This is a genomic window from Actinomadura soli, assembly GCF_005889715.1.
GTDB classification, from domain to species: domain Bacteria; phylum Actinomycetota; class Actinomycetes; order Streptosporangiales; family Streptosporangiaceae; genus Spirillospora; species Spirillospora soli.
Window position 1 is genome coordinate 1 of the sequence record NZ_VCKW01000022.1, and the last position, 53,305, is coordinate 53,305.

General features: G+C 73.7%; 50 protein-coding genes and 1 pseudogene. 7 read left to right on the forward strand and 44 right to left on the reverse strand.

The annotated features are described in order from the left end of the window. The 19 genes and pseudogenes from ETD83_RS06425 to mraZ all read right to left on the reverse strand — a co-directional run. Positions 1-733, reverse strand: a pseudogene (locus ETD83_RS06425) (hypothetical protein); the annotation flags it as partial. Positions 734-868: 135 nt separating this feature from the next. Then, a complete protein-coding gene (locus ETD83_RS06430; RefSeq protein ID WP_138644127.1) occupies positions 869-1,786 on the reverse strand; it encodes a DivIVA domain-containing protein in 918 nt (305 codons plus the stop codon). A gap of 49 nt (positions 1,787-1,835) precedes the next feature. After that, positions 1,836-2,120, reverse strand: coding sequence for a YggT family protein (locus ETD83_RS06435; RefSeq protein WP_131963305.1), 285 nt, complete (start codon positions 2,118-2,120; stop codon positions 1,836-1,838). 36 nt (positions 2,121-2,156) lie between these two features. Then, a complete protein-coding gene (locus ETD83_RS06440; RefSeq protein ID WP_138644128.1) occupies positions 2,157-2,693 on the reverse strand; it encodes a cell division protein SepF in 537 nt (178 codons plus the stop codon). Positions 2,694-2,795: 102 nt separating this feature from the next. After that, positions 2,796-3,515 carry a YggS family pyridoxal phosphate-dependent enzyme gene (locus tag ETD83_RS06445; protein WP_205717519.1) on the reverse strand — a complete coding sequence of 240 codons (720 nt, stop codon included), beginning with the start codon at positions 3,513-3,515 and terminating at the stop codon, positions 2,796-2,798. Beyond that, the gene (pgeF, locus tag ETD83_RS06450; protein WP_138644129.1) at positions 3,512-4,240 is read right to left on the reverse strand and encodes a peptidoglycan editing factor PgeF; all 729 of its coding nucleotides are present in this window, start codon (positions 4,238-4,240) and stop codon (positions 3,512-3,514) included. Before pgeF ends, ETD83_RS06445 begins: the two co-directional genes overlap by 4 nt. After that, complete coding sequence (gene ftsZ, locus ETD83_RS06455; protein WP_138644130.1) at positions 4,237-5,739, reverse strand: cell division protein FtsZ; 1,503 nt, start codon at positions 5,737-5,739, stop codon at positions 4,237-4,239. Before ftsZ ends, pgeF begins: the two co-directional genes overlap by 4 nt. Positions 5,740-6,171: 432 nt before the next feature. Beyond that, on the reverse strand, positions 6,172-6,918 hold the full coding sequence (locus ETD83_RS06460) for a cell division protein FtsQ/DivIB (protein ID WP_138644131.1): 747 nt from the start codon (positions 6,916-6,918) through the stop codon (positions 6,172-6,174). 74 nt (positions 6,919-6,992) lie between these two features. After that, complete coding sequence (murC, locus tag ETD83_RS06465; protein ID WP_138644132.1) at positions 6,993-8,399, reverse strand: UDP-N-acetylmuramate--L-alanine ligase; 1,407 nt, start codon at positions 8,397-8,399, stop codon at positions 6,993-6,995. Then, entirely contained in the window at positions 8,396-9,490 is a 1,095-nt protein-coding gene (murG, locus tag ETD83_RS06470) for an undecaprenyldiphospho-muramoylpentapeptide beta-N-acetylglucosaminyltransferase (protein WP_138644133.1), read from the reverse strand. The genes murC and murG overlap by 4 nt, the downstream gene beginning before the upstream one ends. Before the next feature lie 39 nt (positions 9,491-9,529). Beyond that, on the reverse strand, positions 9,530-10,783 hold the full coding sequence (gene ftsW / locus ETD83_RS06475) for a putative lipid II flippase FtsW (RefSeq protein ID WP_138644134.1): 1,254 nt from the start codon (positions 10,781-10,783) through the stop codon (positions 9,530-9,532). A gap of 2 nt (positions 10,784-10,785) precedes the next feature. Beyond that, on the reverse strand, positions 10,786-12,234 hold the full coding sequence (gene murD, locus ETD83_RS06480; protein WP_138644135.1) for a UDP-N-acetylmuramoyl-L-alanine--D-glutamate ligase: 1,449 nt from the start codon (positions 12,232-12,234) through the stop codon (positions 10,786-10,788). Then, positions 12,231-13,292 (reverse strand): phospho-N-acetylmuramoyl-pentapeptide-transferase, encoded by a 1,062-nt coding sequence (gene mraY, locus ETD83_RS06485; protein ID WP_138644136.1) that lies wholly within the window; start codon positions 13,290-13,292, stop codon positions 12,231-12,233. Before mraY ends, murD begins: the two co-directional genes overlap by 4 nt. Next, positions 13,289-14,671 (reverse strand): UDP-N-acetylmuramoyl-tripeptide--D-alanyl-D-alanine ligase, encoded by a 1,383-nt coding sequence (locus tag ETD83_RS06490; protein WP_138644137.1) that lies wholly within the window; start codon positions 14,669-14,671, stop codon positions 13,289-13,291. The genes mraY and ETD83_RS06490 overlap by 4 nt, the downstream gene beginning before the upstream one ends. Next, on the reverse strand, positions 14,668-16,203 hold the full coding sequence (locus tag ETD83_RS06495; RefSeq protein WP_138644138.1) for a UDP-N-acetylmuramoyl-L-alanyl-D-glutamate--2,6-diaminopimelate ligase: 1,536 nt from the start codon (positions 16,201-16,203) through the stop codon (positions 14,668-14,670). The genes ETD83_RS06490 and ETD83_RS06495 overlap by 4 nt, the downstream gene beginning before the upstream one ends. Before the next feature lie 102 nt (positions 16,204-16,305). After that, on the reverse strand, positions 16,306-18,483 hold the full coding sequence (locus ETD83_RS06500) for a peptidoglycan D,D-transpeptidase FtsI family protein (protein WP_230420725.1): 2,178 nt from the start codon (positions 18,481-18,483) through the stop codon (positions 16,306-16,308). Continuing rightward, a complete protein-coding gene (locus ETD83_RS06505; RefSeq protein ID WP_138644139.1) occupies positions 18,480-19,103 on the reverse strand; it encodes a hypothetical protein in 624 nt (207 codons plus the stop codon). Before ETD83_RS06505 ends, ETD83_RS06500 begins: the two co-directional genes overlap by 4 nt. After that, positions 19,100-20,092 carry a 16S rRNA (cytosine(1402)-N(4))-methyltransferase RsmH gene (rsmH, locus tag ETD83_RS06510; RefSeq protein ID WP_138644140.1) on the reverse strand — a complete coding sequence of 331 codons (993 nt, stop codon included), beginning with the start codon at positions 20,090-20,092 and terminating at the stop codon, positions 19,100-19,102. Before rsmH ends, ETD83_RS06505 begins: the two co-directional genes overlap by 4 nt. Positions 20,093-20,343: 251 nt before the next feature. Then, complete coding sequence (mraZ, locus tag ETD83_RS06515; RefSeq protein WP_131963293.1) at positions 20,344-20,775, reverse strand: division/cell wall cluster transcriptional repressor MraZ; 432 nt, start codon at positions 20,773-20,775, stop codon at positions 20,344-20,346. A gap of 477 nt (positions 20,776-21,252) precedes the next feature. Here mraZ and ETD83_RS06520 point away from each other — a divergent pair, with 477 nt between their 5' ends. Genes ETD83_RS06520 through ETD83_RS06530 form a run of 3 tightly spaced genes read left to right on the forward strand, consistent with a single transcriptional unit; the run spans position 21,253 to position 26,066 of the window. Further along, positions 21,253-22,263, forward strand: a complete 1,011-nt coding sequence (locus ETD83_RS06520; protein WP_138644170.1) for an AAA family ATPase — start codon at positions 21,253-21,255, stop codon at positions 22,261-22,263. A gap of 3 nt (positions 22,264-22,266) precedes the next feature. Further along, on the forward strand, positions 22,267-23,565 hold the full coding sequence (locus ETD83_RS06525) for a DUF58 domain-containing protein (protein ID WP_138644141.1): 1,299 nt from the start codon (positions 22,267-22,269) through the stop codon (positions 23,563-23,565). Then, the gene (locus tag ETD83_RS06530) at positions 23,562-26,066 is read left to right on the forward strand and encodes a transglutaminaseTgpA domain-containing protein (protein WP_230420727.1); all 2,505 of its coding nucleotides are present in this window, start codon (positions 23,562-23,564) and stop codon (positions 26,064-26,066) included. The genes ETD83_RS06525 and ETD83_RS06530 overlap by 4 nt, the downstream gene beginning before the upstream one ends. Positions 26,067-26,158: 92 nt before the next feature. On the opposite strand, the gene ETD83_RS06535 is transcribed toward ETD83_RS06530, so the two are convergent. From ETD83_RS06535 to ETD83_RS06575, 9 genes are all read right to left on the reverse strand, one after another. Beyond that, positions 26,159-26,593, reverse strand: coding sequence for a DUF3040 domain-containing protein (locus ETD83_RS06535; RefSeq protein ID WP_138644142.1), 435 nt, complete (start codon positions 26,591-26,593; stop codon positions 26,159-26,161). A gap of 147 nt (positions 26,594-26,740) precedes the next feature. Continuing rightward, entirely contained in the window at positions 26,741-28,003 is a 1,263-nt protein-coding gene (locus ETD83_RS06540; protein WP_138644143.1) for a DNA polymerase IV, read from the reverse strand. Positions 28,004-28,013: 10 nt separating this feature from the next. Further along, positions 28,014-28,796, reverse strand: coding sequence for a methyltransferase domain-containing protein (locus ETD83_RS06545; protein ID WP_138644144.1), 783 nt, complete (start codon positions 28,794-28,796; stop codon positions 28,014-28,016). A gap of 271 nt (positions 28,797-29,067) precedes the next feature. Next, positions 29,068-29,484 (reverse strand): transcription antitermination factor NusB, encoded by a 417-nt coding sequence (gene nusB, locus ETD83_RS06550; protein WP_138644145.1) that lies wholly within the window; start codon positions 29,482-29,484, stop codon positions 29,068-29,070. Between the two features lie 4 nt (positions 29,485-29,488). Continuing rightward, on the reverse strand, positions 29,489-30,046 hold the full coding sequence (efp, locus tag ETD83_RS06555) for an elongation factor P (protein ID WP_138644146.1): 558 nt from the start codon (positions 30,044-30,046) through the stop codon (positions 29,489-29,491). Between the two features lie 30 nt (positions 30,047-30,076). Beyond that, a complete protein-coding gene (locus ETD83_RS06560; protein ID WP_138644147.1) occupies positions 30,077-31,153 on the reverse strand; it encodes a M24 family metallopeptidase in 1,077 nt (358 codons plus the stop codon). 189 nt (positions 31,154-31,342) lie between these two features. Beyond that, the gene (locus tag ETD83_RS06565) at positions 31,343-32,392 is read right to left on the reverse strand and encodes an LLM class F420-dependent oxidoreductase (RefSeq protein ID WP_138644172.1); all 1,050 of its coding nucleotides are present in this window, start codon (positions 32,390-32,392) and stop codon (positions 31,343-31,345) included. A 130-nt stretch (positions 32,393-32,522) separates the two neighbouring features. Then, positions 32,523-33,188, reverse strand: a complete 666-nt coding sequence (locus ETD83_RS06570; protein WP_138644148.1) for an enoyl-CoA hydratase-related protein — start codon at positions 33,186-33,188, stop codon at positions 32,523-32,525. A gap of 42 nt (positions 33,189-33,230) precedes the next feature. Next, entirely contained in the window at positions 33,231-33,677 is a 447-nt protein-coding gene (locus ETD83_RS06575) for a PaaI family thioesterase (protein ID WP_138644149.1), read from the reverse strand. 104 nt (positions 33,678-33,781) lie between these two features. Here ETD83_RS06575 and ETD83_RS06580 point away from each other — a divergent pair, with 104 nt between their 5' ends. Beyond that, on the forward strand, positions 33,782-34,357 hold the full coding sequence (locus ETD83_RS06580) for a TetR/AcrR family transcriptional regulator (protein WP_138644150.1): 576 nt from the start codon (positions 33,782-33,784) through the stop codon (positions 34,355-34,357). Here the strand turns inward: ETD83_RS06580 and aroQ are convergent. From aroQ to aroC, 4 genes are read right to left on the reverse strand one after another with little or no spacing between them, the layout of a single operon-like run. Further along, positions 34,354-34,809, reverse strand: a complete 456-nt coding sequence (gene aroQ, locus ETD83_RS06585) for a type II 3-dehydroquinate dehydratase (protein ID WP_138644151.1) — start codon at positions 34,807-34,809, stop codon at positions 34,354-34,356. The genes ETD83_RS06580 and aroQ overlap by 4 nt on opposite strands. Continuing rightward, complete coding sequence (gene aroB / locus ETD83_RS06590) at positions 34,806-35,879, reverse strand: 3-dehydroquinate synthase (protein ID WP_138644152.1); 1,074 nt, start codon at positions 35,877-35,879, stop codon at positions 34,806-34,808. Before aroB ends, aroQ begins: the two co-directional genes overlap by 4 nt. Next, positions 35,876-36,391 carry a shikimate kinase gene (locus ETD83_RS06595; protein WP_205717521.1) on the reverse strand — a complete coding sequence of 172 codons (516 nt, stop codon included), beginning with the start codon at positions 36,389-36,391 and terminating at the stop codon, positions 35,876-35,878. The genes aroB and ETD83_RS06595 overlap by 4 nt, the downstream gene beginning before the upstream one ends. A 26-nt stretch (positions 36,392-36,417) precedes the next feature. Further along, complete coding sequence (gene aroC, locus ETD83_RS06600; protein WP_138644154.1) at positions 36,418-37,611, reverse strand: chorismate synthase; 1,194 nt, start codon at positions 37,609-37,611, stop codon at positions 36,418-36,420. 81 nt (positions 37,612-37,692) lie between these two features. Here aroC and ETD83_RS06605 point away from each other — a divergent pair, with 81 nt between their 5' ends. Next, a complete protein-coding gene (locus ETD83_RS06605) occupies positions 37,693-38,700 on the forward strand; it encodes a DUF2332 domain-containing protein (RefSeq protein WP_138644155.1) in 1,008 nt (335 codons plus the stop codon). A gap of 37 nt (positions 38,701-38,737) precedes the next feature. On the opposite strand, the gene ETD83_RS06610 is transcribed toward ETD83_RS06605, so the two are convergent. From ETD83_RS06610 to ETD83_RS06650, 9 genes are all read right to left on the reverse strand, one after another. Then, a complete protein-coding gene (locus ETD83_RS06610; RefSeq protein WP_138644156.1) occupies positions 38,738-39,436 on the reverse strand; it encodes an SseB family protein in 699 nt (232 codons plus the stop codon). Between the two features lie 68 nt (positions 39,437-39,504). Continuing rightward, the gene (bar, locus tag ETD83_RS06615; RefSeq protein WP_138644157.1) at positions 39,505-40,611 is read right to left on the reverse strand and encodes a barbiturase; all 1,107 of its coding nucleotides are present in this window, start codon (positions 40,609-40,611) and stop codon (positions 39,505-39,507) included. 41 nt (positions 40,612-40,652) lie between these two features. After that, positions 40,653-41,615, reverse strand: coding sequence for a carbamate kinase (locus tag ETD83_RS06620; protein WP_230420728.1), 963 nt, complete (start codon positions 41,613-41,615; stop codon positions 40,653-40,655). A gap of 98 nt (positions 41,616-41,713) precedes the next feature. Continuing rightward, the gene (locus tag ETD83_RS06625) at positions 41,714-42,877 is read right to left on the reverse strand and encodes a pyridoxal phosphate-dependent aminotransferase (RefSeq protein ID WP_138644159.1); all 1,164 of its coding nucleotides are present in this window, start codon (positions 42,875-42,877) and stop codon (positions 41,714-41,716) included. Positions 42,878-42,898: 21 nt separating this feature from the next. After that, positions 42,899-43,504 carry a response regulator transcription factor gene (locus ETD83_RS06630; protein WP_138644160.1) on the reverse strand — a complete coding sequence of 202 codons (606 nt, stop codon included), beginning with the start codon at positions 43,502-43,504 and terminating at the stop codon, positions 42,899-42,901. Next, positions 43,501-44,769, reverse strand: coding sequence for a sensor histidine kinase (locus ETD83_RS06635; RefSeq protein ID WP_138644161.1), 1,269 nt, complete (start codon positions 44,767-44,769; stop codon positions 43,501-43,503). Before ETD83_RS06635 ends, ETD83_RS06630 begins: the two co-directional genes overlap by 4 nt. Before the next feature lie 48 nt (positions 44,770-44,817). Then, complete coding sequence (locus ETD83_RS06640) at positions 44,818-45,642, reverse strand: ABC transporter permease (RefSeq protein ID WP_138644162.1); 825 nt, start codon at positions 45,640-45,642, stop codon at positions 44,818-44,820. Continuing rightward, complete coding sequence (locus tag ETD83_RS06645) at positions 45,639-46,571, reverse strand: ABC transporter ATP-binding protein (protein WP_138644163.1); 933 nt, start codon at positions 46,569-46,571, stop codon at positions 45,639-45,641. Before ETD83_RS06645 ends, ETD83_RS06640 begins: the two co-directional genes overlap by 4 nt. A gap of 111 nt (positions 46,572-46,682) precedes the next feature. Further along, a complete protein-coding gene (locus ETD83_RS06650; protein ID WP_138644164.1) occupies positions 46,683-48,089 on the reverse strand; it encodes an acyl-CoA synthetase in 1,407 nt (468 codons plus the stop codon). 30 nt (positions 48,090-48,119) lie between these two features. Here ETD83_RS06650 and ETD83_RS06655 point away from each other — a divergent pair, with 30 nt between their 5' ends. Then, positions 48,120-48,767, forward strand: coding sequence for a uridine kinase family protein (locus tag ETD83_RS06655; protein ID WP_205717520.1), 648 nt, complete (start codon positions 48,120-48,122; stop codon positions 48,765-48,767). Here the strand turns inward: ETD83_RS06655 and ETD83_RS06660 are convergent. Both ETD83_RS06660 and ETD83_RS06665 read right to left on the reverse strand, forming a co-directional pair. Next, the gene (locus ETD83_RS06660) at positions 48,713-50,539 is read right to left on the reverse strand and encodes a hydantoinase B/oxoprolinase family protein (protein ID WP_138644165.1); all 1,827 of its coding nucleotides are present in this window, start codon (positions 50,537-50,539) and stop codon (positions 48,713-48,715) included. The genes ETD83_RS06655 and ETD83_RS06660 overlap by 55 nt on opposite strands. Further along, entirely contained in the window at positions 50,536-52,587 is a 2,052-nt protein-coding gene (locus tag ETD83_RS06665; protein WP_138644166.1) for a hydantoinase/oxoprolinase family protein, read from the reverse strand. Before ETD83_RS06665 ends, ETD83_RS06660 begins: the two co-directional genes overlap by 4 nt. 133 nt (positions 52,588-52,720) lie before the next feature. Between ETD83_RS06665 and ETD83_RS06670 the strand changes: the two genes are divergently transcribed. Beyond that, complete coding sequence (locus ETD83_RS06670; RefSeq protein WP_138644167.1) at positions 52,721-53,095, forward strand: FKBP-type peptidyl-prolyl cis-trans isomerase; 375 nt, start codon at positions 52,721-52,723, stop codon at positions 53,093-53,095. 15 nt (positions 53,096-53,110) lie between these two features. Here the strand turns inward: ETD83_RS06670 and ETD83_RS42265 are convergent, their stop codons facing one another. Continuing rightward, positions 53,111-53,263 (reverse strand): hypothetical protein, encoded by a 153-nt coding sequence (locus tag ETD83_RS42265; protein WP_171064052.1) that lies wholly within the window; start codon positions 53,261-53,263, stop codon positions 53,111-53,113. Positions 53,264-53,305: the final 42 nt, after the last annotated feature.

The window sequence follows — 53,305 nt, forward strand, 5'->3', positions numbered from 1 at the left end:
GGATCTCGGCGGTCTTGTCGAACGACGTCGGCGCGGACTGCGGGGCGGGCGCCGGTTTGGACGGCGCGGGCTTGGCGAGACCGGCCAGGCCGCTTTCGGTGCGCTCAGCGCCGGGCTTCGGAGGAGGGGATGCCCCTGCCGCCTTGCTCGCGTCCGGGGACGCGGGTCCCGACGCCGCGGCGCGCGCCGCCAGTGCGGTGTCGGGCATGCAGGCGGTACAGGGGCTGAACCCCTCCTCCTTGGCCTCGGCGTAGGTGAGCTCCTCTGTCTCGCGTCCCGCGAGCTGGCGGCAGGTGTCGAGGTGGTAGCGCTTGCGTCCGCGGACGACGAAGACCAGCGCGTCGCCGGGAACATCGGCCGGCGGGGCGGGAATCGCCACCTCGTCGTCGGCCGGGCTCGCCGCCGGGGGCTTGGCCTCGGGAACGGCCCCCCTGACCGGTGCGGGCGGCATGGGCGGCGCCGCCTTCGCGCGCTTGCCCTGCTTGGCCTGCTTCACCTTCCGGCCCTGGCGGGCGGGCGCCGTCGCGGAGCCCGGTCCGAAGAGCTCCTTACGGCGCAGGAAAACCCCGATGGCCAGGCACAGCGCGGAGACGATGCTGACGGCGATCGAGATGTAGATCACCGTCAGGGCCTCCAGGTTGAAGACCTCGGCGCTGTCCCCGTTGCCGGCGACGATCCCCGCTACCAGCAGGGCGATCGCCACCACCACGAGAACGCCACTCAGGATGATCACAGGGTCACTCCCACTCGTTCAGACCGCTCGTCTTCCCGCCGGCCTCAACCCCGGCCGGACTCCCGCGCCGCCGGGACGGCGGCACTGCCGTCCTCGGCGCGGCGATCGGGAAGACACTATCGCCCGGCGTCCGCGTCAGCGCCTGTCGTGCGGCGGGTTGTCGCCGCCCGAGTGGAACGCGCCGGTCGCGGAGTGCTGCACCTGCTGGGCGTGCTCGGCGGCCGTCGGGAACGGGCCCGCGGGGGCGGAGCCGCCGGGGGTGCCGTTGCGGTTCTCACCGTGCGGGAGGGCGTTCTGCGGGCCGGTCTGGGGGGTGTTCTGCTGCGACTGCGCGGGGGCGGCACCCGGGACGGCGGCGAACGCGCCCGTCTCGGTGCTGCCGGCCTCCAGGTCGCGCAGCTGACCCTCCAGGTAGACCTTCAGGCGGCTGCGGTACTCGCGCTCGAAGGCGCGCAGGTTGTCGACCTCGCGTTCGAGCTCCTCGCGCTGCTGCACGAGCGAGCCCATGACCTGGCGGTGCCGCTCCTGGGCGTCGCGGTCGAGGGCCTCGGCGCGCGAGCGGGCCTCGCTGACGATCTGGTCGGCCTGCCGGCGGGCCTTGCCGAGGATCTCCTCGGCCTCGCGGCGGGCGCGGCCGAGCGTCTCGTCGGCCTCGCGGCGGGCGTCGGCGATCGCCTGGTCGGCGGTCTGCTGCGCGAGCGCGAGCACGCGGGCGGCGGTGTCCATGTTGTCCTCGCCGGTGGGGGCCGCGGACATGCCGAGGCCGCCGAGGACGGGCTCCGGCTCGGGCTGCGGCTGCGGCTCGGGGCGGGGAGGCTCGGGGATCTTCTGAACGTCCGGCTTGGGTTCCACGATGGGGGCGGCCATGGCGGGAACCTTGCCACGCAGGCACTCGGCGAGCTTGGCCCGCAGTTCCTCGTTCTCCTGGATGAGGCGGTCCAGCTCGGCCTCGACCTCGTCGAGGAAGGCGTCCACCTCCTCCTCGTCGTACCCCGGCCTCAGCCTGGTGGTACTGAACTGCTTGTTCCGCACGTCGGCGGGTGTCAGCGGCATGTTCGTCTCCTTGGCGCGCTTGGAGTCTGTCCAAAAGGACGGTATCCGATCAGAGCCTCTGCACGAAGATGATCAAGACCCAGACCACAAGGATGAGCACGGTGAAGCTGAGGTCCAGCGCCACGTTACCCAGTCGTATGGGCGGGATGAAGCGCCTCAGGAATTTCAGTGGCGGATCGGTGACGGTGTACGTCGCCTCTGCGATCACCAGAACCACCCCGGTCGGCTTCCACTGCCGGGCGAACGACTGCAGGACCTCCAGGATCAACCTCCCGATCAGGAACAGGAGGAAGAAGTACAGGACGACCTGCAGCACGGTTCCGACGACGCTCACGGGTACTCTCGCATCCGACTCTCACGCATGTGACTCTCAGCTCTGGTTGAAGAACCCTCGTTCTGCCATCCGGGCCTTGTCCTCGGCCGTCACCTCCACGTTGGCGGGCGACAGCAGGAACACCTTGTTCGTAACACGCTCGATGCTCCCATGGAGGCCGAACACCAGACCTGCCGCGAAGTCGACCAGACGCTTTGCGTCGCTGTCGACCATCTCGGTCAGGTTCATGATGACCGGTGTGCCCTCCCGGAAGTGCTCCCCGATGGTCCTTGCCTCGTTGTAGGTCCTTGGGTGCAGCGTAGTGATACGCGCAAGGTCGGTGGTACCGGACTCGTAGAGCGCCACGGAGCGTCGCTCGATGGTGGACGTGGCGTGATGGTCGCGTTCCCGGTCCGCGCCGTCCTCGGCTCGGGTAAGCTGTCCGCCGGATTCGTCCTCGCGACGACGGCCCTGCCCGGTGTCGGTGTCCTCGTCGTAGGCGTCGTACTCGTCGTACTCGCCGTACTTGTCGTCGTAGCGATCGTCCTCCACAAGGCCGAGGTAGACCGCCATCTTGCGCATCGCGCTGGCCATATGCCCCTCCGTGTCCTGTGGGCGGCTCCGGGCGCGTCCGGCGCCGCAGTGGACTGATCCTTCGTGGCAGCCCGCGTTGCGGCGGGCACCACTGGGGGGACATTACCTGACGATTGCCCGTCGGCCGCCGAGCAACGCCGTACCGACCCGCAGGTGTGTCGCGCCGCACGCGATCGCCTGTTCCAGATCGCCGCTCATACCCGCAGAGACGATCCGGGCGTCCGGATGGTTCCCTCGCAGTTCCGCCGCGATTCCGGCAAGCCGGGTGAAAGCGGGCGCAGGGTCGGCGCCGAGCGGCGCGACGGCCATCACGCCGCCGAGCTCCAGCCCGGAGGCCGCGGCGATCTCGTCGGCGATGCGCGGCACGTCGCGCGGGGACGCGCCGCCCCGCCCCTCCGCCTCGTCCAGCGAGACCTGGACGAGGCAGCGCAGCGTGCGCTCCGCGCGGACGGCGGCGTCCGACAGCGCCGACACCAGCCTGGGCCGGTCCACCGAGTGGACGACCCCGGCGTAGCCCGCGACGGCCCGCGCCTTGTTGGTCTGCAGGCGTCCGACGAAATGCCAGGTGAGCGGGAGGTCGGCGCAGTCGGCGGCCTTCGGGCGGGCCTCCTGGTCGCGGTTCTCGCCGACGTCGGTGAGGCCGAGCCCGGCCAGCAGCCGCACGTCGGACGCGGGGAACGTCTTCGTCACGGCGATCAGGGTGAGCTCGCCTTCATCCCGTCCGGCGGCGGCGCAGGCGGCGGCGATGCGGGCGCGGACGGCGGCGATGCCCTCGGCGATCTCGGCGCGCCTCCCGGCCGCCGGGTGCTCCTCGCGGGTCACGCGTCTTCCTTGAGCCAGACGTATCCGGCGAACCGGCCGGTGCGGCCGTCGCGGCGGTAGGAGAAGAGGCCCGGGTCCTCGATGGTGCAGCGCGGGTCAATCTGCACGCCGGTGACACCGCCCCCGGCGAGCTGCTCGGCGATGCCCGCGCGGATGTCGAGGCCGGGCGTGCCCTTGGACGTCGTCGCGTACGCGGCGGGAACGGCGGCGGCGACCTCGTCCCGCATCTCCGCCGGGACCTCGTAGCAGCGGCCGCACGCGGCGGGGCCGATCGCGGCGGTCATCCGCGCCGGGTCGGCGCCGCGCTCGCACATCGACTTCAGCAGGGCCGGGACGACCCCGGCGGCGGTGCCGGGCCGGCCGGAGTGGGCGGCGCCGACGATCCCGGCGGCGGGGTCGGCGAGCAGGACGGGCGCGCAGTCGGCGACGAGGACGCCGAGGGCGAGGCCGGGGACGGTCGTGACGATCGCGTCGACCGGGCCGGGGAGGTCGGGGGTCGTGACGAACGCGACGTCGGCGCCGTGCACCTGCCGCATCCAGACGGTGCGCGCGGGGTCGAGGCCGAGTGCGGCGGCGGCGCGGCGCCGGTTGTCCAGGACGGCGGCGGGGTCGTCGCCGACCGCGCCGCCCAGGTTGAGGGAGTCGAGGGGGGCGGTGCTCACGCCGCCGGCGCGGCCGGTGAAGGCGGCGCCGACGCCGTCGCCCAGGGCGACGGCGGTGATCACTTCAGGAAGTCGGGGACGTCGAGGTCGTCGTCCTCGTCGAACACCACGGGGCGGCGGCGCTGCCCGGACGCGGCGGCGCTGCCGCCGTCGGTCTCGCCCGCGTGGACGCGCGACGGGGTCTGCTCGGACGCCGCGCGCGGCGCGGGTGTGCGCGAACCGCTGGAGTCGGTGCCGGAGGCGCCGGGATCACGGTCGGCGGACGGCCCGGTCTGCGTGGACGGCGTGTGCTCCTGGCGCGCGGGCTCGTCGCGCCCGGCGGACCGGTCGTCCTGTGCGGGCGCCTGCTGTGCCTGCGCGGGCGCCTGCGAACGGTCGTGCTCGGGCCGCTGCGGCGGCGCCTGGGCGGAGGGCTGCGGCGCCGCGGCGGCCTGCGCCACCGACTGCTGCGGACGCGGCGCGGGCTGGTGCGCGGCGTCGGACCGGCCGACGCGGCTCGGGATCGGGTTGGCCTGCGGCGCGGTCGGCGTGGCCGGGGTGGACACGGGCGTCGGCGCCGGACGCGGCGGCGGGGGCAGCCGCTTGGTCTCCGGCTCCGTGCTCGGCTTGGCGGGGCGTCCCTCGTCGAACCCGGCCGCGATCACCGTGACCCGGACCTCGTCGCCGAGGGCGTCGTCGATGACCGCGCCGAAGATGATGTTGGCGTCGGTCGCGGCGGCGTTGGACACCAGCTGCGCCGCCTCGTTGATCTCGAACAGGCCGAGGTCGGAGCCGCCGGAGATGGACAGCAGCACGCCGTGGGCGCCGTCGATGCTGGCCTCCAGCAACGGGCTGGAGATCGCCATCTCGGCCGCGGCGACCGAGCGGTCGTCGCCGCGCGCCGAGCCGATGCCCATCAGCGCCGATCCGGCGCCGGACATGACGGACTTGACGTCGGCGAAGTCGAGGTTGATGAGGCCCGGCGTGGTGATCAGGTCGGTGATGCCCTGGACACCGGACAGGAGCACCTGGTCGGCGGCCTTGAACGCGTCCAGCACGCTGACCTGCCGGTCGGAGATGGACAGCAGCCGGTCGTTCGGGATGACGATGAGGGTGTCGACCTCGTCGCGCAGCGTCTCGATGCCGGCCTCGGCCTGCATGGCGCGGCGCTTGCCCTCGAAGCTGAACGGGCGGGTGACCACCCCGATCGTCAGGGCGCCGAGCGAGCGCGCGATGTTGGCGACCACGGGCGCGCCGCCGGTGCCGGTGCCGCCGCCCTCCCCGGCGGTGACGAACACCATGTCGGCGCCCTTGAGGACCTCTTCGATCTCCTCGCGGTGGTCTTCGGCGGCCTTGCGGCCGACGTCGGGGTTGGCGCCGGCGCCGAGGCCCCGGGTGAGCTCGCGGCCCACGTCCAGTTTCACGTCGGCGTCACTCATCAGCAGCGCCTGGGCGTCCGTGTTGATCGCGATGAACTCGACGCCCTTGAGTCCCTCTTCGATCATCCGGTTGACGGCGTTGACGCCGCCGCCGCCGATGCCGACGACCTTGATGACCGCGAGGTAGTTCTGCGGTGCTGCCACGACGAGGGGCCTTTCCGCTCTCTCCGACCGCCCTGACCGGTCTGCCGACCGTGCCGCCGCGGTATTTCCTGATCCTTTGGTGCACTTCTGGGCCGGGCACCGGGCGCAATCCGGTCGCGACGACCGGTCCACCCGAACCCTCACCCTCAACTTGAGGCTTACACTTATGTCAACCTGAGGACTGATACGGACAGTAGGGCGGCCTTACCGCCAGGGTCAACTAACCTCCCGGCGTGTCGCACTGGGCACGCGTTTGTCCAGGTTGACGAAGGACATCTGCCTCTGTTCAGGCCCATCGGGAGTCCCATCGGTCGGTGCCCGCCGACCCGGTCCGTCCGGGACGACCGTTCCAGCGTGCCCCATCGGACGGCGGGAATCGCCGCGACACACGCACCGGACCCGAACGGCCGCTCACATCGTCCGGATCCCGGGTCACTTCGTCTTGAGGATCTCGGGCGAGCTGACGTCGACGGTGCGGACGGAGCGTCCCGCCGCCGTGCGCCACAGCGCGTCCAGAAGCCGGAGCTTCTCTTCTGCCCGTTCTGCCGCGCCCCACTCCACCGATTGCCCGCCGCTCATGTGGAGCGTGACCGCGTCGGGCTCGGTGGCCGCGACCTCGGTCAGCTTCCCGCGCACGCGGTCCGGCAGGTCGGACAGGACGGCGAGCGCCGCGAGGGTCGCCTTGTCGGACGGCCCCGGCGAGGCGACCGTCAGCGTCGGGAGCCCGGACGGGCGGGAGACTCCGTCCGCCACGACGACGCCGTGCCGGTCGATCCGGTGGAAACGCCCGCCGCGCTCGAAGACGGCCATGGGCACCCGTTCGCGGACGACGATGCGGACCGTGCCCGGCCAGTGCCGCTCGACGTCGGCGGACTCGACCTCCCTGAGCCGTTCGACCCGGTCCCCGATCGCGCCGGTGCCGAGCCGCGCCATCGGCGTGCCGAGATCGATCCCGGCGGCCGCGACGACACGCTCGCTGGGCGCCAGGCCGGTGCCCGTCACCTCGACGTGCCGCACGACCAGCAGCCGCGAGCCGAGCAGCACCCAGGTCACCGCGCCGAGCGCGCCGAGCACCAGCAGGGTGACGAAGACCGCCTTCCACCGGTTCGGCCGGGCGCGCTGATCCGCCGCCGGGTCCGCGTCCGCCGTCGCGGGCCGTCTCGCCCCCGTCTCGGTCATGGCCTCAGCTTGGCAGTGATCCGCCCGTCCGCCGCCGATCCCGCGCACGGCGGCGTGTCACCGCGGCCCGTCCGCTAGCGCGCGAGGCGTTCCAGGACGAGCGGGCCGAGCTGCGTCACGTCCCCGGCGCCGAGGGTGATGACGACGTCGCCGGGCCGGGCGAGGGACGCCGCGACGCCGGGCACCTCGTCCCGGACGGGCGCGTACACCGACCGGGTCCCGGCCGGGACGGCGTCGGCGACCAGCGCGCCCGTCACACCGGGCTCCGGGTCTTCGCGCGCGCCGTAGACGTCGAGGACGACGGCGACGTCGGCGAGGCCGAGCGCCGCGCCGAACTCGGTGGCGAAGAACCGGGTGCGGCTGTACAGGTGCGGCTGGAACACCGCGACGATCCGCCCGCCCTCGCCCTTCTGGCCGAGGTAGTCGCGGGTGGCCTCCAGGTCGGCGGTCAGCTCCGTCGGGTGGTGGGCGTAGCTGTCGAACACCTCGACGCCGCCCGCCTCGCCCTTGCGCTCGAGCCGCCGCATCGACCCGGTGAACGACGCGAGCCCCTCGCGCACCACGTCGAAGCCGTGGCCGAGGAGCCGCGCGACCGCGATGGCCGCGGTGGCGTTGTGCGCGTAGTGCCGTCCGGGCACCTCAAGGCGCACCTCGCCGAGCCCCTCGATCTCGAAGGTGGAGCCGAGGCCCCGGGGGGTGAAGCCGGTGATGCGCAGGTCGGCGTCGACGGCCTGGCCGTAGGTGACCACGTTCAGGCCGCGCTCGCGGGCGGCGGCGGCCAGCTCGCGGGCGACGGGGTCGTCGGTGCCGGCGACCAGCGCCCCGTCCGGCACGATGCGTCCGGCGAACGCGGCGAAGTTCTCCTTGACCTTCTCGAACGCGCCGTAGTTGTCGAGGTGGTCGGCCTCCACATTGGTCACGACCGCGATGTGCGGGGTGTAGCGCAGGAAGGAGCCGTCGCTCTCGTCGGCCTCCGCGACGAAGACGTCGCCGGTGCCCTCGTCGGCGCCGAGACCGGTGGTGACGAGCTGCCCGCCGATGCAGTAGGACGGGTCGGCGCCCGCGTGCTGCAGCGCGACGGTGAGCATCGAGGTCGTCGTCGTCTTGCCGTGGGTGCCCGCCACCGCGACCGCGCGCCGTCCGGTCATCAGCGCGGCCAGCGCCTCCGACCGGTGCAGGACGCGCAGGCCCCGCTCGCGGGCGGCGGCCAGCTCCGGGTTGGTCTCGCGGATCGCGGTGGAGATCACCACGGTGTCGGCGTCGCCGACGTGCGCGGCGTCGTGCCCGACGAAGACCTTCGCGCCGAGGTCGCCGAGCTGGGTGAGCAGCTCGGAGTCGCGCGCGTCGCTGCCGGACACGGCGAGGCCGCGCCGCAGCATGATGCGGGCGATGCCGGACATCCCCGCGCCCCCGATCGCGATGAAGTGGACCCGGCCGAGGTCGCCGGCGGGCACGTCGCCGCGAGGATCGATCGGGCTCATCGGCCGGCGCCCGCCGAGTGGACGACGTCGTACACCATCTTCGCGAGCGCGACGTCGGCGTCCCGGCGTCCCATCTTCCCGGCGGCCTCCGACATGTGCGCGACGCGGGCCGGGTCGGCCAGCACCGGCAGCAGGTGCCGCGCGATCCAGTCGGGCGACAGCTCGGCGTTGTCGACGAGCAGCCCGCCGCCCGCCGCGACGATCGGCTCGGCGTTCAGCCGCTGCTCGCCGTTGCCGATCGGCAGCGGCACGTACACCGCGGGCAGCGCGACCGCGGCCAGCTCCGCGCACGTCATCGCGCCGGCGCGGCACATGGCCATGTCGGCGGCGGCGTAGGCGAGGTCCATCCGGTCGCAGTAGGGGATCGTGACGTACTGCGGGCCGCCGGACGAGGGCTCGGGCTCCTCGGTGTTCTTCGGCCCGACGATGTGCAGCACCTGGATGCCCGCCTGCCGGAAGTACGGCGCGGCGGCGACGGCGGCCTGGTTGAGCGACCGGGCACCCTGCGACCCGCCGAAGATCAGCAGGGTGGGCAGGTCGGGCAGGAGGCCGAAGTAGGAGCGGGCCTTGTCGCCGGTCGCGAGCCGGTCGAGCGTGGCGATCTCGCGGCGCAGCGGGATGCCGACGAACGTCGGGTTCGGCAGCGGCGAGTCGGCGTGCGAGACGGCGACGTGCTCGGTGAAGCGGGCGCCGAGCTTGTTGGCGAGGCCGGGCTTGGGGTTGGCCTCGTGGACGATGATCGGGACCTTGCGCTTGCGCGCGGCCAGGTAGCCGGGGGTCGCGACGTAGCCGCCGAACCCGACCAGGATGTCGGCCTGCGCCTGGTCGAGGACGGCCGCCGCCGCGTTGATCGCGCCGCGCAGCCGGCCGGGGACCGTCAGCAGCCGCGGGGTCAGCGTGCGGGGCAGCGGCACCGGGGGGATCAGGGCGAGCTCGTAGCCCCGCTGCGGAACGAGCCGGGTCTCCAGACCCCGCTCGGTCCCGAGGCAGACGATCCCGACGTTCGGGTCGCCCCGGCGCAGCGCGTCCGCGAGAGCCAGGGCGGGCTCGATGTGTCCGGCGGTGCCGCCGCCGGCCAGGACAACCCTCATGCTCGTTGACAACTCCTCAGCATGTTCGGAAGGGGGAATTCAACGCCGTGCCAGACCCAGCCAGCTTAGAGCCCTCACGACCGGTCCGGGGCCCCGTGCGGAGAGTGCTTGCCGCGCACCGGGCTCGCGTTTGGCGAAGGCGAGCAGCATCCCGAGCGCGAACAGGCTCGGGATGAGCGCCGAACCGCCGTAGGAGACCAGCGGCAGCGGGATCCCGGTGATGGGCAGGACGCCGATGACGGCGCCGATGTTCACGATGGCCTGCACGACGAGCCACGCCGTGGCCCCGGCGGCGGCGAGCCGGGTGAACGGGTCGTTCACCCGCCGGGCGATCCGCAGGCCCGCGTAGGCGAGCAGGCCGAACAGCCCGAGGACGACGAGGGTGCCGACGAGCCCGAACTCCTCCCCCACGATCGCGAAGATGAAGTCGGTCTCGGCGTGGGGCAGGTAGTCCCATTTGGCGCGGCCCTCGCCGAGGCCCGTGCCGAACAGGCCGCCGGACGCGACCGCGAACAGCCCCTGCGTGCCCTGGTAGTTGGTCGTCAGCTGGTTCCCGGACGGGTCGAGGAACCCGGTGAGGCGCTGCATCCGGTACGGCTCGACGACGATGAGGATCGACACCAGCAGGCACACGAGCCCGGCGATGCCGACGAACAGCCGCCCGGGGGCGCCGACGACCCACAGCAGCGCCAGGAAGATGGTGAGGAGCACCAGCGTGGTACCGAGGTCGCTGCCCAGCATGACCAGCAGGACGAGGAGCCCGGCGCCCGGCATCAGCGGGACGAGCAGCGGCCGCCACTCGGTGAGCTGGCCGAGCCGGTCCTTGCGGGCCAGCAGGTCGGCGCCCCACAGCACGAGCGCGAGCTTGGCGAGCTCGGACGGCTGGATCTGCAGCGGCCCGAGGGCGACCCAGCGGGTGGCGCCGCCCGCGCTGCGTCCGAGCCCCGGGACCAGGACCATCGCCAGCGCGACGACCGACAGCAGCAGCAGCGGGTAGGCGAGCGCCCGGAACGTCTTCACCGGCAGGCGGGACGCCAGCCACATGCCGGGCAGCCCGATCGCCATCCACATGGCCTGCTTCTGGAACAGCGTGTAGGCGGACCCGGTCGCCTGGAGCTGCTTGACGCTGGACGCCGACAGCACCATCGTCAGCCCGAGCGCGAGCAGCATCACCGAGCAGCCCAGCACCAGGTAGTAGGAGGTGAGGGGACGGTCGAGCAGCCCGACGGCGGCGACCACCTGCTCCCGCGGCCCCGAACGCCGCCCGCCCTCCTCCTCGGCCGCGGCGGTCACGGCTACCCGGCGTTCCCGGCGGCGCCCTCGCCGCCGGGGTGCCCGGCGGCGAGGCGCTCGACGGCGGCGATGAAGGCGTCGCCGCGGGCCGGGTAGTTGGCGAACATGTCGAAGGACGCCCCGACGGGGGCGAGCAGCACGGTGTCCCCGGGGCGGGCGAGGGAGGCGGCTTCGTTGACGACGCGGTCCATCGCCCCAGTGTCGGTGTCGGGGACGTCCACGACCGGGACATCCGGGGCGTGTCGCGCGAGAGCCTCGGCGATCCGGTGCCGGTCGCGGCCGATCAGCACGGCGCCGCGCAGCCTGCCGGCGCACGACCGGACCAGGTCGTCGACGTCGAGGCCCTTGAGGAGGCCGCCCGCGATCCACACGACGGGCTGGTAGGCGGTGAGCGACGCGGCGGCGGCGTGCGGCTGGGTCGCCTTGGAGTCGTTGACGTAGGTGACGCCGGCGACGTCCGCGACGTGCTGGATGCGGTGCGGCTCGGGCACGAACGCGCGCAGCCCGTCCCGGACGGCCTCGGGCGGCGCCCCGTACGCGCGGGCGAGCCCGGCGGCGGCCAGCGCGTTGGCGACGTTGTGCGGCGCGAACGGGTGGACGTCACCGATCGCGGCCAGCTCCGCCGCCTGGCTCGCGTGCTCGGTGAAGGCGCGGTCGACCAGCAGTTCCTCGACGACGCCGAGCTCGCCGGGACGCGGCACCCGGAGCGTGAACCCGACCCGCCGCTGCACGCCCTCGGCGCGTTCGGCGAGGGCGGTGGACGTCTCGTCGTCGGCGTTGTGGACCGCGACGCACCCCGGCGTGAAGATCTTGGCCTTGGCGGCGATGTAGGCGTCCATGGAGCCGTGCCAGTCGAGATGGTCGGGCGCGACGTTCAGCACCGCCGCCGCGTAGGGCGCGAGGGAACTCGACCAGTGGAGCTGATAGCTCGACAGCTCCACGGCGAGGACGTCGTACGGCTCCGACACGGCCTCCACGATCGGTGTCCCCACGTTCCCCACCGCGAGGGCCTTGTGTCCGGCGGCGGTGAGCATGCACGTCAGCATCCGGACGACGGTGGTCTTGCCGTCCGTCCCGGTGATGGCCAGCCACGGCGCGGCGTTCTCCGGCCGGAGCCGCCACGCCAGCTCGACCTCGCCGATGATCTCGATGCCGGACGCGGCGGCCGCGGCGAGCAGCGGCACGTCCGGGCGCCAGCCCGGCGAGGTCACCACGAGGTCGGTCCCGGCCGGCAGGGCCTCGCCGTCGCCGAGCCTGACCTCGACCCCGCGCGCCTCCAGCTCGGCGGCGTGCGCGCGCTGCTCCTCGCCGTCGCGGGCGTCCACGACGGTGACACGGGCGCCGTGGGAGGCGAGCACGCGAGCGGCGGCACGCCCCGACACGCCCAACCCGGCGACACAAACGCTCCGCCCGCCCCAGGGACGGTCGCCCCCCCGGTTCGCTCCGCTCATTCCTTGGGCATCCATTCCAGATAGAACAGGCCGATCCCGATCGCGACGAAGAGCGCCGACATCAGCCAGAAGCGCACGACGATCGTCGTCTCAGCCCAGCCGGACAGCTCGAAGTGGTGCTGCAGCGGGGCCATCTTGAACACGCGCTTCTTGGTCATCTTGAACCCGCCGACCTGGATGATCACCGACAGCGTGATCATCACGATCAGGCCGCAGAGGATGGCGAGCAGGAACTGGGTGCGGGTGAGGATCGCGAGGCCGACCAGGACGCCGCCGAGGGCCAGCGAGCCGGTGTCGCCCATGAAGATCTTCGCGGGCGGCGCGTTCCACCACAGGAAGCCGAACACGCCGCCGAGCACGGCCGCGGCGACGACCGCGAGGTCGAGGGGGTCGCGGACGCTGTAGCAGTTGGGGGCGAGGGCGAAGTCGGTGCAGCTGTTGCGGAGCTGCCAGTTCCCGATGATGACGTAGGCGGCCAGCACCATCCCGGCCGGGCCCGCCGCGAGGCCGTCGAGGCCGTCGGTCAGGTTGACGCCGTTGGACATGGCCGCGATGAGCAGCAGCGCCCACACCACGAACAGGTACGGGCCGATCGACGGGCCGAAGTCGCGCAGGAAGGACAGGTGGGGGGCGGCGGGGGTGATGTCGTAGCCGTTCGGGAAGTTGAGGGACCCGACCGCGAACACGACGCCGACCAGCACGATGCCGATCATCTTGGCGCCGCTGCGCAGGCCGAGGCTGCGCTGCTTGAAGACCTTGATGTAGTCGTCCACGAAACCGACGGCGCCGAGGCCGGCCATCAGGAACAGCACGAGGATGCCGGAGATCGTCGGCTCGGTGCCGGTGACCAGGTGCGCGGCGGCGTAGCCGACGAGCGAGCCGACGATGAAGACCGTCCCGCCCATCTGGGGGGTGCCGCGCTTGCTGGCGTGCGCCTCCGGGCCGTCGTCCCGGATCATCTGGCCGTAGCCGAGCCGGTTCATGATCCGGATCCACACGGGCGTGCCGACCATCACGAAGATCAGCGCGACCCCGGCCGCGATGATGATGTTGGTCATCGGCCGTCCTCCGCCAGGACCGCCGTGGCGACCCGTTCGAGCCCGGCGACGCGAGAGCCCTTCACCAGCACGACGTCCCGCGGCCCGAGCCGCCCCGTGAGCACGGCCACCGCCGCGCCGACGTCATCCACCTGCACGCACTCTCCCGTCCATGACCTCACCTGACGTGCCCCGTCCGCGATCGCCGCCGCGTTCGCGCCGACGACGACGAGGCCGGCGACCCCGCGCCGCGCGGCATGCTCCCCGATCTTGGCATGTTCCGCGGCGGACGATGCGCCGAGTTCGGCCATTTCACCCAGCACCGCGAACGCGCGGCGGCCGCGGGCCATGTGCGCGAGGACGTCGAGCGCGGCGCGCGTCGAGTCGGGGTTGGCGTTGTAGGCGTCGTTGACCACGGTCACGCCGTCGGCCCGCTCGGTGACCTCCATCCGCCACCGGCTGACCGGCCCGGCCTGCGAGAGGCCCTCGGCGATGTCGGCGGGCGCCAGCCCGGCCGCCCGCACCGCCGCCGCGGCGGCCAGCGCGTTCGGGACGGCATGCGAGCCGAAGAGCCGCAGCGCGACCGGCGCGGACCCCTCCGGCGTGACGAGCGTGAACCGTGCCCGGCCCTGCTCGTCGAGCGTCTCGTCCTCGGCGCGGACGACGGCGTCCGATGACCGGCCGAACGTCACGACCTCGCCCCGCGTGCGGGACGCCATCGCGGCGACCAGCGGGTCGTCGGCGTTGAGGACGGCGGTCCCGCCCGGCGGCACCGCCTCCACGATCTCGCCCTTGGCCAGCGCGATGTTCTCCCGGCCGCCGAACTCCCCGACGTGCGCGGTGCCGACGTTCAGCACCACCCCGACGTCCGGACGGGCGATGCCGGTCAGGTAGGAGATGTGGCCGATCCCGCGCGCGCCCATCTCCAGGACGAGGTGCCGTGTCGCATCGTCGGCGCGCAGCACGGTGAGCGGCAGCCCGAGCTCGTTGTTGAACGACCCGGGCGGGAACACGGTCGGGCCTGCGCGGCCCGCGACCTGCCCGATGAGGTCCTTGGTGGACGTCTTGCCCGCCGAGCCGGTCACCGCGATGACGGTCGCGCCGGGCAGCCGCTCCAGCACTCCCCTGGCGAGCCGTCCGAGCGCGTCCTGGACGTCGGCGGCGACGACGCACGGCCCGCCCACCGGACGCTGCGCCAGCACGGCGGCGGCCCCGTCGGCGAACGCCCCGGACGCGAAGTCGTGCCCGTCCGCGCGCTCGCCCTTGAGCGCCACGAACAGCGCCCCCGGCTCCACGGCACGCGAGTCGATCACCACGTGACCGCTCACCATGACGTCCGGAGGCCCGTGGAGGGTGCCTCCCGTGATCTCCGCGATCGTCGACAGCGGAAGTGGGATCACGCCTGCGCCCCGTCCCCTCTTGTCACCTTCGTATGGCGCCGGAGCGCCTCCCGGACGACCTCCCGGTCGTCGAACGGGTGCACCGTTCCCGCCACGTTCTGCCCCTGCTCGTGGCCCTTGCCCGCGATGACGAGGACGTCGCCGCGGCGGGCCCGGGCCACGGCCAGCGCGATCGCGGCGGCGCGGTCCGGCTCCACCACGATGTGCGCCCGCTCGGGCTGCGGCACCTTGAGCCCGCCCTCGACCATAGCGGCGAGGATCGCGAGCGGATCCTCCGACCTCGGGTTGTCGTCGGTGAAGATCGCCGTGTCGGCCAGCCGGGCGGCGGCCTCCCCCATCAGCGGGCGCTTGCCGCGGTCGCGGTCGCCGCCGCAGCCGATCACCACCGTGAGGTCGCCCTCGGTGACGGGACGCAGCGCGGTCAGGACGGCCTCGACCGCGCCCGGTTTGTGGGAGTAGTCGACGAGGGTGACGAACTCCTGGCCCTCGTCCACCCGCTCCAGGCGTCCGGGGACGCCGGACAGGGACGCGACCCCGCGCACCGCCGCCTGCAGCGGGATGCCCGCCTCGACCAGCGCGACGACCGCGGCGAGCGCGTTCGCGACGTTGAACGGCCCGGCCAGCCGGACCTCGCCGTCGGCCTCGATGCCGCCGGGCCCGACGACGCGGAACACGCTGCCGTCCGCGCCGACGCGCACGTTCTCGGCCCGCCAGTCGGCCGCCGGGTCGCCGGACGCCGAGAACGTCGTCACCGGCACCGTGGCGATCTCCAGCAGCTCGCGGCCGTGGTGGTCGTCCAGGTTGACGACGCCGACGCGCGAGTACTCGGGCGTGAACAGCCGGGCCTTGGTGAAGAAGTAGTCCTGCATGGACGGGTGGTAGTCCAGGTGGTCCTGGGACAGGTTCGTGAACACCGCGACCTCGTAGGTCATGCCGCCGACCCGGCCCTGCTTCAGCGCGTGGCTGGACACCTCCATCGCGGCGGCGCCGACGCCGCGCTCGCGCATCATCGCCATCAGCGCGTGCAGGTCGGTCGACTCCGGGGTGGTCAGCGCGCTCGGCACCCGGTCGCCGCCGACCCGGATCTCGACCCCGCCGACCAGGCCGGTCTCGATCCCGGCGGCGCGCAGGCCCGCGTCCAGCAGGAAGACGGTGGTGGTCTTGCCGCTCGTCCCGGTGACGCCGATCGTCGTGATGTCGCGTCCCGGCTCCCCGTACACCCAGGCCGCGGCGTCGCCCAGCCGCGCGCGCACGTCCGCCACCACCAGCACCGGCAGGCCCGTCGCCGCCGCCTGGTCGTAGCCGTCGGGGTCGGTGAGGATCGCCGCCGCACCCGCTTCCGCCGCCTGCGCGGAGAACTGCGCGCCGTGGGCGCGCGCGCCCGGCAGGGCCGCGTAGACGTCGCCGGGCAGCACCGCCCGCGAATCGTGCGTGATGCCCGTCGCCGACACCTGGTCCCAGCCGCCGCGCTCGATCCCGAGAAGCGCCGCGAGCCCGTTCAGCGGACGGGCCGGATTGGTGGTGGGACGCATGACGTTTCTTTCGGTGCGGGCGTTTCTTTCGGTACGGACAGTGCGGGACTGCTGGTGCACGGGTCGTGGTGGACTCACAGGCGAGGAGAGTACTCGCTGCGGTCAGTCTCGGGCGTGAATCTGGACGGTCGGCGGGCGGCTCCCCGTGGGCGGGACCTTCTCGGACTGCAGGGCGAAGCTCATCACGTCCTTGAACACCGGCGCGGCCGCATCGCCACCATAGTGGCTGCCCCGCTTCGGATCCTGCAGGACGACCTGCACGACGAGCTGCGGATCGTCCGCCGGGGCGAACCCCGCGAACGACGCGGTGTAGCCGCCGCCGTCGTAGCCGCCGGTGCGCGGGTTGACGTTCTCGGCGGTGCCGGTCTTGCCCGCGACGCGGTATCCCGCGATCTGCGCCCTCGGGGCCGTCCCCTCCCTGGTCGTCACGCCCTCCAGCATGTCGCTGATCTGCCGGGCCGTCCGCGCGCTGATCACCTGCTTGCGCCGCGGCTCGCGCGCGGGCGTGAACTTGTCGTCGTCGCCGACGGTGCCCTCGACGAGGGTGGGCTCGACGCGCACACCGCCGTTGGCGATGGTCGCGTAGACGCTCGCCATCTGCACCGCGTTCACCGAGACCGTCTGCCCGAACGCGATCGGGTACCGGTCGGTGCCCGACCACTGGGCGGGCGGCTTCAGCAGGCCGGGCGTCTCGCTGGGCAGCGGCAGGCCGGTCTTCGTCCCGAACCCGAAGTCGCGCAGCGTCTGGTAGAGCCGCTGCGAGCTGATGCTCTCGCTGGCCATGATGGTGCCGACGTTGCTGGACGTGGCGAGGACGCCGGCGAAGGTGAGCCGCTCGGTCGCGTGGGGGTGCGAGTCCCTGAACGCGATGTCGTACTTCCTGATCGTGTCGGGGACGGTGTAGGGGGTGTGCGGGGTGACGCCGCCGTGCTCCATGACGGCGGCGGCCGTGACGACCTTGCCGGTGCTGCCCGGCTCGTAGGCCGCCTGCACCAGCGGGCTGCCCCACAGGTCGCCGTCGGACTTCGCGTACTCGTTCGGGTCGAACCCGGGCGCCGAGGCCATGGCGAGCAGCCTGCCGGTGCGCGGGTCCATGACGATGACGCTGCCGCTCTTCGCCTTCGTCGCCCTGACCTGCTTCTCGATCGCCTGCTGCGCCTTGAACTGCAGGTCGCGCCGCAGCGTGAGGCGCACGCCGCGGCCGGGCTCGGACGGGCGCCGCTGGTCCTCGCCCATGGGGATGTGCTGGCCCTCGGGGCTGATCTCCACCCGCTGCCAGCCCGCGCGTCCGGCGAGCACGCCGTTCATGGAGCTCTCCAGCCCGGCGGCGCCCTTCCCCGTGTCGTTCACGAAGCCTATGACGCCCGCGGCGAGCGAATCGTTGGGGTACTCCCGGCGGTATTCGGGGAGCGTCCCGATTCCGAGGAAGTTCCACGAGGTGATCAGTCGGGCCTGGTCGGGCCGGACGCCGTGCGCAAGGTACACGAACCGGGTGTCGGGCTTGCTGAGCTGCTTCATCAGCGTCGAGGGGTTCAGGCCGAGCGTCGGGGCCAGCGCGTTGACGATGGTCTGCCGCTTGTCCGCCTTGATGAGGGACGGGTCGGCGTAGATCGCCCGCGCCTCCACGGTCATGGCGAGCGGGTGGCCCTGCGCGTCGGTGATGTCGCCGCGGATGGCGGGCAGCTCGATCTTCTGCAGCCGCTGCCGCATCGCCTGCTCGGAGTACTTGCCGGACTCGATCGTCTGGAGCTGGACGAGCCGTCCGGCGAACAGCGACAGCACGAAAGCGACGACGAGCAGCCCGACGTTCAGCCGCTTGAGGGGGTCGCGCCGGTGGAACGGGACGCGGGTCCGGGGGCCGCGGGGCGGCGGGCGCCGTCCTGAGCCGCCGCCGGGGCGCGGCCCGCGCGGGCCGGTCCGGGGCGGCCTGGCGGTGTGGGCGTTCTGCGTCGTCGCGCCCGCGCGGCTCTTCCCAGGCGGCGCCTTGGCCGGCGCCTTCTTCTGCGCGGGCTTCGGAGGCGCCTTCTGGGCGGGCTTCTGCGCCGGCTTCTTCGGGCCGGGCTTCTTGGTGGGCGTGCCGGCGGACCCCGCGTCGTCGCGGGGCGCCTCCCTGCGCGGCGGCTTCGTGCGCGGGGTCTCCTTGCGCGGGGAGGGCCCCATGCCGCCGCGCGCGGGACGGCGGGCGGCGCTGCCCTTCGTCCCCGGCCGTCCCGCGCCGTCCGAGCCGCGTCCCCGGCCGGGAGGAGGCCCGGCGGTCCCGCGGCCCGGCCGTTTCGTCACCGCGCGCCCTGCCCGGCGGCCGGCGGGACGCCGTCCCCGGGCACCACGGTGCCGGGGACGCCGATCACGCCCGCGGCGCCCGCCGCCGCGGCGGCCTCGGGCGGCACGGGACGGATCGTCCCGCCGCTCGCCCGCCCGGTGCCGGGGTAGAAGAAGGCCGGGTCCTTGGCCTGCTTCAGGCCGAGCGCCTCCGCCTTCTTCGCCGTCTGCGCCGGGGAGTCGCCGCGTGCGATGTCCTCTTCGAGCGCCTGCCGCTGCTGGTCGAGCTGCTTGTTGCTCTGCTGCAGCCGCGTCAGGGTGAACGCGTCCTCCGCGAGGACGGTGTTGAGCAGCAGCAGGCTCACCAGGGCGCCGCCGAGCAGCCCGACGATGAGCAGCACGAACGGAGCGCGCGGCGGCGAGTGCGCCGCCGTGCGCTTCGCGGCCGCCTTGGCACTGGTCGCCTTGGCACTGTTCGCCTTGGCGGTGGTCGCCGCGGTGGCGGGCGCCGCCTTGGGAGCGACCTTGGGAGCGGTCGTGGGAGCGGTCTTGGCCGCCGCGGGCGTACGCCTGGTCGGCGTGCGCTGCGCGGGCGGCTTCTTGGGCGCCTTGGCGGGCGGCCGCCTGGTGGTCGTGGTCATGTCGCCTCCCGGACCCGCTCGGCGGCGCGCATCCGCACCGATCCGGCCCGTGGGTTGGTCGTGGTCTCCTCGTCGGACGGCAGTTCCGCCCCGCGTGTTAGAAGCCGGAACCTCGGCTCGTGTTCGGGCAGCGGGACCGGCAGGTCCGGCGGGGTGGTGTCGGCCGCCTGGGCGGCGAGGACCCGCTTGGTGATGCGGTCCTCCAGGGAGTGGTAGCTGAGGACGGCGACCCGGCCGCCGACCGGGAGCGCGTCGAGTGCGGCGGGCAGGGCCCGCCGCCAGATGTCGAGTTCTCCGTTCACCTCGATGCGCAGCGCCTGGAAGGTGCGCTTGGCCGGGTTGCCGCCGGTGCGGCGGGTCGCGGCCGGGATGGAGGTGCGCACCAGGTCGGCGAGCCGCCTGGTGGAGTCGAGCGGGGCGCGCTCGCGCTCGCGGACGATCGCGGCGGCGATGCGCTGGGCGAACCGCTCCTCGCCGTACTCGCGCAGGATGCGGGCGAGCTCGGCGGGCGGGTAGCCGTTGACGACCTCGGCGGCGGTGAGGCGCTGGGTGCGGTCCATCCGCATGTCGAGGGGCGCGTCGTAGGAGTAGGCGAAGCCGCGGTCGGCCTCGTCGAGCTGCGGGGAGGAGACGCCGAGGTCGAACAGGACGGCGTCCACCGCGGGGACGCGCAGCCGGCGCAGGACACCGGGGATCTCGTCGTAGACGGCGTGCTCCAGCGTGACGCGGTCGCCGAACGGGGCGAGCCTGCGCGCCGAGCGCTCCAGCGCGGTGGCGTCGCGGTCGAGGCCGATGAGGCGGAGCCGCGGGACGGCCCGCAGCATCGCCTCGGCGTGGCCGCCCATGCCGAGCGTGGCGTCGAGGTAGACGGGGTCGCGTCCGGTGGCGTCGTCCGCCGCGAACGTGACCGCGGGGGCGAGGATCTCCAGGACGCGACCGAGCATGACCGGTACGTGACCGGACTTGGCCGCGTGGTCTCCCACGTCCATGGTTCACCCCCTGTACTGCTGCCACTTCGCTCGCGGACTGCGTGGCGTCGCCGGCCGTCCTCCAGCCCCCGCCCCCGGCGACGGCCTCGCCCGGCCAGGTCCCCATCCGCTGCCCTAGAGGAAGATCACCGCGCCGTAACGCGGGGGGTCGCCGTCTGGCGCCGGGGAAGCTGCGCCAGCTGGCTCGGAGAGCGGCTGGAGACCTGGCCGAACGTGGGCCATAGCCGGTCATCGGACCGGCGAGTCTGATCTCAGAGGATCCCTGGCAACACCTCCTCCGAGACGTCGGAGAACGTCTCCTCCTCCTGCTCCAGGTAGGTCTCCCACGCCTGCGCGTCCCAGATCTCGAGTCGCGTGTTGGCGCCGATGACCGTGCAGTCGCGGGTGAGCCCCGCGTACTTGCGGAGCGGCGGAGGTATGGTGACGCGGCCCTGCTTGTCGGGGACCTCGTCGGAAGCACTGGCGAAGAAGACCCTGCTGTAGCCGCGCACGGCCTTCTCGGTGACCGGTGCGGCACGCAGAGCCTCGGTTATCCGCTGGAACTCCGCCATGGGGAAGACGTACAGGCAGCGTTCCTGGCCCTTCGTGATCACCAATCCCCCCGACAGCTCCTCGCGATATTTCGCCGGCAGGAACAGCCGTCCCTTGTCGTCGAGGCGCGGCGAATGGGTGCCGAGGAACACCGGCCCCACCTCCCGCGCCGCATGGGGCGCACCTGCTCCCCACGGCGCCCCACTCTACTCCACTCTTCCCCACCGTCAACAATAAAAACACGTTCCAGAGGCCGATTCGGCGGACGAATTCCCAGTTCAGAGGGGGTGGGGCGGAGTGGGGGCGCACGGCGCCCGCTCCGCGCGCCGCGGCGCGGGAAACGGCGTCCCGGCGATCTCCTCCCGGGTGACGGGGAGATGGAAGGGGCCAGGTGGAGAGAAGTGGTGCGCCGCGGCGGGTCAGGATGCCGATCCCGTGGAGCACAATGGGCTCGCGTTCACCATGAACATCGCGGCGCGCCGCCCGACGACGTACTGTCGTTTGGGCGGACGCAAAGAGCGCCGCACCGGCGCGCGAAAGGACCGGGCTCCGATTGAGGGGCCAGCACACCGCGCGGCCGGACGGCTGAGGAGGGTTTGGTGGCAGTAGGAACGCACGGCGAGTCGTTCATGGAGACCGACCCCCCGGCATCCCACCCGGCCCGGCACGGCGGCGGGGAGGCGTCCGATCCCGGCCTCGACGGTCTCGCGCACGTCGCGAACAAGATCCGGGACGCGGTGGAGTCGGTGATCGAGGGCAAGCCCTCGGTGGTGCGGCTCGCCCTGACGGTGCTGCTGGCCGAGGGTCACCTCCTGATCGAGGACGTCCCCGGCGTCGGCAAGACGATGCTCGCGAAGGCGCTCGCACGCTCGGTCGACTGCTCGGTGCGGCGCGTGCAGTTCACGCCCGACCTGCTGCCCAGCGACATCACCGGGGTCAGCGCCTACAACCAGGAGCTGCGCGAGTTCGAGTTCAAGCCGGGCCCGGTGTTCGCCAACATCGTGGTCGGCGACGAGATCAACCGCGCGTCCCCGAAGACGCAGTCCGCGCTGCTGGAGTGCATGGAGGAGCGCCAGGTCACGGTGGACGGCACCACCTACACGCTGGAGCCGCCGTTCATGGTGATCTCCACCCAGAACCCGGTGGAGATGGAGGGGACCTACCCGCTGCCGGAGGCCCAGCGCGACCGGTTCACCGCCCGCATCTCGATGGGCTACCCCGACCCGGCGGCCGAGCTGGAGATGCTGGAGACGCACGGGGAGACGTCCCCGCTCGACCGGCTCACCCCCGTCGCGCACGCGGCCGACGTCCGCGGCCTCATCGACGTGGTGCGCCGCCAGCACGTGTCCGCGGCGGTGCGGCAGTACGCGATCGAGCTGGTCGCCGCGACCCGGAGCCATCCCGACCTGCGGCTCGGCGCCTCGCCGCGGGCGACGCTGCACCTGGTGCGGGCGGCGCGGGCGTACGCGGCGCTCGACGACCGCGACTACGTCGTCCCCGACGACCTGCAGGACCTCGCGGTCCCCGTCCTCGCCCACCGGCTGCTGCCGACCGCGGAGGCCCAGGTGGACCGGCGGCGTCCCGAGCAGGTCGTGGCGGACCTGGTGAGACGACTGCCGGTGCCGTCCCACGGGAAGTGACCGTTGAGACGCGCGCTTGCCGGCCTCACCACGCGCGGGCGGTCCTTCGTGGCCGCCGGCGCGACCGCGATCGTGTGCGCGTTCGTCCTCGGCGAGCGCGACCTGCTGCGCGCCGGAGTGCTGGTGCTGGCCCTCCCGCTGCTGTGCACGCTCGCGGTGTCGCGCACCCGCTACCGGCTGGCGTGCGCGCGGCGGCTCGACCCGCCGCGGCTGCCGGTCGGCCAGGAGGCGCGCGTCGACCTGCGGCTGGAGAACGTGTCGCGGCTGCCGAGCGGGCTGCTGATGGTGGAGGACCGGGTCCCGTACGCGCTCGGCGGGCGGGCGCGGTTCGTCCTCGACCGGATCGAGTCGCACGGGAAGCGCCAGCTCGGCTACCGGATCCGATCCGACGTGCGCGGGCGCTTCCGGGTGGGGCCGCTGACCGTCCGGCTCGCCGACCCGTTCGGGATGGTCGAGCTGGTCCGCTCCTTCAGCCTGTCGGACACGCTGACGGTGACGCCGACGATCCACCCGCTGCCGTCGGCGCGGCTGTCGGGCGCGTGGACGGGCGGCGGTGACAGCGTCGCCCGGGCGGTGTCCGCGGCGGGCGAGGACGACGTGACGCCGCGCGAGTACCGGCACGGCGACGACCTGCGCCGCGTCCACTGGCGCTCCACCGCCCGGCACGGCGAGCTGATGGTGCGGCGCGAGGAGCAGCACTTCCAGAGCAGCGGGACGCTGTTCCTCGACACCCGCCGCGCCGCGCACTGGGGCGACGGCCCCGGCGGCACGTTCGAGCAGGCCGTGTCGGCGACCGCGTCGATCGGGGTGCACCTGGTCCGGACGGGCATGAACCTGCGCTACGTCACCGACGGGGGCGAGGCGCTGCCGGCCGCGCGGGCCGACGAGACGTTCGAGGGGCTGCTGCTCGACGCGCTGGCGGTGGCCCGCCGGTCCAAGGAGCGCACGCTGTCGCCGGGCCTTTCGGCCCTGCGCGGCCGGGCCGGCGCGACGCGGGAGGGCGACGGGCTGGTCATCGGGGTGTTCGGCGTCCTGTCCGAGGACGAGGCGCGCTCGCTCGCGGCCGTCCGGCGCGGCACCGGGACCTGCGTCGCGGTGCTCGTCCTCGGACGCGGGCGCGCCACGGGCGGGGCGCCCGGAGGAACCGGGCCGGAGCCGACCGGCACGGCCGCCGAGCGGGCGGCCGCGCTGCTGCGGGCGGGCGGCTGGCGGGTGGTGATCGTCCGGTCGGCGGCGGAGCTGGCCGGGGCGTGGGCGCGGACCGGGCAGACCGGCGACGACTTCGTCAGGGACGGCGCATGAGGATCCGGATGACGGTCATGGCGGGGCTGGCGACGCTCGCCGGCTCGATCGGCCTCTACCCGCTGTTCGAGTCGGGCGGCTGGTTCTGGGCCGGGCTGGGCGCGGTGCTCGCCGTCGCCGGCGCGGGCGTGCTCGCGCGGCGGCTGCGGCTGCCGGCGGTGGTGAACCTGCTGTTCGGCCTGGCCGGCCTCCTGCTGTACCTGAACCTGGTGTACGCGTCCGACGCGGCGTGGCTGGGGACCATCCCGTCACCGGAGTCGGTGGGGCACCTCGGCGACCTGTCCGAGAGCGGCTGGCGGGCGGCCAACCGGTACGCGGCGCCCGTCCCGGTGCTGCCGGGGATCGAGCTGATGACCGCCGCGGGGATCGGGCTGGTCGCCGTCCTCGTCGACCTGCTGGCCGTGCGGATGCGCCGCGCCGCCCCGGCCGGGCTGCCGCTGCTCGCCATGTACAGCGTGCCCGCGGCGGTCCGCGAGGACGGCGTCAGCTGGCTGGCGTTCGGCGTCGGCGCGCTCGGCTTCCTCGCGCTGCTGATGGCCGACGCCCGCGAGCAGGTCGGCGGCTGGGGCCGGACGGTCTCCTCGTTCCGGCAGCGGGAGGTGCCGCTGGCGGGCGCCGACCCCCGCCCGGACGAGGGGTCCGCGCTGCCCGACGCTGCGGCGCTGGTGGCGTCCGGGCGCCGTATCGCGGCGGGCGCGGTGGCGATCGCGGTGCTGGTGCCGGCGGCCGTGCCCGGGCTGCAGCCGCGCGGCATGTTCGGCCTCGGCGGCGACGGCAACGGCGGCACGCAGACGGTGACGACCCCCGACCCGCTGGTGAGCCTGAAACGGGAGCTGACCCGGCTGGACGACTCGGTCGTCCTCACCTACCGGACGAACGACCCGGAGGCGCCCGACTACCTGCGCCTGTACGCCCTCGACAAGTTCGAGGGCGACCGGTGGACCTACACGCAGCTCGACAGCCACCCCAGGGACCGCCTCGACGAGCGCGAGCTCCCGCCGCCGCCAGGGCTGTCGGTCGCGTCCTCCCGGGAGGTGACGACGAGGGTCCGGGTGCGTCCCGAGGTCAGGGACATGTCGTTCCTGCCGGTGCCGTACGCGCCGTCCGAGGTGTCGATCAGCGGCGACTGGCGGGTGGACACCCGCTCCCTGATGATCTACTCGCTGCGCGACTCCGCGGACGGGCGCGCCTACACCGTCACGAGCCGGCGCGCGGAGCCGACGATCGGGCAGCTCGCCGCGGCGGGCAACCACCCGGCCGACATCGTGTCGCGCTACACGGCGGTGCCGAAGAACGTCCCGCGGGAGGTCAAGCAGCTCGCGGAGCAGGTCACGGCCGGGTCGGCGACGACGCTGGCGCAGGCGGTGCGGCTGCAGCGCTGGTTCACCCTGTCGGGCGGGTTCACCTACGACCTGTCCGCGCCGGCGCCGAAGCACGGCAGCGACCTGGTCGACTTCCTGCTGCACAGCAAGCGCGGCTACTGCGAGCAGTTCGCCGCCTCGATGGCGCTGATGGCCCGGATCCTCGGCATCCCGTCCCGCGTGGCGATGGGCTACACGTCGGGCAGCGAGGTCAGGCCGGGGCAGTGGGTCGTCCGGTCGCGGGACGCGCACGCCTGGCCCGAGCTGTACTTCGAGGGGACCGGATGGGTGCGCTTCGAGCCGACGCCGTCGGGCGCGGGCGGGCAGGGCACCGCCGCCACCCCCGAGTACACCCTCCCGGAGACCACCGGCGGGGGCGGTGAGGGGAGCGAGAGCGAGCCCGCGCCGGAGTCCTCGTCGCCCGCCGACAACGGGGGCCCCGCGCCTCAGCCGTCCGCCCGGGGCCGCAACGACACGGGCGAGACCGGCGGCGCCGCCGCGCAGGGCGACGAGGACGGCGGGTTCTCCGCGGCGCCGTGGCTGGCGGGCGCGGTGCTGGTCCTGCTGCTGCTGGCCGTCCCGATGGCGCTGCGGACGTTCACCCGGCGGCGCCGCTGGGCGGCGCTGATCCCGCGGCCCGGCCCGGCGTCCCGGACACGTCCCGGGGCACGGGCGGGGGCACGGCCGGGGTCGTCGCCCGGCGCGGTCGTCCGGGCGGCGGCGGCCGATCCCGCCGGCGCCGCGCACGCCGCGTGGCGGGAGATGCGGGCGGACGCGCTCGACCACGGCCTCGAATGGCGGGCGAGCGACTCCCCGCGCGCCACCGCGCGCCGGCTCGGCGAACTGCTGGAGCTGGACGCGGAGGGCGCGCAGGCCCTCGCGCGGATCGCCCGCGCCGAGGAGCTGGCCCGCTACGCCCTGTCGCGCTCCCCCGAGCCGCCGGAGCGGCTCCGCGCGGACGTCCGGACGGTCCGCGAGGCGTTCGCCGCGTCCGTGGGCCGCGGGGCCCGCTGGCGCGCCCGGCTGCTGCCGCCGTCGACGATGGCGCAGACCTGGGACACGCTCCAGTCGGCCGGGAACCGCGCGCTGGACGCGACCGCCCGCCTGAACGAGCTGCCCGCCCGCCTCCGCCGCAAGTAGGCGCCGGCGCACCGCCTGCACGCCCCGGATACGCGTTCGTCCCGGCCCGCGCGGGCGGTCACCCGCGTACGGCCGGGACGTTCAGGAGGGGATCAGTCGCCTTCGGTCCTGCGGCGCCAGCGCTCTTCCATGCGCTCCATGAACCCCGCCTTGGCCGGTTTCGACTGCCTGGGCTGCCGGGGCTGCCCAGGCTGCCCGGGTTGTCCCGGCTGCCCGGCGGCGCGCGCCGACTCGTTGCCGATGCCGGTCATGCGCTTCCAGCTCGTCAGCGCCCAGACGCAGCACACCACCATCAGCAGGAAGCCGGTGACGCTCACCGCGATGGTGACCGTGCCCTCGTTGATCACGAGGCCGGCCATCAGCGCGCCGACCCCGACGACGAACCCGAAGGCCGCCTTGACGATCCGGCGCTTGTAGTGGACCTGTGGGCTGGTCGAGCGAACCGCGTGAGCGAACTTCGGATCCTCGGCGTACAAGGCCGATTCGATCTGTTCGAGCATGCGCTGCTCGTGCTCAGAGAGCGGCACGGCACCTCCCAACGACAGCCCCGCGGCGGGGAGTCCGATGCAGGACGCGAACCTCAACGGTGATATGCCCAGAATACGAGCACTGTGCCGTACACGAAAGCAGACGGCCCCTCAAGGGCCCGGCACCGGTCACCCCACAGCCTTCTTTCATTGTGTTCCGTCCCTGCCGTCACGTCCGTCGCCGTCCTCGCGCCGGACCAGCGCGGCGGGGCGGACCGCGCCGCGGCCGAACCGGTGCGCGACCTGGTCCATGGCTCGCTCGGCCTCACGCCAACCGCGTTCCGGCTCGTCGAAGGCGAGCTGGCGGGGGGCCGCGCCGGCGGGACCCAGGTTCTCCACCCGGACCCCGACCAACCGGAGTCGTACCCGTTCCAGCCCGGCCCCCTCATAGAGCTCACGGGCTGTGACATAGATCACACGAGCGAGGTCGGTGGGTTCGGCCAGCGTGCGCGCCCGCGTGATCGTCTTGAAGTTCGCCATCCGGAGTTTGACGGTGACCGTCCGGCCTGCGTTCCCGCTCGCGCGCAGGCGGGCGCCGACCCGCTCCGCCAGCCGCAGCAGCTCGCGGCGGATGACCGCGGGGTCGTCCACGTCGGTGTCGAACGTCTCCTCGGCGCCGATGCTCTTGTCGGGCGTGTGCGGGACGACCTCGCGCGGGTCGCGTCCCCAGGCCAGCTCGTGCAGGTGGGCGCCCACCGCGTTGCCCAGCTCGCGCTGGAGCGTGCTCAGCGGCACCTGGGCGAGCTGGCCGACGGTCCGCAGGCCGAGCCGGGTCAGGGTCTGCTCCGTCCGCTCCCCGACGCCCCAGAGGGACGCGACGGGCAGCGGGTGCAGGAAATCGACGGCGCCGTCCGCGGGGACGACGTGCAGCCCGTCGGGCTTGCACCGCGTCGAGGCCAGCTTCGCGACGAACTTGGTGCTCGCGACGCCGACCGAGCAGGTGATGCCCTGCTGGGCGCTGACCTGCTCGCGGACGAGCCGCGCGATCTCGGCGGGACGGCCGAGCCGCCGTCCGGCGCCCGCCACGTCCAGGAACGCCTCGTCCAGCGACAGGCCCTCGACCAGCGGCGTGACGGACCGGAAGAGCTCGAACACGGCCGCGGACACGCGGGAGTACTTGCCGTGGCTCACCGGCAGCACGACGGCCTGCGGGCACAGCCGCCGCGCCCGGGTCATCGGCATCGCCGAGTGCACGCCGAACGCGCGGGCCTCGTAGGACGCCGCGGACACGACGCCGCGCGGCCCGGCCCCGCCGACGACGACGGGGCGTCCGCGCAGCTCGGGCCGCTCCAGCAGCTCGACGCTGACGAAGAAGGCGTCCATGTCGACGTGCAGGATGTGGCAGCCGGTGTCGTCGGCGGGCGGACCGGGCTGCGGCCCCGGCCGGTGCAGCTGCTGTTTGCGGCTCACGGGTTCGTTCTTACCCGGCCGTGTGCCCTCTGGGGGAACGACCCCCCAGACCTGCGGAAGGGCCGTGGTCCGCCACCAGGTGCAGCTGGGTGGCGAGGTCACGCAGGACGGGGTGGACGGCCGCGACCGACTCCAGCGCGATCATGGCGTCGGTGGAGCCCGCGTCGCCGTCCAGCATCCCGGACGGCACCAGGTCGGTGAAGATCCGGACGCCGTGCAGCTCAGCGACCCGCAGGCCGGAGCCGCGCACCAGCGCCGACAACGTCTCCCGGGTGAACCGGCGGGGCATCCGGTCGCCCTCGCCCCACCGTCCGGACGTCCCCGTCAGCACCTGGCGGGCGTCGTCGAAGTGCCCGGCGAGCGCGCGGTGCAGCGCGGCGGCGATCTGCCCGGCGGCGAGGACGCTGACCGAGCCGCCCGGGCGGACGGTCCCGGCCATCGCGGCCATCGCCGCGCCGGGGTCGTCCACGTACTCGAGGACGCTGTGGCACAGCACGAGGTCGGCGGCGGCCGGGCCGAGCAGGTCGGGCAGGTCGACGGCGTCGCCCTGCACCGCGCGGACCCTCACCCCGGACTCGGCGGCGCGGCGTTCCAGCGCGGCGAGCGCGTCGGGGTTGGCGTCGACGACGGTGACCCGGTGGCCGAGCTCGGCGAGCGGCACGGCGAAGCCGCCGGTGCCGCCGCCGACGTCCACGACCTCGCTCGGCCCCGCCTCGGGCGCGGTCCGGTCGAGGACGGCGCGCAACGCGTCCCACAGAACCGCGCTGCGCACGCGGCTGTGCTTCATGGGCATTTCTCTCCTCCTTCGGCCCTGCCGAGCCTCCATCGTCGAGAAACGCGGTGCGAGCGCTGCTGTGCCTATCGCAGTGCCCTTCTCCTTCGGCCCTGGAGGGCCTCCGTCGTCGGGCACCGCGTGCGATCGCTGCATCGCTCCGACTCGCCTGGCGGCTCGCTGCGCGATCAGTTTCTTGCTCCGCTCGAAACTGCCTTCGGTCGCGATCGCGACGGTTGGATTGTTGCGGGGTTGCGTGGCGGCTGAGGTCGCTGTGACCTGTGCCGTCACCCTATAGGGAGAGGGAGGGCTTGAGTTGCTGAAGGCGGGAGAGCAGGCCGTTGACGAAGCGGGGGGACTCGTCGGTGGACAGTTCGGTCGCCAGCGCGACCGCCTCGCTGACCGCGACGCCGTCGGGGACGTCGTCGACCCACAGCAGCTCGTACGCGCCCATCCGCAGGATGTTGCGGTCGACGACCGGCATGCGCTCCAGCGTCCAGCCGGTCGCGTAGGTGGCGAGCAGTTCGTCGACGCGTTCCTGGTGCTCCTGGACGCCCTCGATCAGCCGGACGGCGTGCGGGTACTCGGCGAGCTCGTCCTGGTTGGGGCGGCCCCGCCCGGCGAGGACCGCCGTCGGCCGCTCCTCCCGCAGCTCCGCCGCGAACAGGATGTCGAGCGCGAGTTTGCGTGCCTTGGTGCGTGCGCTCATCGCCTCAGCCGCGGCCGAGGTACTCGCCGGAGCGGGTGTCGACCTTGACCTTCTCGCCGGTGGTGATGAACAGCGGCACCTGGATCTGCGCGCCGGTCTCCAGGGTGGCGGGCTTGCTGCCGCCGGTGGAGCGGTCGCCCTGCAGGCCGGGCTCGGTCTCGGTGATCTCCAGCACGACGGCGGCGGGCAGTTCGATGTACAGCGGGTTGTCGTCGTTGAAGGCGATGGTGGCGTTCTGCTCGGGGAGCAGGTAGTTCGAGGCGTCGCCGACGACGGCCGCCGGGATGTGCGGCTGGTCGTAGGTCTGGGTGTCCATGAAGACGAAGTCGTCGCCCTCGCGGTAGAGGTACTGCATCTCCCGCTTGTCCACGCTGGCGACGTCCACCTTGGTGCCGGCGTTGAACGTCTTGTCGACCACCTTGCCGGACAGGATGTTCTTGAGCTTGGTGCGGACGAACGCGCCGCCCTTGCCGGGCTTGACGTGCTGGAACTCCAGGACGGTCCACAGCTGGCCGTCGAGGTTCAGCGTCATGCCGTTCTTCAGGTCGTTCGTCGTCGCCACTGCGTTGTTCTCCCGTCGCGGCCCGCGCGCCTAGAGGACGAGCAGGTCCTTGGTGGTTGTCGTGAGGAGCTCCGGGCCGCCGGGGCGGACCACGAGCGTGTCCTCGATGCGGACCCCGCCGCGGCCGGTGAGGTAGACCCCCGGCTCCGCCGTGATCGGAACCCGGTCCCTCAGCTTACCGGTCTTGTCGTACCCCATGAGCGGGGCCTCGTGGATCTCCAGGCCGACGCCGTGCCCGAGCCCGTGGCCGAAATCGCCGCCGTGCCCGGCGTCCTTGATGACGTCGCGGGCGGCGGCGTCGACGGCCTTGGTCTCCGCGCCGGGCACGGCCGCGCCGATCCCGGCTCGCTGGGCGCGGTGGACGAGGTCGTAGACGTCGCGCTGCCAGCCCGCGGGCTCGCCGATCGCGACGGTGCGGGTCATGTCGGCGTGGTAGCCGCCGTACAGGGCGCCGAAGTCCATGGTGACGAGGTCGCCGGGCTGGAGCTCGCGGCCGCTCGGGCGGTGGTGCGGGACGGCGCCGTTCGGCCCGGACGCGACGATCGACTCGAAGGCGGGGCGCTCGGCCCCGAAGTCCACCATCGCGCGTTCGAGCGCGATCGCGACGGCCCGCTCGGTGACGCCGGCGCGGATCTCGGGGAGGACGGTCGCGAACGCGCGGTCGGTGATGGCGCACGCCTCCCGCAGGAGGGCGATCTCCTCCTCGTCCTTGACCAGGCGGAGCTCCTCGACCAGGCGCCCGAGCGGGATCAGCTCGGCTTCGGCCTGCCCGGCGAGGGTGGTGTGGTGCTCGACGGTGAGGTCGTGGGCCTCGAAGCCGAGGCGGCGGTGGCCGTCCGCGGCGGCCCGCGCGGTGAGGGACTCCGTCACGAGCCTGCCGACCACGATGGGCAGCTCAGGGCAGACCCGTTCGGCCGTCCCGGCGTACCGGCTGTCGGTGGCGAGCACGGCCGGGCCCTCGGCCGGGACGAGCAGCGCGGCCCGGGAGCTGTCGAGGCCGGTCAGGTAGCGGACGTTGACGAGCCGGGTCACCAGCAGGGCGTCGGCGTCGCTCCCGGCGACGAGCGCGGCCAGCCTGCGGCGGCGCGCGAGATGCGTCTCCCCCATGGTCAGACTCTAGATCACGGTCCGGCGGGCGGGGAGGCCGTCGTCCCGGTCACAAAACATGAACAACCCTCGACTTTTGCCCGGGGCCGGTCTAGCGTGATCGGCGGTGTGAGCCACCCGGTGGGCGGCGTGCCGGGGCGCCTGCGGCACGCCGCCCGTGCACCGCCCGTGCCACATCCGGGCGCGGCCTCACAGGTCGGCGGCCATCTCCTTGACCTTCTCGATCAGCGCGAGGCGGCCCTTGTGGTCGCCCGCGATCGGCGACACGTTCAGCGTGGTGACCCCCGACTCCTTCATCGCGGCGAGCCGCTCCCGGACGTGGCCCTCGGAGCCGATGAGCGACATCTTCTCCAGCAGCTCGTGCGGGACCTTGGCGGCGGCCTCGTCCTTCTTGCCCGCGAGGTAGAGGTCCTGGATCTCCTCCGCCTCCCTCTCGAAGCCGTACCGGCGGGCCAGGTCGTTGTAGAAGTTCCTGCCCTTGGCGCCCATGCCGCCGATGTAGAGCGCGGCCATCGGGCGTCCGAACTCCAGGAACCCCTGGACGTCGTCGCCGATGGCGAGCGCGGCCTGCCCGACGACGTCCAGCTCGCCGAGGGCCGGGTCGCGGCGGGCCCCGCCGGCGGCGAGGGACCCGCCCCAGACGTCCTTCGCCTTCTCCGGCATGTAGAAGATCGGCTCCCAGCCGTTGGCGAGCTCGGCGGTCAGCTCGACGTTCTTCGGGCCGATCGCGGCGACGACGATCGGGATGTCGGCGCGCACGGGATGGTTGATGAGCTTCAGCGGCTTGCCGAGCCCGGTGCCCTGGTCGGCGGGCAGCGGCACCGTGTAGTGCCTGCCGTCGTGTTCGAGCCGCTCGCGCCGCCACACCTTCCGGCAGATCTCGATGATCTCGCGGGTGCGGCCGAGGGGGGCGGTGTAGGGGACGCCGTGGAAGCCCTCGATGACCTGCGGCCCGGACGCGCCGATGCCGAGCGTGAACCGGCCCTCGGAGACGAAGTCGAGACCGGCGGCGGTCATCGCCGTCAGGGTCGGCGTCCGGGTGTAGATCTGCATGATCCCGGAGGCGATCTCCAGCCGCTCGGTCTTGGCGGCGATGTAGCCGAGCTGGCTCACCGCGTCGAAGCTGTACGCCTCCGCGACGAACACGACGTCGAGGCCGGCCTTCTCGTAGTCGGCCAGCTCCTCGACCGTCCGCCGGAAACCGGCGTCGGAATAGCTGATCGACATCCCGATGCGCATCGGCGTTCCCTCCATGAACCGAATCTGATTCCAGTCGACGGTAACCTACCGGCGTCGCGCGGGCGCGCCTGGGGCCGCCGGAGGGCGGGACGGGCCGGACGCGGAGGTCAGCCCAAGGGCGGGGCGAAGGTCAGCCCAGGGCCGGGCCGTTCAGGGCGTCCAGTGCCGTCCGGTACATGGCGGTGCGGATCTTCGCCACGACCCCGCCGTCCTTGCCCGCCAGGGACGCCGCCAGCTCGACGGCGGCGGGCAGGACCTCGTCCTCGGCGGCGGTGCGCCGGACGATCCCGGCGGCCAGCGCCTCCGCCGCCGTGTACCGGCGGCCGGTGATCATCGCCTCGTGCGCGGTGACCGTCGGCAGGCGCGACCGGATCAGCGCGTCCATGCCGGGCGTGAAGCTCATCCCGAGGTCGACCTCGGGGAGGCAGAAGTAGCCGCGGTCCGTCCGCATGACGGCGAAGTCGTGGGCGAGCGCGAGCATCGCGCCGCCGGCGAACGCGTGCCCGTTGAGCGCCGCGACGGTGGGCATCGGCAGTGCCAGGATCCGCGCGTAGAGGCCGTGCACGCGGCGCAGGTAGTCCTCGAACCGGTCCTGGTTGGCGCCGAGCCAGTCGAGGTCGAGGCCGTTGGAGTAGAACTTGCCGGTGCCCACGGTGACGAGGGCGCCCGGCCCTTCGTTCTTCTCGACGGCGCCGAGCGCGTCCCCGGCCGCGTCGAGGAACCCGGGGCCGAAGCGGTTCTCGCCGGCGTCGAACCGCAGGACGTACACGTCGCCGTCGCGCTGGAGGTCGATCACGAAGGTCTCCTTCTGCCGTGCCCATCCGTGCCCGGGACGACCTTACTCGCGGGTAGCGGGCGGGAAGACCATGCAGGTGGTGGTCCCGTGCGCGACGAGCTTGCCGGACTCGTTGAGGACGCGCCCCTCGGCCGTGGCGAGCTTGCGCCCGACATGGACGGTCGTGCCCTCGCACACCAGCCGCCCGCCCTCCAGCGGCACCGGCCGGACGAAGTTCACGCTCAGCTCCAGCGTCGTGTAGGCCGCGCCGTCCGGCAGCGCGGTGTGCACGGCGCAGCCCATCGCCGAGTCGAGCAGCGTGGACATGATGCCGCCGTGGACGATGCCCAGCGGGTTGCTGAAGTCGGTGCGCGGCGTGAGGGCGAACACCACCCGTCCGGGCTCCAGGGACTCGGCCGTCATGCCGAGCAGGGCGCCGATGCCGTACCCCTTCGCCATGCCCATGTCGAGCAGTTCCCTCAGCTGGGCAAGGCCGGCCGTGGTCCCCATGCCCGCCCCCTTCCGGTCGGTATGACGTCCGTCATAGCCAACGATTCCTATGACGGACGTCATGGTCAATGCGGACTGCCTATGATGAATGTCATAATCGGAGCATGGGGACCGACAGCCGGGAACGCATGGTGCGCAGCGCCGCCTACCTCTTCCGCGAGCGCGGATACAGCGGCACCGGGTTCCGCGACGTCATCGCGCACAGCGGCGCGCCGCGCGGTTCGATCTACCACCACTTCCCGGACGGCAAGGCGCAGCTCGCCGAGGAGGCCGTGCGCTACGCGGGCGACTTCCTGAACGCCGGGATCCTCGCGGCCACCGAGGGCGGGGACGCCGCGTCCGCCGTGGACGCCTTCACCGGCTGGTGGCGGCAGGTCCTGATCAGGAGCGAGTTCCGCGCCGGGTGCCCCGTCGTCGCCGTCACCGTGGAGAGCCACGAGGACGCCCCGCAGCTCGCCGCGGCCGCGGCGGCGGCGTTCGACCGCTGGCGGGACACCCTCGCCACCGGCCTCGGCAACGCCGGCGTCCCCGACGACCGCGCCGGCCGGCTGGCCCGCCTGATCGTCGCCGCCGTCGAGGGCGCCACGATCCTGTGCCGCGCCCACCGCGACGTCGCCCCCCTGGACGACGTCGTCACCGAACTCAAGGACCTGACCCGCCAGGCCGTCCAGGAGCCCTAGCCCCCGGGCTTCTCCTCGGCGATCAGGTCGGCGATGGCCTGGAGGGCGAGGACGTACGACATCGCGCCGAATCCGGCGATCGTCCCGGTGGCGACGCCCGCGACGACGGAGGTGTGGCGGAACTCCTCGCGGGCGGCCGGGTTCGAGATGTGGACCTCGACGAGCGGCGCGGTGCGCTGGGCGAGGGCGTCCCGCAGCGCGTACGAGTAGTGCGTGAACGCCGCCGGGTTCACCACCATCGGGAGGCGCCCGTCGGCGGCCTCGTGCACCCAGCGCAGCATCTCGGCCTCGTCGTCGGTCTGCCGGACCTCGACGCTCAGATCGAGGCGGCGGCCGGCGTCGCGGCACAGGGCGGCGATGTCGTCGAGGGTCGTCGTCCCGTACACGTCGGGTTCGCGGACGCCGAGCCTGCGGAGGTTCGGCCCGTTCAGGACGAGGACGCGGGTGGTCATCGGGAGACCTCCCGGTAGGCGGCGGCGAGGAGGTCCTCGTCCGGTCCTTCGAGGCTGCCGGGTTCGGCGAGGCCGTCCAGCACGACGAACCGCAGCGTCGAGCCCCGCGACTTCTTGTCGATGGTCATCGTGGCGCGCAGCCCCGGCCAGTCGGCGGCGTAGGACACCGGCAGGCCGACGGACGTGAGGACGTCCCGGTGCCGCCGGACGACGTCGGCGGGCAGCCGTCCGGCGAGGCGGGCCAGCTCGGCCGCGTACACCATGCCGATGGCGACGGCGTGGCCGTGCCGGAAGCGGTAGTCCTCGGCCTTCTCGATGGCGTGCGCGAGCGTGTGCCCGTAGTTGAGGATCTCGCGGAGCCCGCCCTCCCTCAGGTCGGCCGACACCACGTCCGCCTTCACCTGGACGGCGCGTTCGACCAGCTCGCGGGTGTGCGGGCCGTCCGGGGACGCGGCGCCCGCGGGGTCGTCCTCGACCAGCTCAAGGATCTTCGGGTCGGCGATGAACCCGGCCTTGATGATCTCGGCGAGGCCGCTGATGTAGTCCTCGCGCGGCATCGTGACGAGCGTGGTCAGCTCGCACAGCACGCCGGCGGGCGGGTGGAACGCGCCGACGAGGTTCTTGCCCTCGGGGATGTTGATGCCGGTCTTGCCGCCGACGGCCGCGTCCACCATGCCGAGCAGCGTCGTCGGGACGAGCACGGCCGGGACGCCGCGCAGCCACGACGCCGCCGCGAACCCGGCGAGGTCGGTGGTCGCGCCGCCGCCGACGCCGACGACGGCGTCCGTCCGGGTCATGCCGTGCCGGGCGAACGACGACCAGAGCCCGGCGAGGACCCCGGTCTCCTTGGCCGCCTCCCCGTCCGGGACGGGCAGCGCGTGGACGGTGTATCCGGCCTGGTCCAGCGCGCCGCACACGGGGCGGGCGATCTCCGGCAGGCCCTCGGCGTGGACGACGGCGACGGTCCGCGCGCGGGAGCCGACCATGCGGGGCAGCTCGCCGAGGACGCCCGTCCCGATGACCACGTCGTAGGGATCGGGGCCGCCCACGCGCACCCGTGACTGCGTCACGCCGCGCCTTCCAGCGCCTTCGCGATCTCCTCGACGATCTCGGCGGGGTCGCGGCCGTCGGTGTCGACCTCGATCGTGCCGAGCCGCTCGTAGATCGGCAGGCGCTCCTCCAGCAGCTTGCGCATCTGGCTGCGCGGGTTCAGCACGAGCAGCGGCCGCGCCGACGCCAGCCCCACCCGCTTGATCGCCTCCGACAGCCCGACCCGCAGGTAGACGACGGTGTGCCCGCCGAGAAGCTCCTGCGTCTCCGCCGCCAGGACGGCGCCGCCGCCGAGCGCGACGACGCCCTCGTGCCCGGCCAGCGCCGCCGCGACGGCCGCGCGCTCCAGCTCGCGGAAGCGCTCCTCGCCGTCGTCGATGAAGATCTCGCCGATCGGCTTGCCCGCCGCGGACTCGACGTCGGCGTCGGTGTCGCGCAGCGGCACGCCGAGCCGGTCCGCGAGCGCGGCGCCGATCGTGGTCTTGCCCGAGCCGGGCGGGCCGATGATGACTGCCTTCGGTCGCATGGTCAGCGGATCCAGTTCACTTGATCGCCAGTTCACTTGATGGTCAGGGAGGACAGGTATCCCCGCAGGTTCCGGGCGGTCTCCTCGGCGGAGTCGCCGCCGAACTTCTCCAGCGCCGCGTCCGCGAGGACGAGCGCCACCATCGCCTCCGCGACGACGCCGGCGGCGGGCACGGCGGTGACGTCGCTGCGCTGGTTGATCGCCTTGGCGGGCCCGCCGGTCTTCACGTCGATGGTGTCGAGCCGCCGCGGGACGGTCGAGATCGGCTTCATCGCCGCCCGGACGCGCAGCGCCTCGCCGGTCGTCATGCCGCCCTCGACGCCGCCCGCCCGGTTCGTCCGGCGGCGGACGCCCTCGGGCGTGCCGTCGATCTCGTCGTGCGCGCGGGACCCGGGGCGGCGCGCGGTGGTGAACCCGTCGCCGAGCTCCACGCCCTTGATCGCCTGGATGCCCATCAGCGCCCCGGCGAGCCGCGCGTCGAGCCGCCGGTCCCAGTGGACGTGGCTGCCGAGGCCGGGCGGCAGCCCGTAGGCGAGGACCTCCACGACGCCGCCGAGCGTGTCGCCGGCCCGCTTGGTGTCGTCGATGTGCGCGACCATCGCGGCGGACGCGTCCGCGTCGAAGCAGCGCACCGGGCTCTCGTCCACGCGGGCGAGGTCGCCGGGCTCGGGCAGGACGCCGTCGGGCGCCTCGACCTCGCCAAGCGCGATCACGTGGCTCAGGACGTCGACGCCGAGGGCCTGCTTGAGGAACGCCTTGGCGACCGTGCCGAGCGCGACCCGCGCCGCCGTCTCCCGCGCGCTCGCCCGCTCCAGGACGGGCCGCGCGTCGTCGAAGCCGTACTTCTGCATGCCGACGAGGTCGGCGTGGCCGGGCCGCGGCTGCGACAGCGGCGCATTTCTTCCACTCTGCCCCCGGCTCAGCGCCGCCAGGACGTCGGCGTCCACGGGGTCGGCCGACATGACCGTCTCCCACTTGGGCCACTCGGTGTTGCCGACCTCGATCGCGACCGGGCCGCCCTGCGTCACCCCGTGCCGGACGCCGCCGACGATCGTCACCTGGTCCTGCTCGAACTTCATCCGGGCGCCCCGCCCGTGGCCGAGCCGCCGGCGGCGCAGTTCTTCGGCGATGTCCGCCGAGGTCACGCGCACACCGGCCGGCAGCCCCTCCACGATCGCGGTCAGGGCCGGGCCATGGGACTCCCCCGCGGTCAACCAGCGCAGCATGCCCTGATCCTATTGAGTCCGTGGCGTCCCCCGTGACGGCGGCCGCCATCTGGGAGGCTCGTCGCGGAAGATGGGAGGGCGATGAGAGAGCAGTTGCTGAAGCAGGCCAGGGCGTGCGCCGAGCTGGGGTCGCCGATGTACGCGGAGCTGCTGACGCGGGCCGCGGACGAGGCGGCGGAGCTCGTCGGGGACGTGCTCGGGAAGCGGACGGAGGCCGGGTTCGTCATCGGGATGCTGGGGACGGTGCACCGGCTCGTGCTGGAGGGGCGCGTGCCGGACCTCGCCGCCCACTACCCGACCGCGGGCGGGACAGCGGACCCCCTGGACGCCTGGCCGGCGTTCCGGGACGTCCTGGCCCGGCACGCGGCGGAGATCCGCGCCGGGCTCGCCGACCCGCCGCAGACGAACGAGGTCGGGCGGGCGTCCCCGCTGGTCGGCGGGCTGCTCACGGCCACCGCTGGGCACGGCCTGCCGGTCAGGCTGCTGGAGATCGGCGCGAGCGCGGGCCTGAACCTGCGGGCCGACCACTTCCGGATCCTGCACGGGCACGGCGGCTACGGGCCGAGCTCGCCGGTGGTGCTGCCGGACGCCTGGCACGGCGCCCTCCCGCCGGACGTTCCGCTCACCGTCACGGAACGGCTCGGCTGCGACCCGGCGCCGCTGGACCCGTCCTCCCCGGAGGCGCGGCTGCGGCTGCTGTCGTACGTGTGGCCCGACCAGACGGCGCGGGTCGAGCGGCTGTTGGCCGCGTTCGAGGTGGCCGCACGGGTCCCGGCGAAGGTCGTGCGGGCGGGAGCCGCCGGGTTCCTGGACGGTCTCGCCCCGAAACCGGGCGCCGTCACGGTCGTGTGGCATTCGTCGATGCAGCCGTACATGTCCGGGGACGAGGCGGCGCGTGTCGTCCGGCACGTGGAGAACGCCGGTGCGGCCGCCACCGTGGACGCGCCCGTCGCCTACCTGACGTTCGAGGCCCGCGACGCCTCCCGCCTCCACTCCGTCCAGGTCGTGACGCTGCGGACGTGGCCGGACGGCGAGCGGAGGATCCTCGGCGAAGGCCCCGCGCACGGCCTCCCGATCACCTGGTTCTAGGCGATCTCGTGCCGGACGCCACCGGCGCCGGCGGGTTTCAGGCGCGGCGGGTGACGCTCAGCTCGACGCCGCCGACGATGTGGCCGCGCAGCAGCTCGGCGAGGCGGTCGGACACCCGCTGCACGGTGCGGCGCTCGTCGTGGCCCTCGACGACGGCGAACCGGACGGCCAGCTCCGTCGACTCGCCCTCGGTGACGCGGACGCCGCTGACGGACTGGTCGGAGCCGAACGCGGCCTCGACCGCGGCGAGGACGTCCGGGTCCTCGTGCGGGGGCGGGACGGGACGGCCCTCGGCGAGCAGGTGCAGGCGCAGGCCGTCCACGGCGAACGGGACGGGGCCCGCCACGTCCACGACCAGGGCGTCGGCGCCCTCGTCCAAGGTGGCGCGGCACGCCTCGCCCGCGCGGACCGCCACGGGACGGGCGTCGTCGCGCCACGCCTTCATCGTCTCGGTGCACGTGAAGCCGAGCACGCCGCGCCGGCCGTCGTCGCCGATCAGCGTCGGCAGCGCCATGTCGCTCGACTTCTCCCGGCGCGGCTCGCCGGGCTCGACGTCCTCCTCCTCGGTGAGGACGGCGACGATCGGCACGAGCAGCCTCGCGCCCCGCAGCCGCCGCAGCACCACGTGCGCGCCGACGCGCCCGGCGGCGTACCCGGCGAGCGCCTCGCAGAGCCGCGGGTCGGCGCCGCCGTCGTCCTCCGGGAACTGCGGTTCGGGAATGGTCAGTCCGGACACGGCAGGAAGGCTATATCCTCCGGCGACCGCTGTGGGTGTCTATTCGGATACTCTCCGTTTCGCTTTCGTCAGCCGAGGTCGGCGATCGCCGCGACGGTGCCGCCGCCGGACGGCCCCTGATGCACGGCCGCGACCGACACGAACACCGCCGGATCGCCTGTGACGGACGCCGCGACGCCGCCGACGCACGCCTTGATCTGCCGGTGCCAGTGCACGTCGGAGTCGTCCAGCATGATGTTGCGGCGGCCCCGGACCGAGCCGGACGGGTCGGCCTCGCACTTGATGAACACGTTGACGAGCCGGTCGCCGAGATCGGACGTGCGCGGCCGGGCGGGCAGGTCGAGGCCGGTCGAGGCGATGGCGTCCCAGATGCCGTCGGCGTCGAGCGCGTCCTTCATCACCCCGTGCCCGGCGCGGTACCGGCCGCCGATGCCGCGCACGTTGCCGACGACGACGATCTGCGCCCGGTCCAGCTCCACGCCCGACGAGCACGACGCCACCGACGAGTACAGCGACAGGTCCTGGTGGATCTGCGCGGCGGACGGCGGCTCGATCTCGCCCAGCGCGACGGCGATGCCGAGCGCGGTGGTGGAGTTGGAGATGTCCATCGACTTGAGGGTGTCCTCGGTGACGACGCCGTGCCCGCGGGCCTTGGCGTCGTTGATGGTGTCGAGCGTCAGCAGCGGTGTCTTCGTCTGGACGTAGTGCACGTCGGCCGGGTCGTCGATCCCGGCGAGCTTCATCGCCTCGCGGACGCCCGCCGCGACGGTCTCGACCATCGCGGGACGGCCGATGTCCTCGGGCCGGATGATGTCGCTCATCGCGACGCCGACGGACAGGCGCGGCTCGTCCGAGCGCGGCGCGGTCGCGGGGTCGACGGTGGCGAACACGGTGGCGTGCGGGCTGAGGACGCCGTCGGTGCCGCCCGACCACACCAGCGGGACGCGCCCGACCTCGTCCGCGGGGCGCGTGCCCTTGGCGATCAGCACCTCGCGGAACGCCCGGTCGGCCAGCAGCCGCGTGTAGTCGTTCACGCCGCCGTTGCCCTCGGTCTTGCCGACGACGGCGAGGACCCGGTCGGCGTCCAGGACGCCGTCGTCGATCAGCCGGGCCAGCCCGGACGCGTCGGTCACGCTCTCGATGGGGATCTTGCGGACTTCGATCGGATCGGGCACGTCATCGCTCCTCAGCTGCTCTGTTCGCTCTCTACCCCGGGTCACGCCTCGATGATCGTCCCGGCCTCGCCGCGTGTCGCGTCGCCGAGCCGGGCCAGCGACGCGATCGCCGCGCGCCGGCCGCCGGACGCGACGAACCGCCGCACGGCCTCCACCTTCGGGCCCATGCTGCCGCCGGCGAAGTGCCCGGCGGCGGCCAGCTCCGCCAGCTCGCCGGGGGTCGTGCGGCGCAGCGGGCGCGCCGCCGGCGTCCCGAACCCGGCCATCGCGTACTCCACGTCGGTCGCGATCACCAGGGTGGACGCGCCGAGCCGCCGCGCCAGCAGCTGCGCCGCGAGGTCCTTGTCGACGACGGCCTCGACGCCGCGGAGCGCCCCGTCCACGCGGGCCACGGGCACTCCCCCGCCGCCCGCCGCGACGACGACGTGCCCAGCGTCCAGCAGCACGGCTGCCGCGTCCGCGTCCAGGATCTCCAGCGGCTCCGGCGACGCGACGACACGCCGCCAGCCCCGCTCCCCGAAGTGCCGCCACACCTCGCCGCGCGCCATGGCCCGGCGCGCGTCCGCCTCCGGGAAGTACCGGCCGATCGGCTTGGCGGGCGCCGCGAACCCGGGGTCGGAGGCGTCCACCAGCGTCCGCGTCACGACCGTCGACACCGGCCGCGCCGCGTCCCGCCCGGCCAGCGCCCGCTCCAGCGCGTTCATGATCATCACACCGACGGTGGCCTGGGTCTGCGCGCCGCACCAGTCCAGCGGGACCGGCGGCACCACGCCCGCCGCCAGCCGGTTCTTGATCAGCAGGTTGCCGACCTGCGGCCCGTTCCCGTGCGTGAGCGCGACCCGCGCGCCCGCCGCGACCAGGTCCGCCACCGGTCCCATCGCCGCCTCGATCGCCGCCGCCTGGGCGTCCGGCGCGGCGCTGCCGTCCGGCGCGGTCATGGCGTTGCCGCCGAGCGCGATCAGGACCCGCTCACCGTCGAGCGCGCCTCCGCCGTTCCAGCTCACAGGCCGAACGCTAGCGGCGCCGGACGTCCCGCTCATGGGCGAAATCCGCCCAACGGGCGTCGTTTCTTCGGCAATCCGCGCTGATTCCCCGCCGGCTTTCAGCGGAGGCGGGCGAGGCGTTCCACGGCCTCGTCGATGACCTCGTCCTTCTTGCAGAACGCGAAGCGGACGAAATGCGCGCCCGCCTCGGCGTGGTCGTAGAACACCTGCGTCGGGATCGCGACGACGCCCGCCTTCTCCGGCAGTGCGCGCGCCAGCGCCATGCCGTCGGTGAAGCCCAGCGGCCGGATGTCGGCCTGGACGAAGTACGTGCCCTGCGGCCGGTACGTGCTGAACCCTGCGGCCTCCAGGCCGGTGATGAGCCGGTCGCGCTTGGCCTGCAGCGACTTGCGCAGCTCCTCGACCCAGGGGATCTCGTTGGCCAGCGCGTACGCGGCGGCCCGCTGGTAGGGGGCGCTGACCGCGTAGGTGAGGAACTGCTTCACCGTCTGGACGGCGCGGACGTGGGGCGCGGGCGCGGTCACCCAGCCGGTCTTCCAGCCGGTGACGGAGAACGACTTGCCCGCGGACGACACCGACACCGTCCGCTCGCGCATGCCGTCCAGCGTGGCGATGGGGATGTGCTCGGCGTCGTCGAACGTCAGGTACTCGTACACCTCGTCGGTGATCGCGACGAGGTCGTGCTCGCGGCAGACACCGGCGATGGCCTCCAGCTCGGCGCGCGTGAACACGGTCCCGGCGGGGTTGTGCGGCGAGTTCACCAGGATCGCCCTGGTGCGGGGGCCGACCGCCGCGCGCAGCTCGTCGGGGTCGAACGTGAAGCGCCCCTCGACCGGACGGAGCGTGACGGGCCTGCGCACCGCCCCCGCGAGCGCGATCACGGCCGCGTAGGAGTCGTAGTAGGGCTCGAAGACGATGACCTCGTCGCCGGGACCCGCGAGGGCCAGCACCGACGCCGCGATGCCCTCGGTCGCGCCCACGGTGACGAAAACCTCGGTCGCCGGGTCGTACGACAACCCGTACCGCGCCAGCCGCTGCGCCGACACCGCTTCCCGGAGCTGCGGCAGGCCCGGCCCGGGCGGGTATTGGTTCGCGCCGGTCCGGATCGCCTCGACGGCCGCGTCCAGGACGGCCTTCGGGCCTTCCTCGTCCGGGAAGCCCTGGCCGAGATTGATCGCGCCGGTCCGGACGGCGAGGGCCGACATCTCGGCGAAGATCGTCTCGCCGAACTCCTGCATCCGCGCTACGAGAGGCTCGCTCACGCCGAACAGACTAACGGGCCCTCAGATCCAGCCCATGTCGCGTGCGGCGCGGACGGCGGCGAGCCTGTTGGATTCGCCCAGTTTGGTCATGGCGGTGGACAGGTAGTTGCGGACGGTGCCCTCGGACAGGTGCAGCTGGGAGGCGATGCGGGCGGTCTCGGCACCGGTGCCGGTGAGGCGCAGGACCTCGCGTTCGCGGTCGGTGAGGGGATTGTCGCCCGCCGCCATGGCACTGGCGGCGAGCTCGGCGTCCAGGTAGCGGCCGCCGTCGTGGATCTTGCGGATGGCGGCGGCGAGCTCCTGGGTGGGGGCGTCCTTGGCGACGAAGCCGCGGACGCCGGCGGCCATGGCGCGGCGCAGGTAGCCGGGGCGGCCGAAGCTCGTCAGGATGCAGATCGAGCAGCGGGCGCCGGACGCGGTGAGGCGTTCGGCGACGGTGAGGCCGTCCGCGCCGGGCATCTCGATGTCGAGGACGGCGACGTCCGGGGCGTGCTCGGCGACCGCGGCGGCGACCTCGTCGCCGCGGCCGACCTCGGCGACGACCTCCAGGTCGGGCTCCAGGCCGAGCAGCGCGGCGACGGCGCCGCGGATGAGGTGCTCGTCGTCGGCCAGCAGGACGCGGATCACGCCGTCCTCCCGGCGACCGCCCCGGCGGGAGCGGCGCCCTTGCCGGGGGCGGTGCCCTTGTCGCTTGCGGGGAGCGGGACGGCGGCGCGCAGCAGGAAGCCGTCGCGGCCGTGGCGCCCGGACGTGACCTCGCCGCCGAGGACGGCGACGCGCTCGGCGAGCCCGGTGAGGCCGGAACCGCTCCCGTCACCCTGCCCGGCGGCGGGGCCGTGGACGCCGTCGTTGCGCATCTCCAGCACCACGGACCCGTCGTAGGCGGTGAGCGCGACGGCGCAGCGCCGCGCCTCGCTGTGCTTGATCACGTTGGTGGCGCCCTCCCGGATGACCCAGGCCAGCACCGAGCGGACCTCGGGCGGCAGCGTGTCCGGCGGGTCGCCGATCTCGCAGCGGATCCCGGCGGCCTCCAGCACGGCCCGGGCTCCGGCCAGCTCGGCGTCCAGCTCGGCGGCGCGGTACCCGCTGACGGCGGACCGCACCTCGCGCAGCGCCTCCCGCGCGGTCCGGCGGACGTCGGCCATCTCTGCGCCGGCGCGGTCGGGGTCGGTGCCCGCCAACCGCATGGCCAGCTCGCTCTTCACCGCGATGAGGGAGAGGCTGTGGCCGAGGAGGTCGTGCAGGTCACGGGAGAAGCGGAGCCGCTCCTCGGTGACCGCGAGCCGGGCGAGGGCGTCGCGGGCGGCGTGGGTCTCCCGGTGCATCTCCCACATGCGGCGCTGGTACCGGTTGAGGAAAACGGTGACGCCGCAGCCGACGACGTAGATCCCGAACATGAGCGGAAGGAGCCCGTACCAGGGGAGCGCTCCGTCCGGGGCGAGACGCTGCGCGGCGACCGTGGTGAGGAGCGAGCAGAACGCCGCGACGACGACGCACAGGGCGGCCATCTGCCTGCGGCTGAGCGGTGACAGCACCACCGCGGACACCCAGAAGGCCGGGATGACGTTGAACAGCGGGCCGGTCAGGATCATCACGCTCAGCGCGGCCGCCAGCGTACCGCTGAGCACGATGTCGCGGCGCGACGCCCTGCCCGCCAGGCCCGTCTTGACGAGCCGCGCGTAGTACCAGCTGAGCAGGGCCAGTCCCGCGAGAACCAGGACGGCGAGGGGGACGCCGATGCGGCCGTCGGTGTAGGCGATGCCCAGCCCGGCGAGGCTCGGCACGACGAAGCCGACGGCGGCGCACAGGAACGAGCGGTAGGTGATCCGCCGGTAGCGTTCGAGCCTGCGGGTGTCGCGCGCTTCGAGGTCCGCCGTGGTCGCGACCGTCATGTCCCGCCTCCCTCCCGTCCCGCACTGTATTCGGTGCCGGGCGGTCGATCAGGCATGGCGGGGTTCCCAGCGGAACCAGCGGGCGGCGAGCGCGCGGCCGAGCACGGCCCAGAGGGCGAGGACGCCGAAGGACGGCAGGCAGGTGCGCCAGCCCGCCAGGACGCCGACGGACGGGTGCGCGGAGTGGTCGTGGAAGTCCTGCCCGAAGTACCCGGTCCTGGTGATCTCCACGACGGGGCTGAGCGGGGTGAACCGGCTGATCTGGGCGAGCCATCCGGGCAGGTCGTCCAGCGGGAACATGACGCCGGCGCCGAGCATGCAGCCGAACACGATCGGCAGGACGGTGAGCTGCGCCAGCTCGGCGCTCGGGCTGACGCCGGAGAGCGCGAACGCCAGGGCCGCGAAGACGGCGACACCGCCCGCGAGGCCCGCCAGGACGAGGACCGGGTCGGCGGGGAACCGGCCGCCGAGCGCGACGCCGAGCACGGTGAGCAGCGCCAGCGCCTGGACGGCGTACATCCCGGTCGCGGTGAGGACGCTGCCGCCGGTGATCTCCGCGTCCGACAGCGCGGTGCCGCGGAGCCGCTTGAGGGTCAGGTCCTCGCGGCGGGCGGTGAACACGGTGACGAGGTTCATCAGGACGCCGAAGACGAGGAAGAAGCCGAGGTGGCCGGTGCCCTGCAGGAGCGCGCCGTCCACGCCGCCCATGTCGACGCCCTTCATCGGGACGAGCATCCCCGCGAACACCACCGGCAGGCCGAAGACGGTGACCAGGGACGACTTGTTGCGCCACAGGAGCGTGAGGTCGAGGCGGGAGACGCGGAGCATGGCGGAGAGGGAGACGGCGGGAAGGGAGGTCGCGGCGAGGTTCATCGGGTGGTTCCTTCGGCGGCGGTGCGGAGGAAGACGTCTTCGAGGGAGGCGCTGCGGGCCTGCAGGCCGTCCAGCGGGACCCGTTCCTCCTCGGCCCAGCGGAGCAGGTCGTACAGGCCCGCCTGGAGGCCGGTGCCGGTCACGGTGTAGGAGGCGACGGTGCGTCCGCCGTCGACGGTGATGTCGGCGCGGGCGCCGCCCAGCGCGGGCAGTTCGGCGACCCGGACGCGTCCGGGCAGCTGGAAGCTGATGCGATCGCCGTACCCGGCGACGACGTCGCCGACCGTCCCGGACGTCTTGATCCGGCCCCGGTGCAGGATGGCGAGCCGGTCGGCGAGCCGCTCGGCCTCCTCCAGGTAGTGGGTGGTCAGCACGACGGTGGCGCCGCTCGCGACGACGTCCCGGACGATCTTCCAGGTGGTGTGCCGGGCCTCGGGGTCCATGCCGGCGGTCGGCTCGTCCAGGAACAGCACGGCGGGACGGCCGAGCAGCGCGAGCGCGAGGTCGAGGCGGCGTTTCTGGCCGCCGGACAGCTGCCGGACCCGCACGCCGGCCTTCTCGGTGAGGCCGGCGAGGGCGACGGCCTCGTCGCGGCCGCGGGGCGCGGGGGTGAAGCCGCGCCAGTGGTCGACGGTCTCGGCGACGGTGAGGTCGGCGAAGAAGCCGCCCTCCTGCAGCATGATGCCGATCCGGGGCCGGACGGCGCGGCGCTCGCGGTGCGGGTCGCGGCCGAGGACCCGGACGGTCCCCTCGTGGACGGCCCGGTGCCCCTCCAGGGCTTCGAGGGTCGTCGTCTTGCCGGCACCGTTCGTGCCGAGGAGCGCGAACAGCTCACCGGTCCTGACCTCGAAGGAGATCCCGGCGACGGCCTCGAAGTCCCCGTACCGCTGGCGGAGTCCCTCGACGCGGATGGCTGTGCTCGTATCCATGCCCCAAGCGTCGCGATCGGGGCGAGTCCGCCGGTAGAAGCGCGTATCACCGGTTCAGGCGGCGCCTGTCAGCCGATCGGCATGACAGGTGTCATGCGGCCGCGCCGGCGGCTACGGCGTGATGTCGCCCAGGCGGGTCTTGACGACCTTGCCCATGGCGTTGCGCGGCAGCGACCCGACCAGGTGCACCACGCGGGGGCGCTTGTGGGCCGACAGCCGCTCCGCCACGAAGTCGATCAGCTGCCCTTCGGCGACGCCGTCCGCGACGACGTACGCGGTGACCTGCTCGCCGAGGTCGTCGTGCGGGGTTCCGACGACGGCGGCCTCCCGGACGCCCGGATGCGCGAGCAGCGCGTTCTCGATCTCGCCCGCGCCGATCCGGTAGCCGCCGCTCTTGATCAGGTCGGTGGACGCGCGGCCGACGATGCGGTGCCAGCCGTCCGGGCCGATGGTCGCGATGTCGCCGGTGCGGAACCAGCCGTCCGCGGCGAACGACTCCGCGGTGGCGTCGGGGCGGTTGAGGTACCCCTTGAACAGCAGCGGGGCGCGGACGTGCAGCTCGCCGGGCGTCTCGCCGTCCGCCGGGGCGGGGCCGCCGTCCTCGGCGGCGAGGCGGGTCTCGACGCCGGTCAGCGGGGTGCCGACGTAGCCGGGACGCCGGTCGCCGTCGGCGCGGGCGCTGATCGTGATGAGCGTCTCGGTCATGCCGTACCGCTCGACCGGACGGTGCCCGGTGAGCCGCGCGAGCCGCTCGAAGACGGGCACGGGCAGGGGCGCGCTGCCGGAGACGAGCAGCCGCGCGCCGCGGAGGGCCCGCGCGGCGGACGGCTCGGCGGCCGTCCTCGACCAGACGGTGGGGACGCCGAAGAACAGGCTCCCGCCGTCGTTCTGAGCCGCAGCGGCGTAGGAGTCGGGCTTGGGCCGTCCCGTGTGCACGAGCGGTGAGCCGACCCGCAGCGCCCCGAGGACGCCCAAGACGAGCCCGTGCACATGGAAGAGGGGCAGCCCGTGGACGAGGACGTCGTCCGGCGTCCAAGCCCAGGCGTCTGCGAGCGCGTCCAGCCCGGCGGCGATCGCGCCGCGCGAGATCAGCACGCCCTTCGGCGCGCCCGTCGTCCCGCTGGTGTAGAGGATCAGCGCGGTGGCCCCGGCGTCCGGCCCGGTGTTCGTGTTCCCGTCGTGCGGGAGCGCGTCGACGGGGATGAGCGGTGGTTCGCCCTCCGCCCGTGCGGTGGCGTCGCGGGCGGCGAGGAGGAGGCCCGCGCCGGAGTCGTTGAGGATGTGGGCGCGTTCGGCCGGGCCGGAGTCCGGGGGCAGCGGCACGACCGGGACGCCCGCGAGGAGGCCGCCGACGACCGCCGCGACCGTCTCCAGGGACGCCGTGGCGTGCACGGCGACGGCGTCCGCGCCCCGGATCTCCGCGGCCACGGCCGACGCCCAGCCGAGCAGCTCCTCGCGTGGCAGGCCGCGTCCCGCGATCCGCACCGAGCCGCCGCCCGTCGCGCCGAGCAGGTCCATTCGTGGCCCCTCTCCGTCCGTCCTGGAAGTATGCCGTCCGTGCCGTTCACGCCGGGCGCCGCCCTGACCTACCCCGCGCTCGCCGCGCGGCTGCCGGCCCTGCCGCCGTCGTGCGGTCCGGCGCGCCTCGTCGCGATCGACGGGCCGAGCGGCGCGGGCAAGTCGACGTTCGCCGGTCATCTCGCGGAGGTTCTCGTGGGCGCGCCGGTGGTGCGGTCGGACGACTTCCGGGTGCCGTGGGACGCCGACCCGCTCACCTGGTGGGGACCGCTCCGCGCGGCCGTCCTCGACCCGCTCCGCGACGGGCGGCCCGCCGCCCTGCGCCGCTACGACTGGCACCGTGACGTGTACGGCGCGGAGGAGGAGATCCCGGTGGGGCCCGTCCTGATCGTCGAGGGCGTCGGGGCCGCGTGGGCGGGGTCGCCCGCCGCGTTCCGGATCTGGATCGACGCGCCGCGCGACCTGCGCCGCGCCCGCGCCATCGACCGCGACGGCCCCGAGTACGCCGGCGCCTGGGACGCATGGAGCATCCGCGAGACGGCGTTCTTCGCCGCCGACGGCACCCGCGCCCGGTCCGACCTCCTCGTGGACGGCACCGCGTTCACGTCCCATCGCTTCCGGACCTACTCGACGGCGTCGACGTCGGCGGCTGACAGCCCGCCGGACAGTTCGGGATAGCCGGGCCCCCGGTCGAAGAACGGCGCCGGGCCGCGTTCGGCGCGCCGCCGCGCCCGCAGGGCCGTGGTCGCTCGTTCGTCGACGAGGCCGCCGGTCAGGACGACGCCGTAGTCGTCGCGGGCGCCTTCGAGGGAGACCTTGCCGTCGCGCACGTCGGCCGCCACGCGGGACGGGTCGCGGTCCAGGGGGTCGCCCCAGCCGCCACCCCCGGTCGTGCGGATGCGGATGACCTGCCCGGCCTTGACGGGCCGGTCGTCCACGAGGCCGTCCATCTCCTCGCCGTCGATGTCCACGCGGAAGGGACGTCCGGCGCGGCCGCCGTTGACGCCCCAGCACGACAGGATCGACCGGTCGGCGATCGACATGTAGTGGGCGTCGCGGAGCATCCGGATGTGCTTGTCGTAGCCGAGCCCGCCCCGGTACTCCCCCGGCCCGCCGGAGTCGGCGGCGAGGCCGAGGCGCTCGACGATGAACGGCCAGCGGGCCTCGGCGAACTCGGCGGGGATGTTGCGGGAGTCGGGCACGACGTGGATCGTGTCCTCGCCGTCCGCGTAGTAGCGGCCGCCGGAACCCCCGCCGAGGACTTCCCGCATCAGGTACGGGCCGCGGTCGTCCTCGCCGTAGACGCCGGTGTAGCGGATCGTCTCCTGGTCGGCGGGCATCCGTCCGCCGGTGGCCTTCGCCAGGACGCCCGCGAGGACGCCGAGCAGCCGCAGGATGACGAACGTGCGGGCGTTCGTCGGCGCCGGGAAGACGGGCGTGAGCAGGGTGCCCTTCTCCGGGAACCGCATCTCGATGAGCGGCACGACGCCCTCGTTGACGTCCATCTCGGCGGCCCGCTCCGGCGTGTCGGCCAGGTTCCGCAGGACGGGCGCCAGCCATTTCTTCAGGAAGACCCCGTCGCAGTAGTCGCCCGCGTGGTTGATCGGGCCCTTGGCCTGCGGGGACGTCCCGGCGAAGTCGATGACGAGCGGGACGTCCGCCGCCTTGTCGACCGTCAGCGTGATGCGCTGGGCGTGCAGGCGCGGCGGGTCGACGCCGTCGTGCTCGGCGTAGTCCTCCCAGACGAACGTGCCGTCCGGGATCTTGGCGAGCAGCTCGCGGCGGAACGTCTCCGTCGTCCGGTCGATGATCGCGTCGAAGCACGCCTCGACGCCGGCGCGGCCGTAGCGGGCGAACAGGTCGCCGAGGCGGCGGGCGCCCATCAGGCAGGCGGAGCACTCGGCGTCCAGGTCGCCGGCGAGGGAGTCGGGCATCCGCGAGTTGCGGGTCATGATCGTCAGCGCCGCCCGGTTCGGGACGCCCTGGTCCCACAGCTTGATCGGCGGGACCATCAGGCCCTCCTCGAACGCGCTGCGGGCATGGCTCGGCATCGACCCGGGGACGGCGCCGCCGATGTCGTCGTGGTGGCCGAACGCCTGGACGAACGCGACCACCTCGCCGCCGTGGAACACCGGGACGGTGACGCACAGGTCCGGCAGATGCCCGATGCCGCCTTCCGACAGGTACACGTCGTTGTGGAAGAACACGTCGCCCGGCCGCATCTCCCCGAGCGGGAAGTCGCGGGCGATCGGCTGGACGAGCGCCGAGTAGGAGCGTCCGGTCAGCTTGCGGAGGCGGCGGTCGTGGATGCCCGCGCGGAAGTCGTGCGCGTCCCGGATCATCGGGGAGCGGGCCGTCCGCGCGATGGCCGTCTCGACCTCCCGCTCGACGGACGCGAGCGTCCCCTCGACGATCTCCAGCAGGATCGGGTCGATCCCGGGTGCGGTCATCGGGTCACCACCAGGTTGCCGTAGCCGTCGAGGTCCGCGGTGAAGCCGGGGTGCAGCGGGAGCGTCGAGCCGAACTCCTCGATGACGGCCGGGCCCGTCACGGTGTCGCCGGGGGCGAGTCTCTCGCGGCGGTAGACGGCCGTCTCCTCCCACTCGTCGAAGTAGACCGCCCGCGTGCCGGTTCTGGCGCGCGACGGGTCGCCGTCTCCCTTCGGCCGTTCGGTGAGGTCCGGCCGGGCGATCGGGCCGATCCCGGAGACGCGCAGGTTGACCCACTCGACGGGATGCCGCGGGTCGTCCCGGTGGCAGTAGCCGTAGAGGGCCTCGTGGGCGTCGTGGAACCGGCGGACCACGTCGGCGCGGAACCCTTCGTCCGGGCGCCCGGCGGGCGCGGGGACCCGCACCTCGAACGCCTGCCCGTAGTAGCGCAGGTCGGCGGAGCGGGCGAAGCGGCGGCCCGCCTCCGGGAACCCTTCGCGCGCCAGCGCCCGCGCGGCCTCCGTCTCCAGGTCGGCGTAGACCGCGTCCAGGAGGGCGGGGTCGAGCTCCGCGTCCCGGACGACGCGCGTCCGGACGTAGTCGTTCTTCACGTCGACCGTGAGCAGCCCGAACGCCGAGAGGTTGCCCGGGTTCTCGGGGACGACGGCGGCGGGCAGGCCGAGGACGTCGAGCAGCCGGCACGCGAGCAGCGGCCCGGACCCGCCGAACGCGACCAGCGGGTAGTCGCGGACGTCCAGGCCCCGCTTGACGGTGATCTGCCGGATGGCGTTGGCCTGGTTCCACGCCGAGATCTCCAGGATGCCCGCGGCGGCCCGCTCGACCGGCAGGCCGAGCCCCTCGGCGAGCGCGCCGAGGCCCGCGCGGGCGGCGGCCACGTCCAGGGGGACCTCGCCGCCGAGCAGATGCGGAGGGACGCGGCCGAGGACGGCGTGCGCGTCCGTGACCGTCACCTCGGTGCCGCCGCGCCCGTAGCAGAGCGGGCCGGGGTCGGCGCCCGCGCTGCGCGGCCCGACCTTCAGCGCGCCCTCCGGCGACCGCCACGCGACCGACCCGCCGCCCGCCCCGACCGTCACGATGTCGATCATCGGGATCTTGACGGGATGGCGGCCGATCGAGCCCTCGGTGGTGAGGGTCGGCTCGCCGTCCAGGACGACCGCGACGTCGGTGGACGTCCCGCCGCCGTCCAGCGTCACCACCGAGCCGTGCCCGCTGCGGGAGACCACGAACGCCGCGCCGAGCGCCCCCGCCGCCGGGCCCGACAGGACGGTCGTGATCGGCTGGCGGGCAACCTCCTCCGCCGACAGCACGCCGCCGTTGCTCTTCATCACCAGCAGCCGGGACGCGACCCGCCCCAAAAGCCGTTCCGTGATCCGCGCGAGGTAGCCGTTCATCGCGGGCTTGACGGCGGCGTCCACCAGCGTCGTCACCGACCGCTCGTACTCGCGGTACTCGCGCAGCACCTCGCACGACAGCGACACCACGGCGTCCGGGTGCTCGCGGGCCAGCACGTCCCGCATCGCAAGCTCGTGCGACGGGTCGGCGTAGTAGTGCAGGAAGCACACCCCGATCGCGAGGATCCCCTCGTCGCGGAACCAGCGGGCCGCCGCGACCGCCGACTCCTCGTCGAAGGGACGCAGCTCGGCGCCGGTGTGGTCGAGCCGCCCGCCGACCGTCCGCACCCGGTGCGCCGGGACGATCCGCGGCGGCTTCACCCAGAAGTAGCTGTTGCCGTAGCCGTCCGGGACGCTCTGCCGCGCGATCTCCAGGATCGACCCGAAGCCCTCGGTGGTGATGAGGCCGAGGTCGTCGATCCGGTCCTCCAGGAGCCGGTTCGTCGCGACGGTCGTGCCGTGCGACAGCGCGGCCACGTCCGCCGGCTCCGCGCCGAGGAGGGCGAGGACCTTCGCGACGCCGCCGGCGAACCCCTCCGCCGGGTCGGCGGGCGTCGAGGGCGTCTTCGTGGTGACGAGCCCGCCGCCGTCCTCGTCCAGCGCGACGACGTCGGTGAACGTCCCGCCCGTGTCGATCCCGATCCGCAGCCGCCTCATGCACACGGGTCTACCGGACGCCGCCCACCTGCGAAACCGTCGCAATCTGCCAACGGGCCGGATCCTCTTTCGTGAGGGCGCGTTACGGCTAGGCTGAGCAGTTCCCATCACGACGAGACGCTGGAGCCCGTTCATGGCCCTGGAACGCCCCGAGATCGACTTCCCCGAGGGACAGCCGCCCACGTACCTCGACATCACCGACATCAGCGAGGGCGACGGTCCGGAGGCCGCGAAGGGCTCGGACGTGTCGATGCACTACGTCGGCGTGTCGTGGTCCACCGGCGAGGAGTTCGACGCGTCCTGGAACCGGGGCGGCACGTTCGACTTCCAGCTCGGCGCCGGGCGCGTCATCAAGGGCTGGGACATGGGCATCGCCGGGATGAAGGTCGGCGGGCGCCGCAAGCTCGTCATCCCGCCGCACCTCGCCTACGGCGACCGCAGCCCGAGCCCGGCCATCAAGCCGGGCGAGACGCTCATCTTCGTCGTCGACCTCGTCGCGGTGAACTGACGTCCCTCCGGCCGCTCAGCGGCGGGAGCGGCGGCCCAGCAGGTAGCCGAGCGCCACTCCGATGAGCGCGACGAGCCCGCCGGAGCCGAACGCGACGACCATCGGCAGGGCGGCGGACGCGCGGTCCGGCCCGCCCGCCGCCCTGCCGCTGGTCTGGCTCTTATACACATCTCCGAGCCCACGAGACCCTAAGACACCTCGTATGCCGTC

Excerpts from the sequence above, each read along its gene's own strand:
- ETD83_RS06430 (WP_138644127.1), bottom strand. The coding sequence starts at position 1,786 with ATGCCGCTGACACCCGCCGACGTGCGGAACAAGCAGTTCAGTACCACC.
- ETD83_RS06440 (WP_138644128.1), bottom strand. The coding sequence starts at position 2,693 with ATGGCCAGCGCGATGCGCAAGATGGCGGTCTACCTCGGCCTTGTGGAG.
- ETD83_RS06460 (WP_138644131.1), bottom strand. The coding sequence starts at position 6,918 with ATGACCGAGACGGGGGCGAGACGGCCCGCGACGGCGGACGCGGACCCG.
- murC (WP_138644132.1), bottom strand. The coding sequence starts at position 8,399 with ATGAGCCCGATCGATCCTCGCGGCGACGTGCCCGCCGGCGACCTCGGC.
- murG (WP_138644133.1), bottom strand. The coding sequence starts at position 9,490 with ATGAGGGTTGTCCTGGCCGGCGGCGGCACCGCCGGACACATCGAGCCC.
- murD (WP_138644135.1), bottom strand. The coding sequence starts at position 12,234 with ATGAGCGGAGCGAACCGGGGGGGCGACCGTCCCTGGGGCGGGCGGAGC.
- mraY (WP_138644136.1), bottom strand. The coding sequence starts at position 13,292 with ATGACCAACATCATCATCGCGGCCGGGGTCGCGCTGATCTTCGTGATG.
- ETD83_RS06495 (WP_138644138.1), bottom strand. The coding sequence starts at position 16,203 with ATGCGTCCCACCACCAATCCGGCCCGTCCGCTGAACGGGCTCGCGGCG.
- ETD83_RS06505 (WP_138644139.1), bottom strand. The coding sequence starts at position 19,103 with ATGACCACGACCACCAGGCGGCCGCCCGCCAAGGCGCCCAAGAAGCCG.
- rsmH (WP_138644140.1), bottom strand. The coding sequence starts at position 20,092 with ATGGACGTGGGAGACCACGCGGCCAAGTCCGGTCACGTACCGGTCATG.
- ETD83_RS06520 (WP_138644170.1), top strand. The coding sequence starts at position 21,253 with ATGGAGACCGACCCCCCGGCATCCCACCCGGCCCGGCACGGCGGCGGG.
- ETD83_RS06530 (WP_230420727.1), top strand. The coding sequence starts at position 23,562 with ATGAGGATCCGGATGACGGTCATGGCGGGGCTGGCGACGCTCGCCGGC.
- ETD83_RS06545 (WP_138644144.1), bottom strand. The coding sequence starts at position 28,796 with ATGCCCATGAAGCACAGCCGCGTGCGCAGCGCGGTTCTGTGGGACGCG.
- nusB (WP_138644145.1), bottom strand. The coding sequence starts at position 29,484 with ATGAGCGCACGCACCAAGGCACGCAAACTCGCGCTCGACATCCTGTTC.
- ETD83_RS06560 (WP_138644147.1), bottom strand. The coding sequence starts at position 31,153 with ATGGGGGAGACGCATCTCGCGCGCCGCCGCAGGCTGGCCGCGCTCGTC.
- ETD83_RS06565 (WP_138644172.1), bottom strand. The coding sequence starts at position 32,392 with ATGCGCATCGGGATGTCGATCAGCTATTCCGACGCCGGTTTCCGGCGG.
- ETD83_RS06575 (WP_138644149.1), bottom strand. The coding sequence starts at position 33,677 with ATGGGGACCACGGCCGGCCTTGCCCAGCTGAGGGAACTGCTCGACATG.
- ETD83_RS06580 (WP_138644150.1), top strand. The coding sequence starts at position 33,782 with ATGGGGACCGACAGCCGGGAACGCATGGTGCGCAGCGCCGCCTACCTC.
- aroQ (WP_138644151.1), bottom strand. The coding sequence starts at position 34,809 with ATGACCACCCGCGTCCTCGTCCTGAACGGGCCGAACCTCCGCAGGCTC.
- aroC (WP_138644154.1), bottom strand. The coding sequence starts at position 37,611 with ATGCTGCGCTGGTTGACCGCGGGGGAGTCCCATGGCCCGGCCCTGACC.
- ETD83_RS06605 (WP_138644155.1), top strand. The coding sequence starts at position 37,693 with ATGAGAGAGCAGTTGCTGAAGCAGGCCAGGGCGTGCGCCGAGCTGGGG.
- ETD83_RS06635 (WP_138644161.1), bottom strand. The coding sequence starts at position 44,769 with ATGACGGTCGCGACCACGGCGGACCTCGAAGCGCGCGACACCCGCAGG.
- ETD83_RS06640 (WP_138644162.1), bottom strand. The coding sequence starts at position 45,642 with ATGAACCTCGCCGCGACCTCCCTTCCCGCCGTCTCCCTCTCCGCCATG.
- ETD83_RS06645 (WP_138644163.1), bottom strand. The coding sequence starts at position 46,571 with ATGGATACGAGCACAGCCATCCGCGTCGAGGGACTCCGCCAGCGGTAC.
- ETD83_RS06650 (WP_138644164.1), bottom strand. The coding sequence starts at position 48,089 with ATGGACCTGCTCGGCGCGACGGGCGGCGGCTCGGTGCGGATCGCGGGA.
- ETD83_RS06655 (WP_205717520.1), top strand. The coding sequence starts at position 48,120 with ATGCCGTCCGTGCCGTTCACGCCGGGCGCCGCCCTGACCTACCCCGCG.
- ETD83_RS06660 (WP_138644165.1), bottom strand. The coding sequence starts at position 50,539 with ATGACCGCACCCGGGATCGACCCGATCCTGCTGGAGATCGTCGAGGGG.
- ETD83_RS06665 (WP_138644166.1), bottom strand. The coding sequence starts at position 52,587 with ATGAGGCGGCTGCGGATCGGGATCGACACGGGCGGGACGTTCACCGAC.
- ETD83_RS06670 (WP_138644167.1), top strand. The coding sequence starts at position 52,721 with ATGGCCCTGGAACGCCCCGAGATCGACTTCCCCGAGGGACAGCCGCCC.